The sequence below is a fragment of the Alistipes sp. Marseille-P2263 genome, from assembly GCF_018101075.1.
Taxonomy (GTDB): Bacteria; Bacteroidota; Bacteroidia; order Bacteroidales; family Rikenellaceae; genus Alistipes; species Alistipes dispar.
The window spans coordinates 114,926-166,989 of record NZ_JAGQEJ010000009.1 but is presented as its reverse complement, the minus strand read 5'-3'; the positions used below and the strand labels follow the sequence as shown (position 1 = coordinate 166,989).

31 protein-coding genes (1 of these 31 cut by a window edge) are annotated in these 52,064 nt (G+C 63.0%); 16 read left to right on the top strand and 15 right to left on the bottom strand.

Going from position 1 to position 52,064, the window contains the following annotated elements; genetic code table 11:
* The 4 genes from KB554_RS11350 to KB554_RS11335 form a co-directional block, all read left to right on the top strand.
* The coding region (locus KB554_RS11350; RefSeq protein ID WP_211036204.1) for an AGE family epimerase/isomerase at positions 1-224 on the top strand (224 nt) is incomplete at its 5' end.
* Between the two features lie 19 nt (positions 225-243).
* Positions 244-2,046: an FAD-dependent oxidoreductase gene (locus KB554_RS11345; protein WP_141428383.1), complete on the top strand. Its 1,803-nt coding sequence runs from the start codon at positions 244-246 to the stop codon at positions 2,044-2,046.
* Between the two features lie 7 nt (positions 2,047-2,053).
* Entirely contained in the window at positions 2,054-2,716 is a 663-nt protein-coding gene (locus tag KB554_RS11340) for a GDSL-type esterase/lipase family protein (protein ID WP_211036203.1), read from the top strand.
* 6 nt (positions 2,717-2,722) lie between these two features.
* Positions 2,723-3,910 (top strand): SGNH/GDSL hydrolase family protein, encoded by a 1,188-nt coding sequence (locus KB554_RS11335; protein ID WP_211036202.1) that lies wholly within the window; start codon positions 2,723-2,725, stop codon positions 3,908-3,910.
* A gap of 109 nt (positions 3,911-4,019) precedes the next feature.
* On the opposite strand, the gene KB554_RS11330 is transcribed toward KB554_RS11335, so the two are convergent.
* The 8 genes from KB554_RS11330 to KB554_RS11295 form a co-directional block, all read right to left on the bottom strand.
* Complete coding sequence (locus KB554_RS11330) at positions 4,020-5,276, bottom strand: hypothetical protein (RefSeq protein ID WP_211036201.1); 1,257 nt, start codon at positions 5,274-5,276, stop codon at positions 4,020-4,022.
* Between the two features lie 72 nt (positions 5,277-5,348).
* On the bottom strand, positions 5,349-7,124 hold the full coding sequence (locus KB554_RS11325; protein WP_211036199.1) for a DUF4855 domain-containing protein: 1,776 nt from the start codon (positions 7,122-7,124) through the stop codon (positions 5,349-5,351).
* Positions 7,125-7,146: 22 nt separating this feature from the next.
* On the bottom strand, positions 7,147-8,607 hold the full coding sequence (locus tag KB554_RS11320; protein WP_211036197.1) for a DUF4855 domain-containing protein: 1,461 nt from the start codon (positions 8,605-8,607) through the stop codon (positions 7,147-7,149).
* A gap of 43 nt (positions 8,608-8,650) precedes the next feature.
* A complete protein-coding gene (locus tag KB554_RS11315) occupies positions 8,651-9,835 on the bottom strand; it encodes a DUF4855 domain-containing protein (protein WP_247652229.1) in 1,185 nt (394 codons plus the stop codon).
* Between the two features lie 46 nt (positions 9,836-9,881).
* Positions 9,882-11,081 carry a DUF4855 domain-containing protein gene (locus KB554_RS11310; RefSeq protein WP_242116259.1) on the bottom strand — a complete coding sequence of 400 codons (1,200 nt, stop codon included), beginning with the start codon at positions 11,079-11,081 and terminating at the stop codon, positions 9,882-9,884.
* A gap of 103 nt (positions 11,082-11,184) precedes the next feature.
* On the bottom strand, positions 11,185-12,618 hold the full coding sequence (locus KB554_RS11305; protein WP_211036194.1) for a DUF1735 domain-containing protein: 1,434 nt from the start codon (positions 12,616-12,618) through the stop codon (positions 11,185-11,187).
* Between the two features lie 19 nt (positions 12,619-12,637).
* Entirely contained in the window at positions 12,638-14,650 is a 2,013-nt protein-coding gene (locus tag KB554_RS11300) for a RagB/SusD family nutrient uptake outer membrane protein (protein WP_211036192.1), read from the bottom strand.
* A gap of 15 nt (positions 14,651-14,665) precedes the next feature.
* Complete coding sequence (locus tag KB554_RS11295) at positions 14,666-17,797, bottom strand: TonB-dependent receptor (RefSeq protein ID WP_211036191.1); 3,132 nt, start codon at positions 17,795-17,797, stop codon at positions 14,666-14,668.
* Between the two features lie 802 nt (positions 17,798-18,599).
* Between KB554_RS11295 and KB554_RS11290 the strand changes: the two genes are divergently transcribed.
* Entirely contained in the window at positions 18,600-20,636 is a 2,037-nt protein-coding gene (locus KB554_RS11290) for a DUF6259 domain-containing protein (RefSeq protein ID WP_211036189.1), read from the top strand.
* 253 nt (positions 20,637-20,889) lie between these two features.
* On the opposite strand, the gene KB554_RS11285 is transcribed toward KB554_RS11290, so the two are convergent.
* Positions 20,890-22,836 carry a hypothetical protein gene (locus tag KB554_RS11285; protein WP_211036187.1) on the bottom strand — a complete coding sequence of 649 codons (1,947 nt, stop codon included), beginning with the start codon at positions 22,834-22,836 and terminating at the stop codon, positions 20,890-20,892.
* Between the two features lie 687 nt (positions 22,837-23,523).
* Here KB554_RS11285 and KB554_RS11280 point away from each other — a divergent pair.
* From KB554_RS11280 to lepB, 6 genes are read left to right on the top strand one after another with little or no spacing between them, the layout of a single operon-like run.
* The gene (locus tag KB554_RS11280) at positions 23,524-25,053 is read left to right on the top strand and encodes a TolC family protein (protein WP_141428373.1); all 1,530 of its coding nucleotides are present in this window, start codon (positions 23,524-23,526) and stop codon (positions 25,051-25,053) included.
* Positions 25,054-25,057: 4 nt separating this feature from the next.
* On the top strand, positions 25,058-26,137 hold the full coding sequence (locus KB554_RS11275; RefSeq protein ID WP_141428372.1) for an efflux RND transporter periplasmic adaptor subunit: 1,080 nt from the start codon (positions 25,058-25,060) through the stop codon (positions 26,135-26,137).
* Positions 26,138-26,149: 12 nt separating this feature from the next.
* Positions 26,150-29,206, top strand: coding sequence for an efflux RND transporter permease subunit (locus KB554_RS11270; protein WP_211036185.1), 3,057 nt, complete (start codon positions 26,150-26,152; stop codon positions 29,204-29,206).
* Entirely contained in the window at positions 29,203-32,382 is a 3,180-nt protein-coding gene (locus KB554_RS11265; protein WP_211036184.1) for an efflux RND transporter permease subunit, read from the top strand. The genes KB554_RS11270 and KB554_RS11265 overlap by 4 nt, the downstream gene beginning before the upstream one ends.
* A complete protein-coding gene (locus tag KB554_RS11260) occupies positions 32,379-34,310 on the top strand; it encodes an O-antigen ligase family protein (protein ID WP_211036183.1) in 1,932 nt (643 codons plus the stop codon). The genes KB554_RS11265 and KB554_RS11260 overlap by 4 nt, the downstream gene beginning before the upstream one ends.
* Entirely contained in the window at positions 34,307-35,203 is an 897-nt protein-coding gene (lepB, locus tag KB554_RS11255; RefSeq protein WP_211036182.1) for a signal peptidase I, read from the top strand. The genes KB554_RS11260 and lepB overlap by 4 nt, the downstream gene beginning before the upstream one ends.
* 226 nt (positions 35,204-35,429) lie before the next feature.
* Here the strand turns inward: lepB and polA are convergent, their stop codons facing one another.
* From polA to KB554_RS11240, 3 genes are all read right to left on the bottom strand, one after another.
* Entirely contained in the window at positions 35,430-38,300 is a 2,871-nt protein-coding gene (gene polA / locus KB554_RS11250; protein ID WP_211036210.1) for a DNA polymerase I, read from the bottom strand.
* Positions 38,301-38,337: 37 nt separating this feature from the next.
* Positions 38,338-38,790, bottom strand: a complete 453-nt coding sequence (locus KB554_RS11245) for a 6-carboxytetrahydropterin synthase (RefSeq protein ID WP_179954828.1) — start codon at positions 38,788-38,790, stop codon at positions 38,338-38,340.
* A 181-nt stretch (positions 38,791-38,971) separates the two neighbouring features.
* Entirely contained in the window at positions 38,972-41,278 is a 2,307-nt protein-coding gene (locus KB554_RS11240) for a patatin-like phospholipase family protein (protein ID WP_211036181.1), read from the bottom strand.
* Positions 41,279-41,354: 76 nt separating this feature from the next.
* Here KB554_RS11240 and pheS point away from each other — a divergent pair, with 76 nt between their 5' ends.
* The 5 genes from pheS to mnmG all read left to right on the top strand — a co-directional run bounded on the left by pheS (position 41,355) and on the right by mnmG (position 48,162).
* Positions 41,355-42,380 (top strand): phenylalanine--tRNA ligase subunit alpha, encoded by a 1,026-nt coding sequence (pheS, locus tag KB554_RS11235; RefSeq protein WP_211036180.1) that lies wholly within the window; start codon positions 41,355-41,357, stop codon positions 42,378-42,380.
* A 14-nt stretch (positions 42,381-42,394) separates the two neighbouring features.
* The gene (locus KB554_RS11230) at positions 42,395-44,194 is read left to right on the top strand and encodes a tetratricopeptide repeat protein (protein WP_211036179.1); all 1,800 of its coding nucleotides are present in this window, start codon (positions 42,395-42,397) and stop codon (positions 44,192-44,194) included.
* Positions 44,191-45,318 carry a peptidoglycan DD-metalloendopeptidase family protein gene (locus KB554_RS11225; protein ID WP_211036178.1) on the top strand — a complete coding sequence of 376 codons (1,128 nt, stop codon included), beginning with the start codon at positions 44,191-44,193 and terminating at the stop codon, positions 45,316-45,318. The genes KB554_RS11230 and KB554_RS11225 overlap by 4 nt, the downstream gene beginning before the upstream one ends.
* A gap of 412 nt (positions 45,319-45,730) precedes the next feature.
* A complete protein-coding gene (ybeY, locus tag KB554_RS11220; RefSeq protein ID WP_141428364.1) occupies positions 45,731-46,177 on the top strand; it encodes an rRNA maturation RNase YbeY in 447 nt (148 codons plus the stop codon).
* A 101-nt stretch (positions 46,178-46,278) separates the two neighbouring features.
* The gene (gene mnmG, locus KB554_RS11215) at positions 46,279-48,162 is read left to right on the top strand and encodes a tRNA uridine-5-carboxymethylaminomethyl(34) synthesis enzyme MnmG (RefSeq protein ID WP_211036176.1); all 1,884 of its coding nucleotides are present in this window, start codon (positions 46,279-46,281) and stop codon (positions 48,160-48,162) included.
* 148 nt (positions 48,163-48,310) lie between these two features.
* Here mnmG and KB554_RS11210 read toward each other — a convergent pair whose 3' ends face one another.
* The 3 genes from KB554_RS11210 to KB554_RS11200 form a co-directional block, all read right to left on the bottom strand.
* Entirely contained in the window at positions 48,311-49,360 is a 1,050-nt protein-coding gene (locus KB554_RS11210; RefSeq protein WP_262710149.1) for a branched-chain amino acid aminotransferase, read from the bottom strand.
* Between the two features lie 66 nt (positions 49,361-49,426).
* Positions 49,427-51,469, bottom strand: a complete 2,043-nt coding sequence (gene metG, locus KB554_RS11205; protein ID WP_211036175.1) for a methionine--tRNA ligase — start codon at positions 51,467-51,469, stop codon at positions 49,427-49,429.
* A 221-nt stretch (positions 51,470-51,690) separates the two neighbouring features.
* Positions 51,691-52,064, bottom strand: partial view of a S46 family peptidase gene (locus KB554_RS11200; RefSeq protein ID WP_211036174.1) — the final stretch only. The gene runs 1,759 nt beyond the window's last position; 374 of the gene's 2,133 nt are visible here — the last part of the coding sequence; its start codon lies beyond the right edge, outside the window; the stop codon is at positions 51,691-51,693.

Sequence of the window (52,064 nt, the reverse complement as noted above, 5' to 3'; positions counted from 1 at the left end):
AGGGATACCAGCTCACAGGAAACCAGAAATGCCTGGACTGGTTCGAAAAACTGCACCAATACATGTGGGAGCACTTCAAGGACCCCGAGTTCCCCGAGTGGTTCGGATACCTGAACCGGCGAGGCGAAGTCCTCCTGCCTCTGAAGGGAGGAAAATGGAAGGGGTGCTTCCACGTACCGAGAGGTCTGTTCCAGATATGGAAGATCCTCGAACAATGCAAATAAAACACCGGCGACACGACCCATGAAAACCACCCTCTTCGCGGCAGCCTTCGCGCTCGCCGCCTCCATCGGATTTTCCGCCTGCACCGACACGACCCGCCGCACGGTGGACGTGCTGGTGATCGGCGGCACGACCTCGGGCACTTCGGCGGCCATCGCCGCCGCCCGCGAAGGCGTTTCGACGCTCGTCGTGGAGCCGACGCCCATGCTCGGCGGCATGCTCACGGCGCAGGGCGTATCGGCCATCGACGGCAACGACGGCCTCCCCTCGGGCTTCTGGAACGAGTTCCGCGAAGCCCTGCGCAGCCACTACGGCGGCCCGGAGGCGCTCCGGACGGGCTGGGTGAGCGCCACGCAGTTCGAGCCGAGCGTCGCCGACAGCATCTTCAAGGCCAAAGCGGCGGCGGAACCGACGCTCGAAGTGATCCACGGCTACCGTCTCGTCGAGGTGTACAGGGAGGGCGACGCCGTGACCGGCGCCCGCTTCACCGACGACAGGGGCGGACGGCTGGAGGTCGCGGCACGCATCACGATCGACGCCACCGACCTGGGCGAAGCGCTGCCGCTCAGCGGCACGGCCTACCGCGTGGGCATGGACGCCCGCGCCGACACGGGCGAGCGGCAGGCGTTCGAGCAGGCCAACGACATCGTGCAGGACCTGACCGTGGTGGCGATCCTCAAGGACTACGGCGAAGGGGCCGACAGGACCATTCCCCGGCCCGAGGGATACGATCCCGCGGAGTTCGAGGGATGCTGCACCGCAGGCGGGAAACCCATGGACCCGGCCTACATGATCAAGTACGGACGCCTGCCCAACGGCAAGTACATGATAAACTGGCCGACGCACGGCAACGACTACTACGCGAACGTCGTCGAAATGCCCTACGAGGAGCGTATCGAGGCGCTGAAACCCGCCCGCGAGAAGACGCTCCGGTTCATCTACCACCTCCAGCACGAGCTGGGCTTCCGGAACCTCGGCATCGCCGACGACGAGTTCGACACCGAGGACGGGCTGGCCTACCTGCCCTACCACCGCGAAGGCCGCCGGCTGGACGGCGTGGTACGGCTGACGCTCGACGACGTTACGGACCGTTACGACCGCCCGGCGGCGCTCTACCGCACGGGCATCTCCGTCGGCGACTACCCCGTAGACCACCACCACGCCTGCTATCCCGGCTTCGGGAAGATCGACTTCCCGCCCGTCCCGTCGTTCAGCGTCCCGCTGGGGGCCCTGATCCCCGCCGGGACCGACAACCTCGTCGTCTCGGACAAGGCCATTTCGGTCTCGAACCTCATCAACGGCTCGACGCGCCTTCAACCCGTGGTGCTGCTCACCGGACAGGCGGCCGGCACGCTGGCGGCCCTGGCCGTGAAGAAAGGGGTGACGCCGCGCGAAGTGCCCGTCCGCGAGGTGCAGCGCGCGCTGCTCGCCCGAAAGGCCTACATCGCCCCGCTGTACGACGTACGGCCCGACGATCCCGACTTCGAACTGTTGCAGCGCATCGCCGCCACGGGCATCCTGCGCATGACCGGCGAACCGTACCACTGGGCCAACCGTTCGTGGTTCTACCCCGAACGCACGCTCACCGTGGGCGAGTTCACGCAAGGGCTCCACGACTACGCCCCGCAGATCGACCCGACGGACGATCCGACTCCGCTCACCGCCTCCGCAGCCGCGGAGCTGCTGCGCCGCGCAGGCGGGCGGATCGACACCCCGGCCGGGGCGGAAGGTCCCGTCACGCGGCGCGAGGCGGCCCGGATGACCGACGCGGCCCTGCATCCGTTCGACCGGGCGATCGACTTCGAAGGAAACCTGAAAAAATAGACCCGCCATGAAAAAACTGCTTCTCCTGCTGCTGGCCGCAGCCGCCGCGACGAGCGTCGCGGCGCAACCCGATACGCTGACCGTAAACAAGGACTACTACCCGAAGAAACGCAACGTCGAAGAACTGGTCCCCGTCACGCGGAAGAACATCGTGATGCTGGGCAACAGCCTGACCGAACGCGGCTTCTGGTCGGAATACTTCCAGACAGAGCGCGTGCTCAACCGCGGCATCGGCGGCGACTGCATCTCGGGTATGATCCACCGCATCGGCCCGATCGTCGAGGGACAGCCCCGCGCCATCTTCATCATGGGCGGAGCCAACGACCTCGTGTTCTCGAAAATCTCCGGCGAAAAGCTGCTCGAACAGTACGAACGGCTCCTCGGAGTCATCGCCCGCGAATCGCCCCGCACGAAGATCTACATCCAGAGCCTGCTGCCGCTCAACGAGGCGATGAACGAGAAGTTCTTCAAGGGCAAGAACGCCCGCATCGCGGCCTTCAACGCCCTGCTGCGCGACATGGCCGCCCGCCGCGGGCTGACCTACATCGACATCTGGAGCGACATGCAGCGCGACGGCATCCTGCCCGCGGAGTACACCTTCGACGGCATCCACCTGAAGGCCGACGGCTACCGGATCTGGATCGAGAAGATCCGCCCCTACATCAAATAACGCGTCATGCGACGGACGTGTCTCGCGGCGCTCCTCGCCCTGTTCCACACCGCAGCGGGTTCCTTCGGCGGAAGCCCCGCCTTCGCGGGAAACGGCGCCTTCACCGGGAATGCCGCCGCCGGATTCCCGGAGGCCCGGGAGACGCTGCCGCACGAATCCGCCGCCGCGGAAACGCTCCGATTCACTCCGGCGACAGCGCCGGAAATCCGATTCGTGGGACGCGCCGCACGCTCCGACGACGGCGCGCTCTCGTTCGACTGGAGCGGGGCCTACTTCTCGTTCCGATTCGAGGGTACGCGGTGCGCCATGCGGGCCGCGGACTCGAAACGGAACTACTACAACGTATTCGTGGACGGCAAACCCCATGGAAAGGTCACTGCAGAGGGACCGGCGAAGACCATCGTGCTGGCCGAAGGACTCCCCCACGGTGTGCACACCGTACTCGTACAGAAACGAACCGAGGGCGAGCAGGGATGCACGACGCTCTTCGCTGTCGGTTCCGACGGGCCCCTGCTCGATGCGCCCCAGGCCCCGGGCCGGCACATCGAGTTCATCGGCGACTCGCACACCTGCGGGTACGGCACGGAGGGCAAATCCCCGAAGGAGCCCTTCACGCCCGAGACCGAGAACTGCGACCTGGCGTGGGGCTGCATCATCGCACGCTACTTCGACGCAGACTACACGCTCATCGCACACTCCGGGCAGGGAATCGTACGCAACTGGGGCATCCGCGAGGAGCGCTCCGAAATCACCATGCGCGAACGTGTCGCACGCACCTTCGACATGGAGGAGACGCCCCTCTGGGACTTCGCGCAGTACCGGCCCGACATCGTGGTAATCAAGCTCGGAACCAACGATTTCAGCACGGGAACGCCCTCCCGGGAACAGTTCGACGCCTCGTTCGGCGAAATGTACGCCCTGCTGCGCCGCCGCTACGGCGACGTGCCGATCCTCTACGTCGTGCCCCAGAACTGCGACGCCTACTACGACTACCTGCGGGCGACGATCCGGACGCTCGGAGACCCGAATCTGCACGCCGTGCCGCATCTGGCGCCGATCAACGACCAGACCGACGACCTGGGCGCGGGCTACCACCCGAACCTGCGGGGACAGTGCAAGATGGCCGCGGCCGTCATCCCCTACATCGCGACGCTCGCCGGCTGGCCGATGCCGCAGGACCGGCCGATCCGGTAGCGCGGCATCACCGGACATCCGGACGCGGCACGCACGGACATCAAAAAGAGCGGCGACATCCCCGAAAGGGATGCCGCCGCATCGTTTGCCGGAAATGCGTCGGTACGCATCATTCGCCCTCCGCGCCGTCTTCTCCGCCGAAAAGCAGCACGCACCCGCCGGGACCTCCCGCCGAGAGTCGCAACGCGCTCTTCCCGGAGGCCTCCACACGCAGGTCGCCGTTGGCGTCGAGCAGATCGAACCGCCGCGCGTCGAGCCCCGAAGGCAGCTCCAGCATCCGGCTGCAGGCGACCCGGACATCGAGGAACAGCGCCCGGCGTCCGGCGATCGCCCCTTCGTAGCAGAACAGGCCCGCATCGTCCGCCAGAGGTTCGGCGAACCACGTGTAAACACCCCGCCAGGCGATTCTGTCGCCGTTCTCGAAGCGTTTCCGGGAGATCAGCTTATGATAGCTCTTCGCCGAGGAGTTGCCGATGAAGACAATGTCGCCGTCGCCGAGCATCCCGTGGTCCCCCAGCCCGCCGGGCAGCAGGAACGAGGACTGATAGGCCGAAGCGTTCCGCTCGACGAACCGCCGGAACTCGGGATAATCCCCCTTGAGGAACTGCGACACGCCGGACTGCACGGTCCAGTCGGTGTAGGCTCCGCCCGAAGTGAAGGTCTGCGTCTCGTTTGCGAACATGGACTGCATGCCGTAATAGGTCTCTATCGTCACGGGCGCCGTGTTGCAGAAGAGGTGCGACGCCGAAACCTCGATATTGCGCCCCTCGATGCGGTAATGTACCGTCTCGCGGCACAACGGGTCCCGGAGCTCTCCGTCCTCGAGCGGCCGCGAAGGGTCCAGAATCACATTCACGACATCGACCGTCACGGAATCGGCCAGCAGGGTGACGTCGCCCGTAACGGGCCGGTCGTTCGCCCGGACCGAGAACCGTTCGTTGTAGGCCGTGCGGACCTTCTGCCCCTCCTTGTAGCTGTGGTTCGCCCCGCACCAGCCGTACCCCGAAACGGCGAACGGGCCGATATTGTCGCTGAAAGCCAGGTTCAGTTCGATTTCGGGTTCGCGCGAAGGGTCCCGGATCGGCTCGGACGCCGTATTGCGGACGATCCCCACGCGGTAGAAAGTATACAGTTCGTTGAACATGCAGCGCTTGAACCAGTACACGATGTCGCGCTCGCCGTCCATCTTGGCGGCGATATAGAGGTTCTCGCCGCGTGTCTTGACACGCATGTTCCCCGACCCCGCATCCTCGGGAGGCGCCGGAGGCGGAGGGACCGGCGCCCCTTCGTCGTCGCCGCCGCAGGCCGCTGTGGACGACAGACACCCCAGCAGCAGGAAATAACAGACAAATGCTTTGATTTTCATCCTTCGTCGTTTTTCAGGAAAGCGATGCGCCCGTGTGTCGCGGACGCATCGCCGTTTCGGAAACCGGAACCGTCAGCGGACGAGTTCGAGGAACAGGTCGGGGCGGTCGGTGGTCAGGAAGTCGATCTGCTGTTCGATCGCCCAGATCATATCGACCGGATGGTTCACCGTCCAGACGTTCGAAACCATCTTGTGCTCCTTCATGTACGCGAGCCACGACGGGTTGCGCAGGTAAACGCCGTGGTTGTAGTCGCCTCCGGCGGCTCCCATCGCCTCCAGCTCCTCGGGCGAGATGTCGCCCCCGAGGTAGAGCACGTCGTTCTTCGGCGCCAGCCGGATCAGCTCCTCCATGGCGTGACGCGAGAAGGTGATGTAGGTCACGCGCTTGGCGAGCCTGTTGTCGTTCACCATCTTCACCGCGGCCTCGGCGGCGGCCGTCTCGGCCTCGGGCGTGGCGTGCGGCTTGAGCTCCAGCACGAGGTGCACGCGGGTCTTCTTCGCCGCCTCGAGATACTCGGCCAGCGTCGGCATCGTCTCGCCGTTGGCCAGACGGAGCGTCGTCAGCGTGGTCGAAGGGGTCGTCTGCACGTTGTGCCCGTCGTGCACGCCGTCGTGGTTGAGCACCAGCACTCCGTCCGCAGCGCGCCATACGTCGAACTCGACGCCCCAGACGCCCAGCTCGTCGGCCTTGAGCAGCGACGCCACGGAGTTCTGGTCCGAACCCTCGGTCCGCCAGTAGCCGCGGTGGGCCACCACCTGCGTCCTGCACTTGAACGGAAGCCCGTGCTTCATGTAGCGGCGCATCCGGATCAGACGGGCCAGACGGTCCATCACGGCCTTGTCCTTCGGATTCTTCGACTCGTCGAGCGTCAGCACGCCGCGGTTGCCGCAATAGTAGGCGATGGCCGACGAGTTGAACACGTCGTTCTTCTCGAAACGGTCGATGTAGGCCACCATGCGGTCGTACGACGTATTGGGACGGTCGGCCGAAGCCTTCTCGTCGAACTCGAATTCCATGGCCATGCCGTGCTTGCGGGCGAAGGCGCAGGCGTCGTCGAGACGGCTGTCGGGAATCGAATGGTTGAAGAAATGGTTGGGCTGCTGGTAGGCGACGTCGAAGCCCAGCGCCTTCCAGTCCTCGGCGCCCTTCGACTGCCAGTAGGGAATCCAGTAGAAGAGCTTGCCCAGCGAGTGAATATACTCGCTGATGGGGACGGTCAGTTGGCCGCAGTAGTTGTTCGTCTCGGCCACCCAGTAGAAGCCCGAGAGCTCCAGATTCCTGTACTTGGCCGCCTTGAACCGCTTCACCAGCTCGTCGATATACCACTTCGTCACGGCCAACTGGTCCTCCTCCTTCGAGAAGTCCATCGCCCGGCCGTTCAGCTCGCCCCAGTCCTTCTGGTCGCGGATGGCCTCGGGAAGTCCCAGCACGATCTGGTGCTTGAAACCGGGTTTGCCCAGCTCGGCGATCTCCTCCGTGATGCACTGATCGAGCGCCGAGAGCGACTTGCCCTCCTCGAAGATGCGGTCGAGGAGCCATGCCCACTCGCCCTTGCGGGCGTTCAGCTTCTCATAGCCGACGGTGTAGTGACGGCCCGAACCGTTTTTGAATTCGAGGAACAGGAATCCGTCGAAGAGCCAGTCCTTCGTGCCGTCGGCGAACCGGTGCACGACATAGGGACGGAACTCGTCCGCCGTCCAGTCCAGGCGGTGCGAGCCGCCCTGATAGATAAGCGCCATGTCCTGCACGTCGTCCGCCTTCTGATAGGGCTGTGCCGTGGCGCCGCCGCCGACCGCGACGCAGGCGGCCAGCAGCGAGGAAAATCCGAGAGTCTTCAAGGTTTTCATCTTTGAACGAATAGATTAACAATTATTTGCGTAACGGGTTGTCCAGAACGAAACGGCAGAATTCGTGGTAGAGCTTGCGGTCTTCGGCGGCAGCCGACACCGACAGCTCGTAGAGCGTGTTCTGCCCGTGGTAGTAGGCCAGCGGCTTGCGGCCGTAGATGCCGTGCTCTTTGGCGCCGTCCATGTATTCGCGCAGCCGGCGGCGGTAAACCTCGCTGCCGGCGGTCTTCTCCAGCAGCGCGTCGTCGAACTCGAACTCCATGGCCAGGTCGTTGGCCTTGATATCCGAGAAGAAGCGCGAAAGGGGTTTCTCGCCCTTGTCGTCCCAGAAGTAGTTGGGCTGCATGTAGGCGTAGTCGATGCCGAATCGCTTCCAGTTCCGGTAGCCGGCCGCCCGGTTGTAGGGAATCCAGCAGAGCGACTCGTTGAGCGCATGAAGGTACTCCGCCACCTCGGGAATCACCTCCTCCCAGCGTTTGAGCTCCGGATTCCAGCCGTCGCCCGGCGTGGCGAGGTCCTCGGAGACGATGTAGAATCCGGCCAGCTCGACATACCGGTAGTCGGCCTCGTCGAACAGCCGCCGCACGGAGTCGATATACCATTTGTAGGCCGCGATGCGGTCCGAAGCCTTCGCGAAGTCCAGCCGCCGACCGTTCAGCTCGCCCCAATAGGTCGTCGAAGTGTTCGTGTCGGCATACTCCTCGTAGATGATCGGGTCGGGCATCACCATCACGACCTTGCGTTTCCCGGCCGGCGCGCCCAGCCGGGCCGCGGCCTCCCCGACGGCCTCTTCGAGGGCATTGACGCCGTTATCCGGCCCGAACCAGTAGTCGATCAGCTCCTGCCACTGCTCCCGACCGCCGGAAGTCCGCTTCTGCCCCAGGTTGATCGAGTAGGGAACCATGACGAACTCGATGCAGAGGAAGCTGTCGAAAAGCCAATGTTCTCCGCCCGCCTCGTCGGTATAGGTCACGAAAGGAGCGAAACGCTCCTTGTCCCAGCCGAACGGCGTGCGGTGGGTGCTGCCGCCGTAGCAGAGCACCAGATCCGTGTAGGAGGGGATGCCGTCGCGGGCGCTCTCCCACTCGTAGGGACGCGGTCCGGCATACTCGGTCACGAACTGCACGACCTGCATCCCGCTGTATCCGCCCGCATCGTCGCACGCCACGGCGAAGACCGTATAGGTGGTCATCGGCGTAAGGCCGCCGATCGTCACCCGCTCCTCCGCGTATTTCGTTCCCTGCGCGGCGACCTCCGCGCCTGTCAGGGCCTTCTTGTCCTCGGTGGCCATGCACACCATGCGCACATGGGTCGCATTGAGCCATTTGATTCCGAGCGTCACCGACTCTCCGTCGGACGACTCGATCACCAGGCTCATCGCGGGCTTTTTCCCTCCGCCGGACGAGCCGTCATCATCCCCGTTGCTGCAACATACGAAAGAAAGCGCGCACAGCAGCGGCATCACAATCCAGGAACGTATCATCTTGTCTTTTTATCGTTTTTATCGTTTATGACCTCGGCTATCTCTATTTCGACCGCAGCGGATTCCCGACCACGAAACGGCAGAACTCGTGGAACAGCTCCCGGTCCACCGGATCGTCCGACACCCAGAGGTCGTAGAGCGCATTGCTGCCCTGATAGTAGGCGATCGGACGGCTGCCGTAGATGCCGTACTGCTTCGCGCCCCGCATGTAGTCGCGCAGGCGCGCCCGGTAGGCGTCGCTGTTCTCGCGGGCATTGAGGATCGACGCCTCGAATTCGAACTCGATGCTCGTCCCCGCGCGGTTGATCCACCGGCATACGTCGTCCATGTCGTTCTCCGGTTTCCAGTAATGGTTGGGTTGCAGGTAAACCTGGTCGAAGCCGAAGTCGCGCCAGTCGTCGTACCCGCGGGCGTCGTAGTAGGGAATCCAGATGAACGAGTAGTTCAGCCCGTGCAGGTAGTCGGCGATCTGCGGCAGCAGCGCGTCCGAACGGGTCAGATGGTAGCTGTACTCGGTATCCTCGGGCTGGGCGGCGGTTTCGCGCAGCCAGTAGAATCCCGCCAGCTCGACGTTTTCGTACTTCCCGCGGGCGAACGCCTCGCGGACCGTGTCGATATACCACCGGCAGGCGGCCATGCGGTCTTCGGTGCGGATGAAGTCGAGACGGCGGCCGTCGATCTCGCCCCAGTAGGTCGTCGAGGTCATCGGGTCGATCCAATGATGGTAGATGATCGGATCGGGAATGACGATGAAGACGCGGCGTTTGACGGGCGCCTCGCCCAGCCGCTCCTCGGCCGCTCCGACGGCCTTGTCCAGCGCATCGACGCAGTTGCCCCGGGCGAAATAGTAGTCGATCAGCTCCTGCCACTGCTCCTTTCCGGCGGCGAGGCCCTGATCGCGCAGCACGCCCGTCATGTAGGTGTAGTTGCGTTTGTCGGGACGGTCCATGTCCTGCGATTCGAGGAAGATGAACCCGTCGAAAAGCCACTGTTCGCGGCCCTGCTCATCGACATAGGTGACATAGGGTTCGAACCGCCTCTCGTCCCACAGATAGGGGTTGCGGTGGTGGCTGTTGCCGTAGCACAGCACGGCGTCGGAGGCCGTCGGCCGTCCGGCGCGCCGCTCCCACGGATAGGTCCCGGCGCGCGGCCCGGCCTCAGCCGGAAGCGCGGGACACGCCGCAGCCAGAAGGAGCGCTGCGAGGATAGATTTGCGAATCATGTTCATTGTCAATCGTTTGCCTTGTTTGCCTGAATCTGCGGGAATTCGCCGGTCACTCGGCCCGCTCCCCGCGCAGCGGATTTCCGACGATGAAACGGCAGAGCTCGTGGAACAGCTCCCGGTCCTCCGCGTCGGGCGAGGCCCAGAGATCATAGAACCCGTTGGTTCCGTGATAGTAGGCGATCGGGCGGCTGCCATAGACGCCTGTCTCCTTCGCATGGCGCATGTAGGCGCGGAAACGCTCGCGGAAGGCTTCGCTGCCCTCGCGTCCGGCGAGCAGCGTCGGCTCGAACTCCAGCTCCAGCCCCACGCCCAGCTCCCCGATCCGGCGGAACACGTCGTCCATGTCGTTCTGCGGCTTCCAGTAGTAGTTGGGTTGCAGATAGACCTGATCGAAGCCGAACGACCGCCAGGCGTCGTAGCCGCGCGAACCGTAGTAGGGAATCCAGTCGAGCGAGCAGTTCAGCCCGTGCAGGTAGTCGGCGATATGCGGAAGCATGATGTCCGAACGGGTCAGGTGGTAGCTGTACTCGGTGTCCTGCGGCCGCGTCACGATCTCGCGGATCCAGTAGAATCCCGCCAGCTCGACGTGCTCGTATCCGCCCGCCGCGAACCGCTCCCGCACGGAGTCGATATACCACTTGCAGGCCGCGATACGGTCCTCGTTCCGGCTGAAATCGAGCTTCCGCCCGTCCAGCTCGCCCCAATAGACGGTCGTCGCCGTCGTGTCGGCGTACATCCGGTGGATCACAGGGTCGGGCAGCATCACGACGACGCGCCGCTTGGTCGGAGCCCTGCCGATACGCCGCTCGGCTTCGGCCACGCTTTTGTCGAGCGCGTCGATGCAGTTGCCCTCGGCGAAGAAGTAGTCGATCAGTTCCTGCCACTGCTCCTTCCCGGCAGCCGGAGCGTTCCGGTTGCCCGTCTCGAAGGCGTAGGTCCGGCCGTCGGGGCGGGAGGCATCCACGAACTCCAGAAAGATAAACCCGTCGAAGAGCCACTGCTCGCGGCCTTCCTCGTCGGTATAGGTGACATAGGGAGCCAGCCGCTTCCCGTCCCAGAGGAACGGCGTGCGGTGGTGGCTGCCGCCGTAGCACAACACGGCATCGGTGGTTACAGGCCGTTCGCGGCGGCCCTTCTCCCAGGCGCAGCGTTTTTCCCCGGCCGGAGCGGCGGAGCGCTTCACGGTTGCGCATCCCACCGTTGCGGCCGCAACGACTGCAAGGGCCATCGTTTTGAAGAATCCATACATCGGTCTGTCGAAATTTTCGGTTTCACAATTAATCCCGCCGTGAAACTCGGAAACATTTCACGACGGGATCAATCAACTAACAATCAAGCGTCTAACGGCTTCATCAGAGTCCGACACCCCAAACATCCCCGAGTTTTCCTCGATTTTGGAGAGCCACCGGTTCGCACTTGACGATCACGAATTTCAGGTAACGGCCGGCAGCCATCTTCTGAACGGGATAGTCATAGACCTTCGTCACACCCACGGTTCCGGGAGGCGTGTAGATGCCGTCCCAGTCGCGCATGCCGCTGGCCACGAGCGTCCATTCGGTCTTGTCGCCGTTGTACTCCTCGGCCAGGTAGATTTCATAGTCCAGATAAGCACCCTGGCTGTCGGTCGTGTCCTCGATCTTGAAGTAGGAGACCAGATGCGCCGCACCCATGTCCGCTACAATGGTGATGGGATAGGTATTAGGAGAATCCCACCAAGGAATCCACGAGTCGCCGCCGGTCGAAGCGCCGTTGAACAGGTTGCTGGTCACATACGCATCTACCCATGACTGCGCCGGTCTTTTCGGGTCGTTCGCATAGCAGATCTCCTCGCCTTCGAGAATCGCCCACGGCTCGGCATCCGTACCCCGGAATTCCTTGTTCACTACCGGAATATAAACCACGTCGCCACCTTTGGTGATGACGGTTCCGTCCGAGACGGCCGAAATGCGCACGGGAATCAGCACGCCCGCATCCAGTTTATCGACGTTCTCGAGCAGCTTGTCGGGATTGAGCTGGCAGCCGAACGCGGCCGAAGATTCGCCGGCAGCGATCACCGACGATGCGGCAACGGTCGAAGCGAAGCCTGCGGGAGCAGCCAGATAGGAGGTTCCGTTGGCCTTGTTGTAGGCATCGACGAGGCTGGCGTCCGTATCCACGGCATATTTCACCTCCACGTCCATCGTCGGAACGGTCGTGCTCAGCTTGACATTGCCGTTATAGATGAACGTCCCGTTCTTCACGGTCGTGGCCTCGTCGGTCGAAAGCTCCATCGAGACCTTTGCGATCTCCAGGTGCAGCAGCATCAGGCCGCGGTCTTCGGACACGGGCACGTCGTTCGACGACGAGGTGAGCTGGATCGGAATCACGTAATCCGTATAGGCGTCGAGCGCCGTCACGTCGGACATCTTCCACGTAAGGCCGGCGAACTTGCGGACCTCCTTCTCCGAGAAGCGGAGCTCGGTCGCGGTGAACTGATAGCAGTTCGACGGCAGCAACTCGTAATTCGTGCCGTTCGCCTCGTTGAAGGCGTCGAGCGCGCTCTCGGAAGCCTCGATGCGGACCGTGGTCCCCGAAAGGCCCTTGCCGTTCTTTACGACGGGAAATTCGTATTTCTCATTGTAAACCGGCGTGGAAACATATCCCTTGTTCTCCGCCCACGTTCCGTCGGAATCGACGAACGAAACGCTGTCGTCCACCATGAAGTTGTTGCGTTCGTCCGTGCAGGCGCCCATAGCGGCCGGTACGACCAGGGCGGCGAGCAACAATTTCCAAATATTGATTTTCATAATCGTTCAGGCGTTTTTATTAATGTCCTAAATTCTGGGTCATATTGACCATCTCGGCCAGCGTACCCGAGTAGATCGGGCAGAGGTAGTCCTTGTCGCGGAAGACGTTGTCCTCGATGGCGATTTCGCCCGTCACGCGCTGGTAGGACTCCTCGTAGGTCGTGGCCGAGCAGTGCAGCGAGTACCACGGACCGGGATACTCCTCCTTGGCCTCCATCCAGCGGCAGGCGTCGTAGTGACGGTGCGCCTCGAAGGCGAACTCCACGCCGCGCTCCTTGTGAATGCACCAGCGGAGCAGCTCCTTGTCGTTCTCGATACCGGGATAAGCCTCCTCGATATTGTTCAGGCCGGCGCGGTTGCGCACCTTGTTCAGGTACTCGATCGCCGACGCGGCGTCGCGCTCGGGCTTCTCGTTGCAGGCCTCGGCGTAGTTCAGGTAGATCTCCGCCATGCGGAATGCCGGATAAACCCACTTGAGAGAGGTCACCGGAGTATATTCCGTACTCGTGTCGAACCACAGACCGGCCGGATAGGCGCGGCGGAAGGCATAGCCCACGCGGATACAGTTCGACGAAGCGCTCCACGGCGAAGTGGCCGACGTGCTGTTGAAGCAGGTGAAGAGCTTGTTCTTGCCCTGGTGCGGCCAGTAGAAACCGTTGGGAACCATCGTGGCGTAGAAACGCGGGTCGCGGTCGATGCAGGTGTTGTGGGCCTTGATCGCAGGACGCCACTCGGGATAGAGCGGATCGACATACTGCTTGTAGCCCTCGGTGAATCCGTCCGTCTTGTAACCCGACAGCGGATCGACGATCGGCTTCGACATGTCGTTCCGGCCCTCGTAACCCTTCACCGGATAACGGCCCGTACTCCACATCGGGTAGGAATCGGCCAGCTTGAGCGAGGGAGCCGTACCGCCGAAACCGGCGTAGAAGCCGAAGTTGGGCGGAAGCGCGGGAACCATCGTACCGCCGACGCCGCCCATATAGTCGTAGCCGGTCGTGTCGAACGAATACTTGTTGGAAGTACGCCACCACCATCCCCAGATGGTCTCGCTGCTCCAGGTCCCGTCGTTCTGCCATACGAGTTCATAGGACTTCATGGCGTTCAGGAACTTCGCGTCTTCGTCGGTGATGGTCGTGCCGTTGGCCACGATGGACTTGTCCTCGATAAGCGAATACTTGTTCATCTGAATCACGTCCCATGCGGCATCGGCGGCCTTCTGCCACTTCTCGGGATCCTCCTGCTGCGGGAAGAGGTAATCGCCGTTCATGTTCTTCATCTGGCCCTTGTAGATATCGGCGCCGTTGAAAAGCGGCGAGGCGGCGTAGAGCAGCACGCGCGAACGCAGCGCCAGCGCGGCGCCCTTCGTGGCGCGGCCCGTCCACGTCGAGGGGTCGATGGTGGGAATCTCCGTAAGGTCCGTCGGAAGGATCTGGGCGACGTCCCACAGCTCCGACTCGATGAACTCGATATTCTGATCGACGGTGTGGCGGTCGATCGTCTTCGCGTCGATATTCTCGTCGGGCGTCTGGTCGAACCAGAGGAAGACCGGGCCGTACTGACGGAAGAGGCAGAAGTAGTAGTAGGCGCGCAGGAAACGGGCCTCGGCCTTCATCATCTCGATCTCCTCGGGTCTGTCCTGCTTGTCCTTGTCGATATTGTTCAGGAAGATCGTACACTGGTTGATCGCGATGTAGAACCGGTCCCAGTAGCCGAAATTGGAGAGCGACGAGGGCGTCGAGCTCGAATAGTTGCCCGTCCTGTAAAGGTTGTAGTACACCCACTGGTAGTTCGAGTACGTGGCCTCGTCCGAGCGGGCCACCGCCCATGCTCCGTGGCTGGTCACGATCTCCTCCTCCATGGGAATGTAGGAGTAGATATGACGCAGGTAGCTATGTACCGTATTGGACTGGCTGAAGACGTCGTCGAGGTTCGCCTGGTCGTCCAGCTCCACTTCGAAATACGAATCGCAGGAAGTCAGCGAAAAGGCGCACATCAACACCGACGCTGCCAATATTTTCAGGTATTTCATGGTCTTGTCTGATTTTTAGAAGTTAAGGTTTACACCGAGCGTCACGGTCCGCACCGTCGGATACTGGTTGCCGTAGTCGGCCTCCAGCTCGGGATCCCACAGGTCGAAATCGCTGAACGTAAGCAGGTTCACGCCCTGGAGATAGAAGCGGACGGTCGAAAGGCCGGCCTTCTTGGTCCATGCTTTGGGAAGCGTATAGCCGATCTCGGCGTTCTTCAGACGCAGGAAGCTCATGTCGCGCTGCCAGTAGGTCGATTTCTGGAGGTTGTTCTCCATGCGGGTCGTGGACATGCGCGGATACTTCGCGTTCGGGTCGGGGTTGGCAAGCGACCAGCGGTTCTCGGCCACGTCGGCGAAGATCTGTCCCTGGCGAATGTAGTTCGAGGCGCCTCCGTAGAGGTTGTAGCCGCCGATGATGCGGGTCACGTGGCCCACGCCCGAGAAGAACACCGAAACGTCGAGGCCCTTCCAGCCGAGGCTCACGCCGAAGCCGTAGTTGATCTCAGGAACCGTCGTATAGCCGATGGCCACCTGGTCGAACGTATTGACCACGCCGTCGCCGTTGATGTCGCGGTACTTGATGTCACCCACGCGGACGGTTCCGAAATCCTGCTTGGGCGAATTGGCGATGTCCTCCTCCGACTCGAACAGCCCCTCGGCGATCAGGCCGAACTGCTGGTTGTTGGCGAAGCCGGCCTTGTTCTGATACTTCCAGATCTGGTCCGGTTTGTCGTCGTAGAGCTTCTTCGTCCGGTTGTAGGTGAAGTTACCGCGGGCCGAAATCCAGAAGTCCTTGTTGATATTCTTGTCGAACTCGAGCGACATATCGAAGCCCTGGTTGCGCATCCGTCCGAGGTTCACGTACTGCTGCACGCGCGTACCGACCACCGAAGGCTGCGACTCGCGCTGGATGAAGATGCCCTCGCGCTTCTCGTAGAAGTAGTCGGCCTGGATGCGGAGCATGTCGTAGAGTCCCAGCTCGATGCCGACGTCGGCCTTCGTAGCCTCCTCCCACGTCACGTTCGGGTTGCCGTAGTCCTTCGTCGTGATACCGTTCAACGGAGGCGTATGCGACGCCGGGGCGTTGGTTCCGAAGTTGAAGCCGTAAGCACCGGTCTCCAGCGTCGTGTTGTAGGCGAAACGACGGCCGCCGCCGATCTGGTCGTTACCGATCGTACCGTACGAAGCGCGGATTTTCAGAATGTTGATCTTGTCGCGCAGCGGCTCCCAGAACGACTCGTTGCTGATCATGTAACCGATGGCATACGAGGGGAAGAAACCGAAGCGCTTGCCCGGGGCGAAGTTCTCCGAACCGTTGTAACCGAAGTTGAACTCGGCGAAGTACTTGTCGCGGAAGGCGTAGGTCACGCGGCCGGCGATACCGATATTCCGGTAGGGCCACGCCTCCAGATAGGAGGTCGGACGCAGCATGCTCTTGCTGCGCATGTTGAACAGGAACAGGGCGCCCACGCGGTGATCGTCGGCGAATACGCGGTCGTAGGTGGCCGACGCCTCGAAGTTGATCGTCGTCCAGCCCTTGGGATAGACGTAATCGAGGCTCATGTAACCCGTTCCGGTCACGATCTGGTCGAACATCAGATTGCCCTGATCGTCGCGGCCGGTCGCATGGTACTGGTTGGGGTTGTACTTGCGGGTGATGCTGTTGTTGCTGTCGATATCCCACGAGAACTTGGCGTTCACCTTCAGGCCCTCGGTGATGATGTCCGAGAAGTCCTGCGTCAGCGAGATGAGCGACTGGGCCATCGTCCGGTTGTCCTTCGTGTAGCCCTGGTAGTTGAGCATGTTATAGACGTTCACCGCGCCGCCGCCCTCGGGAGGAACCGCCAGCGTGCCGTCCGAATAGATCGTCGGGTTCGAAATCGGCGTCGTGCGCATCGCATAGGCGTAGAAATCGTTGTTCACGTCGGAATTCACGCCGCCGGGTTTGTTCTTGCTGGTGTACTGCGTCGAAAGCGAAAGGCCCAGCTCGGTCGATTTGGTGATGTTGATGTCGATGTTCGAACGGAAGCTGAAGCGGTTGAAGTTCATCTGGGCGTTGTAATTGTTGTTGTCGGCCATGTTGAACATACCGCCCTCCGTATAGTAGGAACCGCCCACGTAGTAGCGGACGTTCTTGTTACCGCCCGACGCGCTGACATTCACGCGGCCGGTCATCGCCAGGTTCTTGTAGATGGCGTCCATCCAGTCCACGTTCGGATAGAGGTCGGGATCGGCGCCGCTCAGGTACATTTGCTTCTGATAGTCGTCGATCGGCTTGATCGAACCCTCCTCGTAGGTGGAGATTTCGTTGTAGTAGTCGATCCACTGCTCGGCATTGGCCATCTCGGGGACCTTCACCGGCTGCGTGAGGCCGAACTCGGCCTTGACGCTGACCTTGGCGGCCCCTTCCGAACCGCGCTTGGTGGTGATGAGCACGATACCGTTCGCACCGCGCACACCGTAGAGCGCCGTGGCCGTAGCGTCCTTCAGAATCGAAAGCGACGCGATGTCGTCCACGTCCACGAGGTCCATTTCGCGCTCGATACCGTCCACGAGAATCAGCGGCTTGTTGTTCTCGCCGAAGGTGTTCACGCCGCGGATCCAGAAATCGGCGCTCTTGCCCGGCTCGCCCGAACGCTGCATCACGACGACACCGGCCAGCTTACCGGCCAGGTTCGACGAGAGCTGTCCCGACTGCACCCGCAGTTCGTCGGTGTCGATCGTGTTGATGGCGCCGATGATACTCTCCTTGCGCTGCTTGCCGTAGGCCACGACCGTCACGGTCTCCAGCTCGGAAACCTGCGGCTTGAGCTGGACGGTGATATTGGTCTGGGCGCCCACCGTGATCTCCTGCGTCTCGTAACCCAGATAGGAGATCTGGAGCACGTCGGCCGCGGCGACCTCGAATTCGAACGAGCCGTCCACGTCGGTCGTAACGCCCCGCGTACTGCCCTTGACAACGACGGAAGCACCCGGAATTCCGGCTCCCGTCTCATCCAACACCTTGCCTGTCAGGGCAAATCTCCCCCCCCCTTGCGGAGCGGGCGTCGGTGCGTCCATGCCGCTTTCCAGCGCGGAAAGGTTGGGATTCGCGCTCAATTCCGTGACGGACATCAGCCCCAACAACAGCACGAATGACCGGAACATCGTCTTACAAAGATACTTTTGTATAATCCTTGTCATATTTCCTCATTTATTACTTAATAAAAGTTTGTGCAGCCCGTGCGGCACGTCGTTCCGTACCGGCGGTTCCGTACAAGTTCGATTTTATCCCATAAGGATTTGCGGAATTTAGAATTTCAGAGAAGTGTCACATTTAGGTCCGATCCGTTTCATTCAATCATAGGCGCAGTTTTTTAGGTGGTTGATAATTATAGGTTTATACGATAGTAATATCCGCACGGAGGACCGAACGGCCGAAAGGGTCCATCCGGGAAAATACAGGTGTCATTCCAGGGTTCTTTCATTCGGTTTCGGTTAAAAGTATTTACTATTTCAAAAGCAAATATAGCAATAAAATTATTATACAAAACATTTTTGATAATTATTTTTTGTTAAGATTCCCGCGAGGGGGGGGGATTTCGGTGCTCCGGGAAACTAAGCGATTGAGAATAAACGAAATAAAACCGGATCATTCCGAAAATGTTTTTCGGACGAATCGGGCCTTTTCTTTCGAAACAAAAGACCCGTTCTCTGCAAAACACGCTCCGACAGGGCTTTGAATCCCCGATTCCGCCGGAAAAACCGTTTCCGCCCTGTTTTTGCACTTCCGAAGCCGAAGCCGCCGGTCATTGAAAAGTTTTTACTGGTTTCGGTTTGTACGGGTAAATAATTTTACTTAAATTTGTCCGACCGGTAAAAAAAGCGGCCGCAGGATCGCACGGACGAAGGACCGCCGTGCCCCGAACGTCCGGAAATACCGGAAACACCCGAAACAACTACACCCGTTATGATCCAGAAAATCCGTATGCTGTCGGCCGGGCTGCTCCTGCTCGCCGCGCAGACCTTCGCACAGGGCACGACCCGTGCGACCCGCTCCGGCGACAATTACACGCTTTCGAACGGCGCCGTGGAGGCCGTGTTCAGCGGACAGGGCCGGTTCGACATCGAGAAACTGACCCTCAACGGCAAATCGGTGCTCGGCGCGGGCGCCAACCTCGCCCCGTGGATACTATATTATAAAGGACCGCAGGGCGAGAATCCCTGCCTGATGCCCGAACACGCCGCCTACGACGGAGCGGCAATCCGCGACGACGACGAAGGCAAGACGCTGGTGTTCACCTGGCAGCTCACGCTGGACTACTCCGCCGAACGCTACCCCGTGCGCATGTACGTCTCGCTGCCCGACGACAGCGAACTGCTGCGCTGGAACATCGAGGCCGACCTGCCCGAAGGGTGGATGGTGACCGACCTCGAATTTCCCCGCATAACGATCGACCGCCCCGCCGGCGGCAAGGTGCTGACCACGGAGGGCTGGGGCGTGGAGAAACCGCTCGACATCGCCACCTTCGAGGCGCGCTACCCGTCGCACGCCTCGTCCATGCAGTTCATCGTCGTACACAACCCCGAAGGAGCCTTCTACTACGGCACGGAGGACCGCCGGGGCTGCGGCAAGACCTACTCGGCGCAGTGCACGCGCGACGAAGTGATCTTCAGCGACGCCATTCCCGCCTCGGCCGGATGGATCGACGAGGGCACGTTCCGCCTGCCGTGGGAGTCGGTCGCAGGCTTCGCGCCGAAGGGCTGGGAGGACGCCGTGGTGCGCTGGTACCGCCCCTTCACCTACACGACCGAATGGGGCGGCAAGACGCTCGCCTCGCGCGACATCCCGCAGTGGTGCTACGACGCCGACGCCTGGATCCGCGCCCGCCACGTGGCCGACGACACGCTGGACGCCGTCCGCCGCGCCGCCGCACTCTTCGGCAAGGGACTGGGCATCCACTGGTACTACTGGCACAACCACCCCTACGACACCCACTACCCCGACTACTTCCCGGCGCAGCCGCGCTTCGCCGAGATGATCCGCACGGCCCAAAGCCTCGGGGCGCATGTCACGCCCTACATCAACGGCCGGCTCTGGGATCCCGCGGCCGACAGCTACAAACCCGACCGCGGCTGCGACGCCTCGTGCCGCAAGCCCGACGGGACGCTCTACACGGAGATTTATCCCACCTCGAAGGTGCTCAACACGGTGACGTGCCCCTCGACGGATATCTGGCACGGCAAGATCATCGGACTGGTGGACCGTCTCCAGCGGGAACTGGGCGTGGACGGCATCTACATCGACCAGATCGCGGCGGCGGCCCCTGAACCGTGCTGGAACGAGAACCACCCCCACCCGGTCGGCGGCGGCGACTTCTGGTACGACGGCTACCGGCGTCTGATCGGCAAGATCCGCGACGGACACCTGCAGGAGGGCCGTATTCTGACCAGCGAGGAGAACTCGGAGTGCTACATCGACCTGTTCGACATGCTGCTGGTGGTGAACACGCCCCACAATGCCGAAAACTGCACGATCCGCCCCGTTTTCCCGATGGTCTATTCCGACCGCGTCATCACCAGCGGCTTCACCTACACCCCGCTCTCCACCGACCTGATGACCAACGGCGACTTCCGCTACGAAATGACCAAAGCCCTTCTCTGGGGGTCGCAGCCGGGCTGGGTGGACCCCCGCTACCTCATGTCGAAGGAGGCCGAACGGGAGGCGCGCTTCCTGAAAACGCTCATGGATTTCCGCCGCGGGCTGCACGACGTCCTCTACGGCGGACGGTTCCTCCGCGAACTCACCCCGGCGGGCGACAACCCGACGATGCACGCCCCGGGCTTCGGCGACGACGCGGCCGTGCTGGCCTCCGAATGGCAGGCGCCCGACGGGCGGCGGGTCTATCTCGTGATCAACCGCGACGACAAGGCGCACAAGGTGTCGCTGCCCGGCGCAGGCACGTTCAGGATCAACGGACTGTCGGGCAAACGCATCGACCTCTGACCCGGGCCGGAAAAGCCGCATCTCGGAAACACGCTTCGCCCCTGCCGCAACGATCCGCGGCGGGGGCGGATGTTTTCCGCTCCGGCCATCCCGCGGTCCGGGCCGACAGCAACGGCCGCCCGACGCTCCGCCTGAAACGGGAAGCGGCCCCGGACCGGAAATGCCGCGACGAAGAACGCCGCGGCAAGAAATACGCCGCCGGAGACGGAGCGCCAGGGAACGAAAGCCGCGGCCACGGGAAATCCGGGCTGCCTCACCACCAGACCTGCCGGCCGTCCTCGTAGGTGAAAATCCGTTCGTCCTTGCCTTTGGAGTGGTTCTTCAACAGCAGCAAGGCATTCCCGGGAACCTCCTCGTACCGCAGTTCGTGGGTCCTGTCCCCGATCCGCTGGCCGAGCGAGACGAACTCCCCGTCGCGGCAGCAGAACAGCTCGTAAAGCTCGCCCGCCTGGATGAAATTGTCGTCGTTGCGCGGCAGGAACATGACGCTGCCCAACGTCTGAGGCGTATCGAAAGCCATTCCGCCCCAGCACCGGGACTCCCGGGGTGCATTGAAATAGGTCAGCGGGTCGCCGTCGAAGAGCTTGTACTTGTCGTTGCCCAGATTCCAGTAGCTTCCCTCCGTGCCGATGATCCGTCCGACGAGTTTCCGGCCCGAGGGATCGTAAAAACCGATCTCCGACATGCTGACGAACGCCCCGGGAGGCGATAGGTAGCGGATATACCGGAACCGGATGCTGTCGCCCAGCTCGGCGTAATAGGGGTGTATCTCCGTCACTTCGGGCGTGACATAGACCGTCCGGGCGTCGCTGAAATCCGGACGGTCGGCGACCTGGAATTTTCCGTTCTTCACCCGGTTGAGGATGAACGGTTCGTTGTAGAAAACCGGGTACTTCCGCTTCAGCGTGACGGCCCGCAGTCCGCCGTCCGGCCGGCGGACCGTCACCACGCCCTCCTTCGAGACCGTCAGCGGATCGGCCGCCGGACGAAGCTGCCCGTCGTGGTAATAGACCGCCAGATAGGCGCATCCCTTCTCGACACGGCGGAACGTCGCCCGCCCGCGCCGGATCCGGCTCCACGCCACCGGAACCCACCGGTGGTTGTCGAACACGGCCAGGTAGGCGAACCGCTTCTTCTCCGGGGCGGGAATCGTCAGGTCCACCGTCAGGTCGATACCGTCGAAGTAGAGTTCCGACACGTCTTCGAAGAACGGCGCGAGGAATACGGAGGGAATCCCCTCCTCCAGCGCCCCGCGCCGGTTGGGAAGGCTCCCGGGCTGAAAACGGAACGTCCTGCGGTAGGCCTTGCCCATCCGTTCGTGCGCCCGGGTCTCGAAATGATTGCCGAAACCCGGGTCGCTCATGCCGAAGCAACAGAGCGCCGTGTCGATCCGCAGCGCGTTCCAGCTATGGGTCTGACTTCTGTTGGCCCACTGGATGATGTAGTCGTAATCGACGGGCAATCCCACGCTCCGCAGCGCATAGGTGGCAATGCAGGTGATCTCGGGACAGGCTCCGCCCGCCGCCCGCAGGTAATCCGACGGACGCAGCTCGAGTTTCATCGTCGTCTCGTCGATCACCTCGTAGTCCATCCCCCGGAGGGTGTCCTTCAACGCCTTCGCGGCGGTGTACCGGTCCGCGCCGGCCTCCTCCAGCGAACGGATCGTCCCGGCGAGGAACTCGCGGTAGGCCGGCATCCAGTCCTCCGCCTGCTCGTTCCCGATCCGGTAGGGCAGCACCTTCTCGCAGAACTCGTCGAAGGAGAGGTCCCGGCACCATGGGTATCCGAACACTTCGAAGGCGTGGTCGATGTGCCGGATCAGAAAACCGCGGTCGAGCGTCGCCGCATCGAACTCGGGCCGGATGCCGCCCGCCCCGTCGAAAGCCCGGGCCGCCCGCCGCCGCAACTCCTGCCTCGCAACCGTCCTGTCGCAGAACAGCGAGTCGTAATAGGCACGGAAACGTTCCATCCCCGGACCTCCGTAACCGTAATGCAGCGGCATGTTCTCGATCAGGAAGCGGGCCGCGCGGTATTTGAGCGAGTCGGCCTCGTCCGCAGCGTAATGCCGCAGCACCGCCTCCAGCTCCGGACGGTTGTCTCCGGCCAGACGCAATGCCGTCTCCAGCGCGGAGTCGCGGCAGGAGACCAGAAGCAGCCCCGGAAGCAGGGTCATGAAGATCGAACGGATCGTGTTTCGCATAAGACAGACGAATTCGGCGTTACGGTACGACAAGCGACGGATGCGTGCGAAGGCCGAAAGGCGGCGACGCCCGATCCGTCCGAGAGTAAAATTATTTATTTTAAGCCCAATATACGAATTTTTTACGGACATTTCGTTCCCGAAGCCGATTTTTTTCATCGACGGACCGGAATAAGGATCAAAAAAAAGCGAATATACGCACCCCGAAGGTTCCGGATTTTACGACAGGCGCTCCCGAATGCCGTTTCCGGCGGAAATCCGGAGGCAAAATCCGGGACGATACAGCCTGTTTCCGGTGATTTTCGCGGACATTTCGTTATACGGAGGATTCCGGAATCCCGAATATTTCGTTTTTTAATAAAAAATACGAATATTTTTTATACAAAGCGGTCCGACCATTTGCGCATTTCCATTTTTTTACTTAATTTTGATAAAAAGATTTTCTTCCGAAACGATTCCGGTATGCACGATCCGAAACACGAACCGCCCCTCCCCGCCGACTTTCGGCGCCGGTTCCGCCCGGGTTCCGGAGCGAAAGCGGAACGGGACGGAAGCGGGCACGCAGCGCATTTTCCCGAAATCGTTCCGGATCCGCCGGAATCCGTATCCACAATACGCGCCTCCCGATCCGCGTCTCCGGCCTCCGCCCCGACCCAGAACCAACCCAACGCCTAACCTTCGATCGCTATGATACCGGGAATCCTACGGAAAACTTCGGCCCTGCTGGCGGGATTCGCGCTGCTCGCCGCCCCGGCGCTGTCGCAGAACACGACGCCCGCACCTGCGGAAACCCGCCGGCTGCACGTGGAGCTGACGCTCGAGGAGGCCATCCGCGCCGCCCAGGAGCAGTCCATCGCCGCCATGGTGGCCAAATACACCTTCCTCTCGTCCTACTGGTCCTTCCGCTCGTTCAGGGCCAGCCGCCTGCCGTCGCTCAACCTGTCGGGCGAGGTGCTGAGCTTCGACCGTTCGCTGCGCCTGCTGCAGGACTACGACACGGGCGAAATGCGCTATCTGGAGAACTACAACCTGCAAAACACGATCGGCCTCTCGATCCGCCAGAACATCGCCCTCACGGGCGGCACGCTGCAACTCTACTCGTCGCTCAACCGGCTGGACCAGTTCGCCCCCAAGGATTCGAAATCCTACTACTCGCAGCCCATTACGCTCTCCTACACCCAGCCGCTCTTCGCCTACAACCAGTTCAAGTGGGACAAGAAGATCGCACCCAAGGAGTACGAGCTGGCCAAACGCACCTACATCGAGGCGATGGAGGACGTGACGACGCAGGCCGTGAGCTACTACTTCGCCCTGCTGCTGAGCAAGACCCGGCATGAAATCGCCGTCAAGAACTACGACAACACCAAGGCGCTCTACGCCATCGCCGAGAAGCGGCTCAAGCTGGGCAGCATCACGCACGACGAGCTGCTGCAGCTCCAGTTGCGAATGCTCAACGACAGTCTCTCGATCAACGACACTTCGCTCGAAGTCCGCGAGCAGCAGATGCGCTTCAACTCCTATCTGCGCTACAACGAGAACGTGGAGGTCGCCCCGGTGCTCGACGACCGCATTCCGGCCATCGACATCGACTACGCCATGGTGCTCGACAAGGCGCTGGAGAACTCGTCGTTCGACATCGGCAACCAGATCCAGATGCTCAACGCCGAGTCCGACATCGCGCGGGCCAGGGCCGAGCGGGGCGCTTCGGCCACGCTCAACGCCCGCTTCGGCCTCTCGCAGACCGGCGAGGAGTTCCGCACGGCCTACTCGAACCTGCTCGACCAGGAGGTCGTCGGACTCCAGTTCTCCATCCCGATCTTCGACTGGGGCATGGGCAAGGGCCGCGTCCGCATGGCCAGGGCGAAAGCCGAGATCGTCCGCAACCGGATCGAACAGGAGGAGATCGACTACCGCCACGAGATCTACACGCTCATCGAGCAGTTCCTCAACCAGCGCAACCAGTGCGCCGTGGCCGGCCGGGCCCTCGAGGTCGCCGAACGCCGCTACTCCATCGCGCTGGAGAACTTCCGGCGGGGAACCGTCTCGGTGACGGACATGAACACGGCCCAGACCGAGAAGGACCAGGCCAACCAGACCTACGTCTCGGCGCTGGCCGACTTCTGGAACTACTACTACTCGCTGCGCCGCAAGACGCTCTACGACTTCATCTCCCGGACCGACATCAACGCGGAGTTCGACAAACTCATCAACGAATAACCCTATGGACCGATACCTCCTTCCAGCACTCCTCTGCGCCGCCCTGCTGCCGGGCTGCGGCGGACCGAAAAGCGAAAAGACGGACGACGGCGACGACCGCATCCGCCACCGGATCGAATACAACGCCGTCGAGGTGGACACGCTGCGGCTGCGGAGTTTCACGCGCGAGCTGATAAGCAACGGACGGCTGCTGGCCGCACGCCGCAGCACGCTGTCGTTCCCCGTGGCGGGGACCATCGCCGAAATCCGGGCGAAGAACGGTTCGGGCGTCCGGGCCGGCGAACCGATCGCCCGGCTCGACACGGGCGAATACGCTCTTCAACTGCGCAAGGCGCAGCTTTCGCTGGAGAAGGCGCGGATGGAGTTCTACGACGTGCTGGTGGGCCAGGGCTACGCGCTGGGCGACACGCTCTCGCCGCCGGCCGAGGTCGTCCGGCTGGCCCGCATCCGCTCGGGATACGCCGACGCCGAAGCCTCGGTCGCCGGCGCCCGGCGCAGCCTGGAGCAATGCACGCTGCGCGCCCCCTTCTCCGGGAAGGTCGCCGACGTGGCCCAGCAGGTCTATGAAAAGTCGGCGGGCGAATTCTGCACGCTGCTCGACGACACCCGGCTCAACGTCCGCTTCACGGTGCTCGAATCGGAGGTCGGGCTGCTCCGTCCGGGGCAGGAGATCGCCGTCAGCCCCTTCGCCGACCTGCACAGGGAGGTCAGGGGCCGCATCGTCGCCGTCAATCCCTCGATCGACGCGCACGGGCAGGTGCAGATCGACGCCGAAGTGTCCAACGACGGCTCGCTCGTGGACGGCATGAACGTCCGCGTGGCCGTCCGGCAGCAGGTGGCCGACCGGCTGGTCGTGCCCAAGAGCGCCGTGGTCATCCGCGACAACGAGGAGGTGCTCTTCCGCTTCCGCGACGGCAAGGCGCTGTGGACCTACGTCCACACGTCGCTGGCCAACAGCAGGGAGTACGCCGTCGAGGCGAACACGGAGCGCGGCGCCGATCTCTCGCCGGGCGACATCGTCATCGTCTCGGGCAACCTGAACCTGGCCGACGGGTCGGAGGTCACGATCGACGCAACCCGCTAAACCGCCCCGGCCATGCTACGCAGACTTCTCGACCGGCCCGTCGCCGTGACGATGATCGCCGTCGTCCTGGTCATCCTGGGCGTCGTGAGCAGCCGCCTGCTGCCCGTGTCGCTCGTGCCCGACATAGACGCGCCCTACATCACCGTCCAGATTCCGGCGCAGGGCGTCCCGGCGCGCCAACTGAACGAGACGGTCGTCATACCCCTCAGCCGGCAGCTCATCCAGCTCTCGCAGCTCACGGACATCCGCAGCGACGCCCGCGAAGGCAGCGCCGTCATCCGCCTCACCTTCGAGCAGGGGGCGGACATCGACTACCTGTTCATCGAGGTGAACGAGAAGATCGACCGTTCGATCTCCTCGCTGCCCCGCGACCTGGAGCGCCCGAAGGTCATCAAGGCCAGCGCCACCGACATCCCGGCCTTCTACATCAACCTCACCGTCCGGGACGAACGCCCCGCCCCCGCGCAGGACGAGCTGCACCCCGTGTCGGAGCGGTTCGCGGCCCTGAGCCGCTTCGCCTCGCAGGTCATCACCAAGCGCATCGAACAGCTGCCCGAGGTGGCGATGGTGGACATGAGCGGCAGCGTGGCGTCCGAAATCCTCATCATCCCGGACGAGACGAAGCTGCGGCAGGCAGGCATCACGATCGCGGCGGTCGAAAGCGCCCTCAAGCGGGCCGACGTCACGCTGGGCAGCCTCACGATCCGCGACGGCGAGTACCAGTACAGCGTGAAGTTCAGCCCGGTGCTGGCCGACCGGGAGGACATCGAACGGATCTTCCTGAAGATCAACGGACGGCTCTTCCGTGTCAGGGACCTGGCGCAGGTGATCGAACACCCCCGCAAACGGCAGGGTACGGTCCTCTCCGACGGACGCGACGCGATCACGCTGGCCGTCGTGAAACAGTCCGACGCCCGCATGTCGCAACTCAAGAGCGAACTGGACAAGCTCCTCGGCCAGTTCCGCCACGACTACCCCGACGTGGAGTTCACCGTCACGCGCGACCAGACCGAACTGCTCGACTACTCGATCTCGAACCTGGTGAGCAACATCGTCGCCGGCGCGCTGCTCGCCTGCCTCATCATCCTCTTCTTCATGCGCGACATGAAGTCCCCGCTGCTGGTGATCCTGACGATTCCCGTCACGCTGATCGTCTCGGTGCTGGTCTTCTACGTGCTCGGCATCTCGATCAACATCATCTCGCTCTCGGGACTGGTGCTCGGCATCGGCATGATGGTGGACAACTCGATCATCGTCATCGACAACATGACGGCGCGCTGGCTGCGCGGCGAACGGCTCGCCGACGCCGTCACGCGCGGCACGAACGAGGTGGTGGCCCCCATGCTCTCGTCGGTGCTCACGACCTGCGCGGTCTTCATCCCGCTCATCTTCATCAACGGAATGGCCGGAGCGCTGTTCTACGACCAGGCGATGGCCGTCACGATCACGCTCTTCGTGGCCTACGGCGTGTCGATCACGCTGCTGCCGGTTTACTACCGCTGGTGGTACCGCCGCCAGGAGGCGTTCCGCCCCACGCCGTGGCTCGAACGCTTCTCGTTCGACCGCGTGACGGCCTGGTACGAGACCGCGCTCAAGTGGTTCTTCCGCCGCCGTGCGCTGATGTGGGGCATCTACGCCGTCTCGATCGTCGGACTGGTCCTCCTCTTCCTGACGGTCGAAAAGGAGCGGCTGCCCCGCATGACGTACAGCGACATGCTGGTGCATATCGACTGGAACGACCGCATCTCGGCCGAAGAGAACGGCCGCCGCACGCAGCGGCTCATAGACCGTCTCGGCGAACGGATCGAACAGTCCACGGTCATGGCCGGCGTGCAGCAGTTCATCCTCTCGCACACCGAGGAGAACGGCGTGGCCGAAGCCACCGTCTATCTGAAATGCCGCGACGCGGCCGACGTGGAACCCGTGCAGCGGGAGATCCGCAGCTACCTCGCGGCCAACGCCCCGGAGGCCCTCTGCTCGTTCGGCGTCTCGGGCAACGTCTTCGACCTGATCTTCGCCGAACGGGAGGCCGTGCTCACGGCGCGCCTGCGCTCCACGACGGGGCAGAACGCCGACCCCGAACGGCTGCAACGGCTCCTCGACCGCATCCGCGAGGCGCTGCCCGGACTGGAGGTCCCGCAGGCAGCCATGCAGGAGGACATCCTCTACGTGGCGCAGCCCGAACGGATGGCCCTCTACGGAGTGACCTACGGCGACCTGATCGCCACGCTGCGCAACGCCCTGAACGAGAATACGCTCTTCACGATCTCGAGCGGCGACGAATCGCTGCCCGTGGTCGTCGGCAACAACCTCCGGAGCCTCGACGAGCTGCTGGAAAGCACCTTCATCCGCACCGCCGAGGCCGAAATCCCGGTCAGCGCGCTGATGCGCCAGACCATGACGCGCGACCTGAAGCACATCGTGGCCGGAGCCGAAGGCAACTACTACCCGCTCGACCTGTCGCCCCGCGCCGGGGAAGTGCCGCAGGTCATCTCCGCGATCCGGCGGTGCGTCGCCGGGGACGACGGCTTCGAGGTGAGCTTCAGCGGCAGCTATTTCTCCAACCGCGGCATGGTCGGGCAGCTCGTCGGCGTGCTGGCCGTCGCGCTGCTGCTGCTCTTCTTCATCCTGGCGGCGCAGTTCGAATCGCTGGTCCAGCCGTGGATCATCCTGTCGGAAATCGTCATCGACCTGTTCGGGGCGATCCTCGTGCTCCGGCTCTTCGGCGAGTCGCTCAACCTGATGTCGATGATCGGCCTGATCGTCGTCTGCGGCATCGTCATCAACGACTCGATCCTCAAGATCGACACGATCAACACCCTGCGCCGCAACGGCCGCCCGCTCAAACGGGCCATTCTGGAGGCCGGACGGCGGCGCCTGAAGGCGATCGTCATGACCTCGCTGACGACGATTCTGGCCGTCGCCCCGTTCCTGGCCCGCGGCGACATGGGCTCCGACCTGCAATTCCCCATGTCGCTGGTCATCATCAGCGGCATGACCGTCGGCACGCTGGTCAGCGTCCTGTTCATCCCGCTGGCCTACTACGAAATCCACAAGCCGCGCCGATGAACCGCCCGCGGCCCATACCTTCCCGGCGACGCGGAATCCCCGCCTTCTCGGTACTGCTCATCATGGCGGCGCTGACGGTCGTCGGTGCGGCCATGCTGCCGATGCTCAGCATCCAGTACACGCCGACCACCCCCCAGCGCGGCATCGGGATCTACTTCTCCTGGCCCGACGCCTCGGCGCGGCTCGTCGAACAGCACGTCACCTCGCGCATCGAGGGGGCGCTCTCGACCGTCTCGGGAAACACGGGCATCTCCTCCACCTCGTCGAAGGGCTCCGGCAGCATCTGGCTCTCCTTCGCCAAGGGAACCGACATGACGGCGGCCCGCTTCGAGGTCGCCACCACGATCCGGAACCTCTACGCCAAGCTCCCCGAAGGGGTCAGCTACCCCTACATTTCGCTCGCGGCGTCGGGGAACCGGCAGGAGTCCGAGACGCTCGTCTATACCGTCAAGGCCGACCTCCCGTCCGAACGCATCGAGGAGTTCGTCTCGGCGCACGTCTCGACGCCCCTCTCCCAGATCGAAGGCGTCGGGAAGGTCTCCCTGTCGGGCGTCACGCCCTACGAATGGGTCATCCGCTTCGACCCCAAGGCGGCGGAGACCGCGGGAATCACCGCCGCCGACCTCGCCTCGGCTTTCGGCGCCTACTTCAGCAACGACATCGTCGGACTGACGACCCTGCCCGGGGAGGACGGCACGGAGCGCACCGTGGTCCTCCGCCTCCGCAACCGGGGCACAACCGACTTCGGAGAGATTCCCGTCGCCAAACGCAACGGCCGCATCTACCACCTGCGCGACTTCGCCTCGGCCCGCTGGCAGGAGCAGCGGCCGACGAGCTATTTCCGCATCAACGGACTGAACACGATCACCCTGGCGATCTCCTGCGAGGCGCACACGAACATGCTCCGGGTGGCCGCGGCGGTCAAGGAGGAGATGGCGCGCCTCCAGGAGCGTTTCCCGCCCGAGCTGTCGGCCACGCTCACCTACGACGCCACGGAATACGTCTCGGGCGAGCTGGAGAAGATCTACCTGCGCACGTTGCTCTGCGTCGCCATCCTGCTCGCGTTCGTCTTCGCCGTGAGCCGCGACCTGCGCTACCTAGCCATCATCGCCACGACGCTGGCCGTCAATATCCTCGTGGCGGCGGTCTTCTACAACCTCCTGCACCTGGACATCCACATCTACACGCTGGCCGGCATCACCGTGTCGCTGGGCATCATCATCGACACGTCGATCATCATGGTGGACCATTACAGCTACTACCGCGACCGGCGCGTCTTCGTCTCGATCCTCGGAGCGCTGCTGACCACCATCGGGGCGCTGGGCATCGTCTGGCTGCTACCCGAGGAGCAGCGGCTCAACCTGGCCGATTTCTCGCTGGTCATCGTCATCAACCTCGCCGTCTCGCTCTTCGTGGCGCTGCTTTTCGTCCCGGCGCTGCTCGAAAAATTTCCGCTGGGACGCAGCATGACCGTCTCGTCCGTGCGCCGGCGGCGTTTCACGGTCCGCTTCTCGCGCCTCTACGGCCGCTTCATCGCCTGGGGACGCCGCCGCCGCTGGATCTTCGTCGCGGCCCTGCTCTGGGGCTTCGGCCTCCCGACGTTCCTGCTGCCCGACAGGATCGAGGAGGAGGACGGGAAACCCCTCCCGTGGCCGGCCCGGTGGTACAACGGCGTCATGGGCAGCGAATTCGTCACCGCACACCGCCAGACCCTCGACAAGGTGCTCGGCTCGTCGCTCAACCTCTTCAGGACGGCCACCGGACGCTACAACTACTTCCGCCAGCCCGCGCAGAAGGTACTCTACATCAACGCCGGCATGGCCGAAGGCTGCACCGTGCAGCAGCTCGACGAGGTCGTCCGCCACATGGAGAACTACATCAGCCGGTTCGACGAGGTGCAGATGTTTCGCACGAACATCTACGGCTACGACAACGCCCAGATCATCGTCACCTTCAAGCCCGAATACGAGAACGGCCCCTTCCCGTCGATGCTCAAACAGGAGCTCACCGCGGCGGCCATCCGCTTCGGCGGGGCGACGTGGCGCATCTCGGGCATCGACGACAACTACTTCAACAACAACGTCATCAGCAACTACCGCTCGAACCAGATACGCCTCCGGGGCTACAATTACGACCAGTTGTCGGACTACGCCGACGCACTGGTGGATTCGCTGTCGCAGAACCGCCGCGTCTCGCAGCCCGAAATCATGACCGGCAACGGCTGGAGCCTGCCGCACAACGAGTTCAACATCCGCTACGACGACGAACGCGTCGCCGCCGCGGGACTGAACGTCGCCGACTACTACTCGCTGCTCGGCACGATGCTCTACCGCGCGCCGCTCCCGTCGGTCTACAACGGCGACGAGATGCAGCGCGTCGTGCTCGAATCGGCCGACCGCGACCGCTTCGACCGCTGGCACGTCGCCAACGCGCAGGTGAGGATCGACTCGCTGCAAACGAAGCTCTCCTCCGTCGGAACCATCGAGAAACGCCGCACGGGCATCTCCATCTACCGCTACAACCAATCCTACCAAATCACCGTCGGATTCGACTTCATCGGCTCCTACGAGCTGGGCCGACGGCTCATCGAGCGCACGGTGGACCGGCTCAACGAGGAGACGCTGCCCATCGGGTTCATCGCCGACTCGCCCACCTACCGCTACGGCTTCGGTCAGAAGAAACAGGAGGTGTGGCTGATCCTGCTGGTCATCGCCATCATCTACGCCATGTGCGCCGTCATCTTCGAGTCGCTGCGCAAACCGCTGGTCATCATCCTGATGATCCCGGTGTCGTTCATCGGCGTCTTCCTCACCTTCGGCTGGTCGGACTTCGTCTTCGACCAGGGCGGATTCGCCGCCTTCGTCCTGCTGTGCGGCATCGTCGTCAATGCGGGCATCTACCTCATCAACGAGGAGGACAACTGGGCCGCGACGTCGCGCAAGCGGGGCATCCCGCTCTACCTGAAGGCCTACAACCACAAGATCGTCCCCATCGCGCTGACCATCCTCTCGACCGTGCTGGGGCTCGTGCCGTTTCTTTACGACGGTCCCGAGGAGGTCTTCTGGTTCGCATTCGCCGTGGCGGCCATCAGCGGCACGCTCTTCTCGCTCATCGCGCTGGCGGTCTATCTGCCGATCTTCCTTCCGATGCGCCGCAAACCCCGTCCCGAGCCATGATGCGGAAACACCATCCCCTTCTCCGCGGGGCCGTGCTCCTGCTCTGGACCGCCGCCTGCTGGCGGCTTTTCGTCCCGGCCCTCGACGTCCCGACGCAGGAGCTGCGGGCGAACGCCCTCGCGTCGATGCAGGGCACCCTCCTGCTGCTCCTGCTGGCCGGGACCGTTCTCCTCGTCCGTGCCCCGCGCATCCGCCCCAATGCCACGGACTACTGCGCCGCGCTGCTGCTCGCCGGCGTCACGGCCTCCCGGTTTCTCCTCCCCGGACCCGCCGCCCCGGCGCGTTACGACGAGCTGCTCCAGGCGGCGATGCTCTACGCCTCGCTGCGCATCCTTTTCACGGCCGAACGGCATACTGCCGCCGTGCTGCTTACGCTGTTGTGCCTCTTCGGCATCTACGAGGCGTGGACCGGCATCCGCCAGATCTACGGATTCGCCTACTCGAACCACGGGCTTTTCAAAGTCACCGGCACGCTCTTCAACCCGGGTCCCTATGCGGGCTTCATCGCCCCCGTCCTCGTCTGCGCCGTCGCCTGCATCGTCCGCAGCAACCGCCTCGCGGGGCGGCTGCTGCGACGGCAGACTCTCCGGAGACCGCGGAGCCTTCTCCGTCCCTGCATCCTGACGGGCGGCCTGCTGCCCTGCCTCGCGGGCTGGGGCGCCGCACTGCTGGGGGCCGTGGTCCTGCCCGCCTCCATGAGCCGCGCCGCACTGGCGGCCGTCGCCGCCGGATGCGGCGCGCTGGCCCTCGGGGAACTCGATGCCGCGGGCCGTCTCCGCCGCCTCTTCGCCGCACACCCCCTCCGCACGGGAATCGCCGCAGGCTCCGCGCTGCTGCTGCTCGGAGGTGCGGCCGCCGGAGCCTATCACCTCAAACGCCCTTCGGCCGAGGGACGGCTGCTGATCTGGAAGATCGACGCCCGCATCCTGCTCCGCCGCCCGCTCTGCGGCGCGGGCCTCGGGAATTTCGCCGGAGCCTTCGGCGAGGAGCAGGCCCGCTACTTCGCCGAACGGTCCCGGCCCGAAGGAGAGAAACAGGTGGCCGGATGCCCCGAAGCCGGATTCAACGAATTTCTGCAATTCGGCGCCGAGACCGGCGCGGCCGGCTTCGCACTCCTGCTCCTGCTGACCGGAACGGCCGTGGCGGCCGGCATCCGCCGCGGCGACCCGTTCGGCTACGGACTGCTCGCGGCGGCGGTGTTCGCCTCGTTCTCCTATCCGTGGAGCGTCCTGCCGCTGCGGCTGCTCTTCGTCGTCCTGCTCGCCGGAGCGGCGTCTCCGCCCGGGGGACGGCGGCGTTCCGGCCCCCGGACGGAGACCGTCCCCTCCCGCCGCTCCGGACCCTTCCGACGGATCGCCGCACCGCTGCTGCTCGCGGCGGGCATCGCCTGCTGGCCGGGCGTCTATGGACGCACCGCCGCACGCGCGGAGGCCCGCCGGCAATGGAGCGACGTCCGCATCTGGATGAGCTCGGGCCGCTACGACTACCTCGTCGAGGACGGCGAACGCCTTCTCGACAGCCTGCCGCACGACTTCCGGTTTCTCTACGACTACGGCTACGCCCTGCACCGGAGCGGCGACTACCGCCGGAGCAACGACATCCTGCGGACCGGGGCGCGGATCAGCAGCGACCCCATGTTCTGGAACATCATGGGCAAGAACCACGACGCGCTCGGGGAGCATTCCGAAGCCGAAAGAGCCTACCTGCAGGCGCACTTCCGCATTCCCGACCGCATATATCCCCTCTACCTGCTGGCCCTCCACTACCGGGCCTCCGGACAGGAGGCCGAAGCCCTCGCCACGGCCCGCAGGGTCGCGGACCACACGCCGAAAATCGAGTCGGCGCAGACCCGAAAGATGCAGGAGGAGATGCGCGGACTGCTCGCCGCGGCCCGCTCCGGCCCCCTTTCAGAAACACAGGAACCATGAACCCGACCGAAAGAAAAAGGCCCTGGAAGCGTATCGTGCGGAACGCCGCCGGCACGGCGCTGGTCATCGCTGCGCTCGCGCTGTGGATGCCCTACTTCGTGCGGGCGTTCGTCTGCGACCAGTTCGTCGTACCGTCCGAGTCGATGCTGCCCACGCTCATTCCCGGCGACCGCATCCTGGTAAACAAACTGATCGCCGGAGCGCGGATCTACCGGAGTTTCGATTTCGCCGAGGGGGCTCCGCTGCGTTCGTTCCGGCTGCCGGGGCTGCGGAAGGTACGGGTGAACGACGTGGTGGTCTTCAACGTCCCGCACGGTTACGACCGGGACCGGATCGAGTTCCGCATCAACTACGTCTATGCCAAACGCTGCGTCGGCACGCCGGGCGACAGCGTTTCGATCCGCAACGGATACCTTCGGAACAACCGCCACGAAGGCCCCGTCGGCGACCGGGAGCGGCAGCGGCTGCTCGCCGAAACGCCCGACTCGGCGATCCCGCCGACCGTACTGCGCGCCATGCCGTTCGACGACTCGCTTTTCGGCTGGACGATCAGGAATCTCGGACCGCTCTACGTTCCCCGGGCCGGAGCGAAGATCGCGCTCGACCTGCGCAACTTCAGGCTCTACAAGCCGCTCGTGGAGTACGAAACCGGCGGCAGCCTCTCCTTCGACGGCCGCACGGCGCGGCTCGACGGGAAACCGCTCGCCGACTACGTTTTCCGCAAGAACTACTACTTCTTCTGCGGCGACAACGTCCCCAACTCGAAGGACAGCCGCTACTGGGGATTCGCCCCCGAGGAGTTCATCATCGGCGTCGTCAAGCGCATCTCCTACTCCGAGGAGCCGTTTTCGGGACGGAGGAGGCCCGAAAGACGCTGGAAAAAGGTGGAGTGACTCCCCCCCCTCCGAGCCATCTCCGCCCGCAAAAAGGGCATCCCGCCCCCGGTTTCCCGGAGGCGGGATGCCGAAACAAAGGCCCCGCATGTTCGAATTCAGCCGATACGGCACACGCTCCGCGCACCCTCTGCCCGCAGGCACTCCTCCCGTCCGGCGGGAATCCGCCGCAAAGGTGCGCCGCCGGACACGGGCGGGTAAACGCTCCCGTGCGGGGAGCCGTGCGTCAGTGCGCCTCGAGCCAGTTGCCGCCGACGCCCGCATCGGCGACGAGCCGCACCCGGAGCTTCGCGGCCGACTCCATCGCTTCGGTCACGATGGCCGTGACCCGCTTCTGCTCGGAACGGAGCATATCGACCACCAGTTCGTCGTGCACTTGCAGAATCACCCGCGAACGGATTCCCTCGGCGGCGAAACGGCGGTGCACGTCGATCATCGCGATCTTCATGATGTCGGCCGCCGAACCCTGTATCGGAGCGTTCACGGCGTTGCGCTCGGCCAGTCCGCGGGCCACGGCGTTGTGCGAGGCGATGTCGTTCAGGTAGCGGCGACGGCCGAAGATCGTCGTCACGAAACCCTCCTCGCGGGCCTTCCCGACCACGCGCTCCATATACTCCTTCACTTTGGGGTAGGAGGCGAAATAACCGTCGATGATCTCCCGGGCCTCCTTGCGCGGGATTTCGAGCCGCTGGCTCAGCCCGAAGGCCGAAATGCCGTAGATGATGCCGAAGTTGGCCGTCTTGGCCCGCCGCCGCTCCTCGGGAGTGACCTCTCCGAGCGGTTTGCCGAACAGCCGCGCGGCCGTGGCGGCGTGGATGTCCTCGCCGTGCTCGAAGGCCGCGATGAGCGACTCGTCGCCCGAGAGGTGGGCCATCAGCCGCAGCTCGACCTGGCTGTAATCGGCCGAGAGCAGCAGGTGGTCGTCGTCCGAGGGAATGAACGCCCGGCGGATGCGGCGGCCCATCTCCTCGCGCACGGGGATGTTCTGCAAGTTGGGATTCGTGGACGAGAGACGCCCGGTGGCTGTCACCGCCTGGTTGAACGAGGTGTGGATGCGCCCCGTCGTGCGGTTCACCAACTGCGGAAGCGCCTCCACATAGGTCGAAAGGAGTTTCTTCACGCCGCGGTACTCCAGCACGAGGTCCACGATGCGGTGCTTGCGGGCGAAGGTCTGGAGGTACTCCTCGTCGGTGCAGAACTGTTTGGTACGCGTCATCTTGGGTTTCTCGGCGATCCGCATCTTCGCGAAGAGCACCTCGCCAAGCTGCCGCGTGGAGTTGATGTTCAGCGACGGCTCGCCGGCCTCCGCGCGGATCGCCGCCTCCAGCTCCGCCATGCGGCGGTTCAGCTCGACGGCGTATTCGGCCAGCGCCGCGGTGTCGATCCGCACGCCCGCCATCTCGATCGAGGCCAGCACCTCGATCATCGGCTCCTCGATCTCGGAATAGAGCCGCTCCAGCCCGATCCGCTCGACCATCGGGTAGAGCACGCGCTTGAGCTGCAACGTGATGTCGGCGTCCTCGGCGGCGTACTCCTTGACACGCTCGACGTTCACCAGGTCCATCGTCAACTGCTTCTGCCCCTTGCCGATCAGCGTCTCGATCTCGATGGGCCTGTAATTGAGGTACTTCTCCGAAAGCGCATTCATGTTGTGGCGCGATTCGGGATCGAGCAGGTAGTGGAGAATCATCGTGTCGTACTTACGCCCGCGGACCTCGATCCCCAGCCGCCGGAGCACCATCAGGTCGAACTTGACGTTCTGGCCGATCTTGGCGATCCGCTCCTCCTCGAACAGCGGCCGCACGATCCCGGCGTACTCCGCCGCATCCTCCTCGCGGAAGGGAACGTACCACGCCCTGTGCGGCTCGACGGCCAGCGACAGCCCGACGATCCGGTCGTTGAAGATGTCGAAGCCCGTGGTCTCCGTATCGAAGCAGAACTCTTCGTAACGGGCCACCTCAGCCACCACCTCGCGCAGCCGCGCGGCGTTCGGGACGAGCGTGTATTCGTGCGGTGTGGTCTGGGCCGTGGCCAGTTGCATCGCCTCGGCCTCCTCCTGCAATTCGGCCGCCGGAACGGGACCCGGCAGCGGGGCCACGGGATCGCCGAACAGATTGCCCTGCCCGGCCAGCGCCGCCTTCTTCGCGGCGGCCGACTTGGCGCGGGCCATCTCGGCCAACTGCCGCTGATCCTCCTGACGCGGCCCGTCGGACAGCGGCTCCGGGGGTGCGAGGTTCGCCAGATCGTTCAGGAAAGCCTTGAAATCCAGCTCGGCGAAGACGGCCCGCAGCTCGTCCAGATGCGGCTCGCAGACCGTCAGCTCTTCCTCGCGGAAGGGAATCGGCACGTCGAGGCAGATCGTCGTGAGCCGCTTGGCCAGGCGCAACCTGTCGCCCCATTCGGCGATCTTCTCGCCCTGCCTGCCCCCGATCCGCGCCGCGTTGTCGAGGATGTTCTCCACCGTGCCCCACTCCCGCACCAGCTTGCAGGCGCTTTTCTCGCCGATGCCCGGCACGCCGGGAATATTGTCCGACGCATCGCCCCACAGGGCGAGAATGTCGCGCACGAGCACGGGATCGTCGATGCCGTACTTCTCGCGGATCGCCTCGCGGCCGACGATCTCGATCGCGCCGTCCGCACCTTTCTGCTTGTATATCCGGCAGTTGTCCCTCACCAGTTGGCCGTAGTCCTTGTCGGGCGTGACCATATAGACGTCGTATCCGGCGGCGACGCCCTTTTGCGAAAGCGTGCCGATCACGTCGTCGGCCTCGTAGCCCTCGACCTCGAGAATCGGAATGCACATCGCCTCCAGCACCCGCTTGACATAGGGGACCGAAAGCAGAATGTCCTCGGGCGTCTCGGCGCGGTTGGCCTTGTACTCGGGAAAAATGTCGCGGCGGAAACTGCCGCCCTTGGGATCGAACGCCACGCCCAGCAGGTCGGGACGTTCGCGTTTCTGAATGTCGCGCAGAAACTTCACGAACCCGAACACCACGGAGGTGTTCATGCCGTCGCGGTTACGCATCGGACGCCCCAGAAAGGCATAGTAATACTTGAATATCAATGCATAGGCATCGACCAGAAAGAGTTTTTTCATCATGTGAAGTTGCGTTTTTTCGGAAAAGGGGCGGGGATCATCCGTTGTCCTCGGCGAACCATTCGGCAAACGACGTGGCCGTTTCATTCAGGCGCAGCGAATGGAGCCGGACACCCTGCGGAAGCCGCGCGGCGATGCGGCGCGCGAAGTCGGCAAGCATGTTCTCGCACGTGGGCTGGTAGTCCACCGCCACGATATTGCCGAAGCGGTCGGCGAGCAGCCGCCGGAGCGCATCGCCCGAGGCCGAAGCCCGCAGCACCAGCGCGTGGTCGAAGCGCGAGACGACCTCCTCGTTCACGATGCGTTTGAGCAAGCCGAAGTCCATCACCATCCCGTACTTGGGATCGCGGGGATCCTCCCCAGGCGTTCCCTTCACCGTCACGAACAGGCGGTAGGAGTGTCCGTGTATCTCGCGGCACGGCCCGTCGTATCCGTCGAGGGCATGCGCCGCTTCGAACGAAAATTCCTTGGTCAGTCTGATTGTTGTCATCGGGACAAAGATATTCATTAAAAGCGAAAGGAGAAAGGCCTTTCGCCACTTTTCGCCTCTCCGCACCGGACAGGGAAGGCGCCCGTGCGGCATCCGGCGGCCCGCGGGAGTCCGTCGTGCGAAATTAGCGTTTGTTCCGCAAACGGCCAAACCGGGGCGGGAAACCGCCGCGGCGGATCCGCTAATAGAAGGTTCCCTTCGGGGCGAAGATCGTGTAGCCGAAATTGAAGGTCAGATACATGTTCCGCCAGTCGCGCAGGTCGTATTTCGTGAGCGCGAGGCTCACCGGACCGATCGGCGTATGGTAAACGAACGACGTCTCGGCGATGTAATGCCAGCGGCGGTCGGGCGAGGCGGTCGGAACGGCCGGAACACCGCTCCGCGCGCTGCGGTACATGGCGTAGAACCCCGTGCGGAAGAAGAAGTTCGGCAGGAGGTCGAAGGTCGGCATCACGCCCCCGCCCACGAACCACGGGGCGTGGAAATCGGGCATGTGGATCATCCGCGCATGCGGAACCGGGGCATAGGAGGGTTCCGACATGAGCGTCGCGCCCGGGGAGGTGAAATCCGGATGGTTCGTATAGACGCCGTCGAGATTGAACCCGAACGAGAACCAGCCGCAGGAGGGGATGTCGAAGTACTTGTCCCACGAGAAGCGGGCCCCGAACCACCGGCGCCGGGTGCGCGAGAGGAACCCTTCGGCGTCGTAGGGCCGGAATTTGTCGCGCCCGGAGACCCAGACGGCCGAAAGGCGCAGGTCCGAACCCCGGCGGGGATAGAGGAACTTGTCGAGCGTATTGCGCGCCACCTCGGCCTTCAGGCCGAAGAACGAGAAGCGCGTGTGGTCGGTCTCGTCCACGAACAGCTCGTCCGAATCGTAGCGGTAATTGACATGCCCGGCGTTGGCGCGCAGCATCAGCACGCTGCGGTGCGTGAGGGGCATCCCCGCGGAGAGCGAGAAGAAGCTCTCGCTCTCCTTGACCTGCTCCGTGTTGTCGATCTTCGTCACGTTGCCGAAGGAGCCGTGGCGCAGGTTGTGGACCGAGAAGTTGTAGGAGTAGTCCAGGAAGACGGGCTTCACCAGATAGAAGTCCGTGCGGCCTCCCAGTGCGCCCCAGGTGTAGATCGGCCCGAGGTACAGCTCGGCGTTCAGCCGCTGTCCGACGCGGCCGATCCACTGGTGGTCGATACCGACGTAGGCCTGGTTGAAGGCCGTCGAGGAGATGTTGCCGCCGACGGTGATCCGGAAGTTGGGGCGCGTGGAGAAATGCGCCTCGAAGGCGTAGCGCCGTTGCACCGAATCGTAGCGCACGTGGGGGAATCCCATCGAGAACTCGCCCCCGGCCAGCACCTCGAAGAGGTTGTCGCGCAGCTCGGCGAACCCCATCGGCCGCTGGCGGCCCGGCGTGCGGCGGTCCACCTGCACGAAGTCGCGGATATAGGCCCGCTGGGTCCGCGTCAGCCCCTCGAGCCGGTAATCGTTGAAGATCAGCGGGGGACACTTTCCGCGGAAGGCGGCGCGGCGCGCGGCGTAATCGGTCTCGCCGCGGCGTGCGGCGACCTGCCGCAGGATTTCGGGCATGGCGGCCATGGCGTCCTCGTAGCCCGAGTCCATGATGGCCTCGGCCCGGTCGAAGTCGAGCATCCCGGCATCCACGGCCCGGCGGATCGTGACGCTGCGCCCTTCGGGCAGCGTGTAGTCGGTCTCCTGCATGGCCAGCATGAAAGCCTGGTCCATGATGTTGCTGTCGCCGCTGGGCGGGGTGTTGCCCGAGGTGCAGACCGATCCCACGATGAAATCGGGACCGAACGTCGCGTCGAGCGGCTTCCACGGGAAGTTGTCGTAGATGCCGCCGTCGTAAAGCAGCATCGAATCCGCCTCCACGGGCTTGAACACCAGGGGAATGGACATCGAGGAGCGCACCGCCTCGCTCAGCTCGCCCCGCCGCAGCACCACCGGACGGCGGTGGTTCATGTCGCTGGCCACGCAGAGGAAGGGGACCATCAGGCGGTCGAAATCGCCGTCGGCGGCGGCCGTCGCCGGAGCGAACAGCTCGGTGAGCGCCATGTCGATCTGCGTGGAGGAGACGAGGTTCGTCGGCACGCGGAACCGTTTCCCCGCAGGGCCTTCGACGTCGATGCGCAGGCTCAGGAACGAGGGGTTGCTCCCCACCTGCCGGTAGTAGTCGAGGTAGCGGTTGGGGTCGATGCGCCCCGAAACCCACTCCCTGACCACGCCCGAGCTGACGATCGCACGCATCTCCGCAGGGGAGTAGCCCGCCGCATACATGGCCGCGATGATCGAGCCCATCGACGTCCCGGCCACGCAGTCGATCGGCACGCCGCACTCCTCGAGCGCCTCCAGCACGCCGATATGGTAGAGCCCCTTCGCCCCGCCGCCGCTCATCACGACCCCGACGCGCTGCCCCGGCGCGGGCAGCGTCCCGGCGAGCAGAAACAGGACAAAAGCGACCGTTTTACGCAACATATCTCAATTTTTTTATAACTTTGCACACTATACAGCGTTCCTCCAAAAGTAGGAAAAAAAGAAAAACCGGCAAAATATGATCGACAAAATCAATGAACTCCTCCGACGAGTCGAAGAGTTCAAACCCAAGGCGGCCGCCGAAATCGAGGATTTCCGGATCAGGGTGCTCGGCAAAAAGGGCGAGCTGAACGCATTGATGGAGGAGTTCAAGACGGTGGCTCCCGAGCTCAAACGCGAACTGGGCCAGCAGCTCAACCGCCTCAAGCAGGAGGCCACGGAGCGGATAAACGCCCTGCGCGAAGAGTTGCAGAACGCCGCGGCGGACCGGCCGGCCGCCACGGACGACCTGACGCGCCCCGGCACGGTCGAGCGCCTCGGCTCGCGCCACCCGATCGCACTCGTCCGGAACGAAATCGTCGAGGTCTTCTCGCGCCTGGGCTACACCGTGGCCGACGGACCCGAAATCGAGGACGACTGGCACGTCTTCTCGGCGCTCAACTTCCCGCCCGAGCACCCCGCACGCGACATGCAGGACACGTTCTTCATCGAAAAGGACCCCGACATCCTGCTGCGCACGCACACCTCGTCGATCCAGGTGCGCACGATGGAGCGCCAGCGGCCGCCGATCCGCGTGATCTGTCCGGGCCGCGTCTTCCGCAACGAGGCGATCTCCTACCGCGCCCACTGCATCTTCCATCAGATCGAGGGCCTCTACATCGACGAAGGGGTTTCGTTCGCCGACATGAAGCAGTCGCTCGAATACTTCGCCAAGGAGATCTTCGGCGAACAGACCGCCATCCGCATGCGCCCCTCGTACTTCCCCTTCACCGAACCGTCGGCCGAGGTGGACGTGTCGTGCAACCTCTGCGGAGGCAAGGGCTGCGCCGTCTGCAAGGGCACGGGCTGGCTCGAGATCATGGGCTGCGGCATGGTGGACCCGAACGTGCTCACGGCAAACAACATAGACCCCGGGAAATACTCCGGATTCGCCTTCGGCATGGGGATTGAACGCATCGCCATGCTCAAGTACGGCGTGAAGGACCTGCGGCTCTATTTCGAGAACGACGTACGGTTCCTCCGCCAGTTCGACGAAGCGCTCTGAAACCTTCCGCCCGCATGAAACGCCTGACAGCGATAACGGCCCTCTGCACGCTCTTCACCTCGGCGTTCGTCGCCGGGAAGGGCACGCCCGGCGCGGCCGGATGCCCCGACTCGCTGCGCAGCGTGTGGCTCTACACCGAAGGAATCAAGCAGAACGCCATCCTGCGCGACACGGCACGCGCCCGGGAGCTTTTCGCCGAGGCGATCCGCAGCGACTCCTCCTTCGCCCCGGCCTATTACGCGATGGCGGCCAACGGCATGTACTCCTCGCCCGACGAGGCCGTGGAGCTGGCCCGCAGCGCCTACCGGCTCGACACGGCGAACAAGTGGTACCACCAGTTCTACGGGCAGGCGCTCATCTACGCCGACCGCTACGACGAGGCGCTGAAGGTTTACCGCCGGCTACAGATCGAGAACCCGAAAGACCCGGACAACTACCGTATCCTCGCGGCGCTCTACGAACAGACGAAATCCCCCGTGCAGGCCATCATCACGCTCGATTCGGCCGAACTGCGCTTCGGGCGCATCCCGCTGCTCGGCGAGATGAAACGGCGGCTGCTCCTGGCCACCGGCCAGGTGGGGCGGGCCATCGAGGAGGCCCGCAGGGAGGTCGAGGCGGCTCCCTACGAAGCCCGCCTCCACGCCGTGCTGGCCACCCTCTACGGGGCCGACCGGAAGGATTCGCTGGCCCGGGCCGAGTTCGACGAGGCCCTGCGCATCGACTCGACGAACGTCGAAACGCTCATGATGCTGGCCGACTTCCACGCCGAACGGCAGGACTACGGCGCGCTGCTGGCCGCCACGCGCCGCATTTTCCTCTCGGACAAAGTGCCCCTCGAGACGAAAATCCGGCGGTTCGAACAGTTCACCGCCGACACGCGCTTCTACCGCGAATACTACTTCCAGCTCAACGACCTGGCCACGACGCTGGCCATCCGCTACCCGGACGACCCGGGCGTCACGGAGCTCTACGCCTCGCACCTGATCGCATCGGGCGAGCTGGAGCAGGCGCTGGCGCTCTACAAGCTCCGCCTCGCGGACCGGCCGCCCGCCGAGAAGTTCTTCCGCACGGTGATCGACATCGAAAGCTATCTGCAACGCCCCGACTCGGTGGACAAATACGTGCACGCAGCGCTGGCGCTCTTTCCCGACAGGGTGGATTTCCACATGTCGAAAGGGCATGTGATGAGCTACTCGAAACAGTACGACAAGGCGCTCGACGCCTACCGCGAATCGCTCGACTACGCCGCGACGGACTCGCTGCGCAGCGTCATCTGGGGCATGATAGGCGACACGTGGCATCAGAAGGGCATCGAAGGGCGCGAGGACTGGGACGAACGCATGGACCTCGGAATCGCCGAACCCGACGCCGCCTTCCGCAAATACATGAAACAGTGCTACAAGGCCTACGACCGGAGCCTGCGCTACGATCCGGACAACACGATGGCGCTCAACAACTACGCCTACTTCCTCTCGATCGAGGGGCGGGATCTGGAGCGGGCGCTCTCGATGGCCAGCCGCGTCACGGCCCTCGAGGACGACAACCCCACCTATCTGGACACTTACGCCTGGGTGCTCTACAAGCTGGGGCGCACGGACGAGGCCAAGAAAATCCTCCAGCGGGCCGTGGTGCTCGACGGACAGCGCTCGCCGGCCCTGCTGGCCCATTACGGGGACATTCTGTACGCCCTCGGCGAGCGGTTCATGGCCGAAATCTATTGGCGGCAGGCGCTCGAAAAGGGCTATTCGGCCGAGCTGATCGAGCCGCGGATGCAGCAGGCGGCGAACCCCGAACCCGAAGCGAAAAAGCGATGAAGCCGATCCGAAAACTCCTTGCGGCGCTCCTGCTCGCGCTCTCCGTCTCCGGGGCCGTGGCCCAGAACGACGCGCAGATCAGGGAGCAGAAGCAGATCATCGCCTCTCTCGAGAAACGGATCGCCGCCGAGGAGCGGGAGATTTCGAAGCTCCGGCAGGGCCGCACGAACACCGAGGAGCGTATCCGCCGGCTGGCCCGCCAGATCGACTCGCGGACCCAGTTGCTCGACGCCACCGAGAAGGAGGCGTCGCTGCTGCGCGAGGAGATCGCACGCAAGGACAGCGTCGCGGGAGGACTCTCGGCGGCGCTCGAACGCAACCGGGAACAGTACGCCGCGATGGTCCGCGAAGCCTACCGCAACTACCGCCACAACAACTACCTGACCTATATCTTCTCGTCGCGCGACTTCGCCGACGCGGCCCGCCGGATCGCCAACCTGCGCGCCGTGGCGTCGATGCGCGAAAGCAAGCTGCGCGACATCCGGAGCCTCTCCGAACAGGTGCGGACCGAACAGGAGGAGCTGGGGCGCCGCAAGCTGTCGCTCGATTCGGCGACGCGGCGGCTCTCGTCGCAGCGCGAACGGCTGCAGCTCGACTCGCGCAACGCCCGGGCCAGCGTCAGCCGGCTCTCGAAGAAGGAGAAAGCGGCCCTGCAACGCAAGATCGCGCAGGAACAGCAGCTCGACGCGGCCATCGGCGAACTGCGCAAACTCACCAAAGGCAACAAGGAGGGCGCCTCGTTCTCGTCGAAGACCTCGGGACTGCGCCTTCCGGTGCAGGGCGGCCGCGTGAAACGCTACAAGGGGAACATGGCCGAGGTGGCCGGGCCGAAGGGCGCGCAGGCGATCTCGATCTACGACGGCAAGGTGGTCGAAATCAAACGCAACCGCATTACGGGAAAATACGACGTTTTCGTCGCGCACGGCGAATACATAACCTCCTATGCCAACCTGGGGACGATCTGCGTCGAGAAGGGCCAGAAAGTGGCGAGAAACGAGGCTTTGGGAACCATCGGCTCGGCGGTGGACATCGAGACGATGCAGACCGAATACCGCCTCGTGTTCGGCATCTATCCGCCCGATCCGAAGCAGACGATGTCCGCGGCGAACTGTTTCAAGAAGTAGGGGAGACCTCCCCCGGCGACAGACCGCGGCGCGAAGACCCCGCGTCTGCGACTGCCGGACGCGGAATGCGGGCGGCGCTTCGGGCGGCCCGGTCTCCGGGAAAGGCGGAAAGGCGAGCCTCCGGGAGGGCAGAAAGACGGGACTTCCGAAAAGACGGAAAGGCGGAAGCGGGACAATTCCCGGGACCGCGCCGCGGCCTTACGGACGCCTCGCAGGGCCGCAACCGGCGGCAGGAAAGCGTCCGCCCTTCACCTGCGGAACCCCGTGCCGGGAACGACGGTTGCCCGGTCTCCGTCCCGCAGCCGGAATCCGGGGCCGATCCGGAATCCGCATACGGCGGTTCCCGGCGGAGAAGAGAGGGTATTCCCGACCCCCGCAAAACAGGGAGAAAACGCATAAAAAACAGATACGAATGGCTGTACGCTACTATACCGACGACTGCTCGTACAGGCTCCCGCAAAAGCGCTTGACGGCCCGGTGGCTGCGCGAAGTGGCCGAAGCGGAAGGATATGTGCTGGGCGACGTGAACTACATCTTCTGCTCGGCCGCACGGCTGCTGGAGATGAACCGCCGATACCTCGGACACGACTACTTCACCGATGTCATCACCTTCGATTACAGCGACCGGCGGGGAACGCGCATCGTCTCGGGCGACATCTTCATCGACGTGGAGACCGTGGCCGACAACGCCCGCCGATACGGCGCCACGCGGCTCTGCGAAATGCGCAGGGTAGTCGTCCACGGCGTGCTGCACCTCTGCGGCCAGGGCGACAAGACGCCCCGCACCAACCGGCAGATGCACCGCAAGGAGGACAAATACCTGAAATTCTGGGACGAAAAACTCCCGGCCGGATCCTGACCAAGCCGCGACGCACGGTGCGTCCGGTCTCCGGCGCCCGCGTCCGGAACGGACGGACAGACGGAAACGGGTCCGAAAACCTACATTCAGACGAAAAACAGATGATTCTCGATTACGACATCATCGTCATCGGCGGCGGACACGCCGGCTGCGAGGCCGCCTCGGCCGCCGCACGGCTCGGTTCGCGCACGCTGCTGCTGACGATGGACATGACCAAGATGGCCTCCATGTCGTGCAACCCAGCGATCGGAGGAGTAGCAAAAGGACAGATAGTCAGAGAGATAGACGCTTTGGGAGGAGAGACGGGACGCATCACCGACCTCACGGCCGTCCAGTTCCGGATGCTCAACCGTTCGAAGGGTGCGGCCATGTGGAGCCCCCGGGCGCAGTGCGACAAAACCCGTTTTTCGGAGGAGTGGCGCCGCACGCTGGAGAACACCCGCCACCTCTACATCTGGCAGGACGCCGCCACGGAGCTGCTCTTCGACACCTCCGCCGAAACTCCGCGCATCCGGGGGGTCAGAACCCGCATGGGCGTCGAATTCTCGTGCCGGGCCGCGGTGCTGACCGCCGGCACGTTCCTCGAGGGCATGATGCACTGCGGCGCCTCGCACGCCGAAGGGGGCAGGGCGGGGGATGCCGCTTCGCACGGGATCACGGAGTGCCTGCGGAGGCTGGGATTCGAGACGGGACGCATGAAGACCGGGACGCCCGCACGGCTCGACGCCCGCACGATCAATTTCGACGCCCTCGAACCGCAATACGGTGACGAGAACCCGTCTAAATTTTCGTTTTCACCTGATACACAACCTGTTAAACATCAACTGCCGTGTTTTCTGGTCTATACGACACCCGAAGTGCACGCCATTCTGCGCAGCGGATTCGATCGTTCGCCGCTCTTCAACGGCACGATCCGCGGCATCGGACCGCGCTACTGCCCGTCGATCGAAGACAAGCTCCGGACCTTCGCCGACAAGGAGCAGCATCAGCTCTTTCTCGAACCCGAAGGGGAATCGACCAACGAATATTATCTGAACGGATTTTCGTCGTCGCTGCCGTGGGAGGTGCAGTGGGAGGCACTGCACAAAATCGCAGGATTCGAAGATTTGCACATCTTCCGTCCCGGATATGCCATCGAATACGATTATTTTCCGCCTACGCAGTTACATCACTCGCTCGAAACGAAACTCGTCCGGAGTCTCTACTTCGCCGGGCAGGTGAACGGTACGACGGGATACGAAGAGGCGGCGGCTCAGGGACTGATGGCAGGAATCAACGCCCACCGCGCCCTCGCGGGAAAGGAACCGGTCGTGCTGAAACGCGACGAAGCCTATATCGGCGTACTGATCGACGACCTCGTGACAAAGGGAGTGGACGAACCGTACCGCATGTTCACCTCGCGTGCCGAATACCGGATTCTGCTCCGGCAGGACAATGCCGATATCCGGCTCACTCCGCTGGGGTATGAAATAGGCCTGATTTCCCGGAAAAGATACGATCATTTCGTCAAAAAAAAATCGCTCGTAGAATCGCTTGTAGCGTTCGCCCGCGGGGAGAGTGTCAAAGCAGCCGAAATTAACGGCTATCTGAAAACGGTCGGTTCGGACCCGCTGACGCAGGGCAGGAAGCTGCACGATATTCTGATGCGCAACAACGTGACGTTCGAATCGCTGCAAAAGGTATTGCCGAAACTGAAAAAGTTCATCGAATCGAACGGAATGGATGCGGAAGTCGTCGAAGAGGCGGAAATTCAAATCAAATACAAAGGATACATCGAGCGGGAAAAATTCATTGCGGAAAAGCTGCACCGCCTCGAAAATATCGTTATTCCGTCGGATTTCGATTTCCACTCGCTCAATTCGCTGACCATCGAAGCTCGTCAAAAACTGACCCGGATACGGCCGGCTACCATCGGACAGGCATCACGCATTCCGGGTGTCTCCCCGGCCGATGTCAATGTATTGTTGGTAAAATTCGGACGGTAAACCAGAAAAAGCAGGGAAGATATATTTTATTTTCAAAGATAGGGTAGTAATCGTTCCACGTGGAACACTATACCGAACATCCAAAACACCTAAAAGAAAATAGGAGAACTTTTCAGTTCTCCTATTTTCTTTACAAACAACAGTCCGATCAAAGCACGATCGTGCACCAACCGTGTTTGTCTTCGGCCCGGCCGTACTGAATATCCTGCAAACGCGTATAAAGTTCCATCGAAATCTTGCCCACTTCGGTTCCGTAATTATAAACCTTTTCGGTCTGCATATCGAAAATCTTACCGATAGGGGAGATCACGGCCGCTGTTCCGCAGGCTCCGCACTCTTCGAAAGTTTCCAGTTCCTCGACCGGAATATGCCGCTCTTCGACCTCAAGCCCCATATCCCGGGCGATCTGGCGAAGGCTCATATTCGTAATGGAAGGCAGTACGGAAGGAGACTTCGGCGTGATATACTTTCCGTCCTTGATACCGAAGAAGTTGGCTGCGCCGCACTCTTCGATATACTTATGCTCAGCCGCATCCAGATACATGACATTCGAATACCCCAGATCATGCGCTTTTTCGCCCGACATCAGACTGGCCGCATAGTTACCGCCCACCTTCACATCGCCTGTTCCACGTGGAGCAGCGCGGTCCTGTTCGCGGTCGATGGCGACCATGATCGGCTTGATTCCGGTTTTGAAATAAGCCCCGACGGGCGATCCGTAAACGATCAGCAGCGCATCCTTCGCCGGTTTCACACCCAGTCCTACGGTCGTACCGAACATGACGGGACGCAGATAGAACGAAGCTCCCGTGCCGTAGGGCGGAATGAAACGCTCGTTCCGTCTAACGACCTCCTTGCAGGCTTCGACCACCATTTCCACCGTCGGAACCGGCAGACAGAGCCGCTTGGCGGAAGACTGGAGACGACGCGCATTGTCTTCGACCCGGAAAAGACGCACCTTTCCGTCCACGCCCCGGAAGGCTTTCAATCCTTCGAAAAGCTCGATGCCGTAATGCAGGCACGACGCCGACATGTGCATCCTGATATACTCGTCGGCCGTGATCTCCATGTCGCTCCACTTTCCTCCGGTGAAGGAGTAACGGGCATTGACGTCGGTTTTGGTGTAATCGAAGCCCAAAGCGCCCCATTCGATAGTTTCCATATTTTTAGGTTTTAAGGTTTTACCATCCGTTTCCATAAAAAATTTCATTCCGAAAACGACGTATTTCCGCCGCATCCGCCGCCGGAAAGCCGGAAACATCCGTTATCCGACCGTAGCTCCGTTGTTCGTCTTCTCGCCGGGCTGCAACAGCCGCAGTTTTCCCGAAGCGTCTTCGGCCATGAGAATCATGCCGTTCGACACGATTCCCTTCAGTTCGCGCGGAGCCAGGTTCACCAGCACGAGCACCTGTCTGCCGACAAGCTCCTCGGGTGTGAAGTGTTCGGCGATTCCCGAAACGATCACCCGGCGGTCCAGTCCCGTATCCACCGTCAGCTTCAGCAGCTTCTTGGTCTTGGCCACCTTCTCGGCAGCGAGGATCGTCGAGACGCGGATATCCATCTTCTGAAAATCGTCAAATTGAATCGTATCTTTTTGACTTTCAATATTTTGCATAGATTCAGCCGCCTGATTGGCCGCTTTCGTGGCGGCCAGCTTGTCGAGCTGTTTCTGAATCACGTCGTCCTCGATCTTCTCGAACAGCAGCTCCGGCTCACCGATCTCGTGTCCCGCAGGGATGAGGTCCGTGGCGCCGAGCCGCTCCCAGCCGAACTTTCCGACGGCGAGCATCCGGAGAATCTTCGCCGCCGAGAAGGGCATGAACGGCTCGATGGCGATGGCCGTATTGGCCGTAATCTGCAAAGCGACGTTGAGAATCGTCTCCACACGCGCCGGATCGCTCTTGACGACTTTCCACGGCTCGGTGTCGGCCAGGTATTTGTTGCCGATACGCGCGATGTTCATGGCGTCCTTCAGCGCCTCGCGGAAGCGGTAATTCTCGATATTGCCCTCGAGCGAACCCTTCACCGCCGCCACCTCGGCGATCGTCTGCCGGTCGTATCCGGTCAGCTCGCCGCAGGCTGGAACCCGGCCACCGCAATACTTCCTGGTGAGCACCAGCGCACGGTTCACGAAATTGCCCAGCACGGCGACCAGCTCGTTGTTGTTGCGGGCCTGGAAATCCTTCCACGTGAAGTCGTTGTCCTTCGTCTCGGGAGCATTGGCGCACAGCACGTAACGCAGCACGTCCTCCTTCCCGGGGAACTCCTCGAGGTACTCGTGCAGCCAGACGGCCCAGTTGCGCGAGGTCGAGATCTTGTCGCCTTCGAGGTTCAGGAACTCGTTCGCCGGAACGTTTTCGGGCAGGATATAGCCGCCGTGCGCCTTGAGCATCGAGGGAAAGACGATGCAGTGGAACACGATGTTGTCCTTGCCGATGAAGTGCACCATCTTCGTATCCTCCGACTTCCAGTACTTCTCCCAGTCGGGCGTGAGGTCCTTCGTGGCGGAGATATAGCCGATCGGGGCGTCGAACCAGACGTAGAGCACCTTTCCTTCGGCTCCCTCCACGGGTACGGGAATACCCCAGTCCAGGTCGCGGCTCACGGCACGCGGTTGCAGTCCGCCGTCGAGCCAGCTCTTGCACTGCCCGTAAACATTCGTTTTCCACTCCTTGTGGCCCTCCAGAATCCATTGGCGGAGGAACTCCTCGTAACGGTCCAGCGGCAGGTACCAGTGCTTCGTCTCGCGCTTCACGGGAACCGATCCCGACACGGCGCTGCGGGGGTCGATCAGCTCGTCGGGCGAGAGCGTCGAACCGCACTTCTCGCACTGGTCGCCGTAGGCGCGGTCGTTGCCGCATCGGGGACACGTACCGACGATGTAACGGTCGGCGAGGAACGTCTGCGCCTCCTCGTCATAGTACTGCATCGAGGTCCGCTCGATGAACTTGCCCTCGTCGTAGAGCTTCCGGAAAAAGGCCGAGGCGGTCTCGGCATGGGTCTTCGACGAGGTGCGCGAATAGATGTCGAACGACATGCCCAGCCCCTCGAACGACCGCTTGATGAGACTGTGGTAACGGTCCACGATCTGCTGCGGCGTGACGCCCTCCTTGCGGGCCTTGATGGTGATGGGCACGCCGTGCTCGTCCGATCCGCAGACCGACAGCACGTCGCAGCCCCTGAGCCGCAGGTAACGGGTGTAGATGTCCGAAGGTATGTAAACTCCCGCCAGGTGGCCGATATGCACGGGGCCGTTGGCATAGGGGAGCGCCGAAGTCACGAGGTAGCGTTTGAACTCTTTTGCCATAGATGAATGAGGATACGATCTTACTAATTTCTGTCAAAATTACTAATTTTTGACATATCCGTGAAGGAAAAGGCGAGTTTTTCCGAAAGTATGTAAATCCGCCGTGCGGGAACCGTCTCCCGGAGGGCGGGACAAAACGTTTTCACCCCCGCCGCGAAGGCATCGCGGCAGGGGTGAAAAACGGGGTGACGGACGCTCCGGAGACGTCCGGCAGGAGAGCGCTATTCGAACTGCATCTCGTCGAGCAGCCAGCCCGCTCCGGCGAACTTGTCGATGATGAAGAGCACGTAGCGGACATCCACGGCGATCATGCGCTGCAACTCGGGTTCGAAGGCCACGTCGCCCGACATCGCCTCCCAGTTGCCGTCGAACGCCAGGCCGATCAGCGCGCCGCGGGCATCGAGCACCGGCGAACCGGAGTTTCCGCCCGTAATGTCGAGGTCGGCGAGGAACGCCACGGGCATTTCGCCCTTCGCGTTGGCATAGCGGCCGAAGTCGCCCGCAGCATACAGCTCCTTGAGTTTTCCGGGTACGGTGAACTCCTCGGGATTTTCGGGGTTCTCCTTCTCCATCACGCCCTTGAGCGTCGTATAGT

Coding starts and splice junctions, on each gene's coding strand:
- KB554_RS11305 (WP_211036194.1), bottom strand. CDS start 12,618: ATGAAAATCAATATTTGGAAATTGTTGCTCGCCGCCCTGGTCGTACCG.
- KB554_RS11295 (WP_211036191.1), bottom strand. CDS start 17,797: ATGTTCCGGTCATTCGTGCTGTTGTTGGGGCTGATGTCCGTCACGGAA.
- KB554_RS11280 (WP_141428373.1), top strand. CDS start 23,524: ATGATACCGGGAATCCTACGGAAAACTTCGGCCCTGCTGGCGGGATTC.
- KB554_RS11285 (WP_211036187.1), bottom strand. CDS start 22,836: ATGCGAAACACGATCCGTTCGATCTTCATGACCCTGCTTCCGGGGCTG.
- KB554_RS11225 (WP_211036178.1), top strand. CDS start 44,191: ATGAAGCCGATCCGAAAACTCCTTGCGGCGCTCCTGCTCGCGCTCTCC.
- mnmG (WP_211036176.1), top strand. CDS start 46,279: ATGATTCTCGATTACGACATCATCGTCATCGGCGGCGGACACGCCGGC.
- KB554_RS11315 (WP_247652229.1), bottom strand. CDS start 9,835: ATGAACATGATTCGCAAATCTATCCTCGCAGCGCTCCTTCTGGCTGCG.
- KB554_RS11345 (WP_141428383.1), top strand. CDS start 244: ATGAAAACCACCCTCTTCGCGGCAGCCTTCGCGCTCGCCGCCTCCATC.
- KB554_RS11330 (WP_211036201.1), bottom strand. CDS start 5,276: ATGAAAATCAAAGCATTTGTCTGTTATTTCCTGCTGCTGGGGTGTCTG.
- metG (WP_211036175.1), bottom strand. CDS start 51,469: ATGGCAAAAGAGTTCAAACGCTACCTCGTGACTTCGGCGCTCCCCTAT.
- KB554_RS11240 (WP_211036181.1), bottom strand. CDS start 41,278: ATGTTGCGTAAAACGGTCGCTTTTGTCCTGTTTCTGCTCGCCGGGACG.
- KB554_RS11290 (WP_211036189.1), top strand. CDS start 18,600: ATGATCCAGAAAATCCGTATGCTGTCGGCCGGGCTGCTCCTGCTCGCC.
- ybeY (WP_141428364.1), top strand. CDS start 45,731: ATGGCTGTACGCTACTATACCGACGACTGCTCGTACAGGCTCCCGCAA.
- KB554_RS11275 (WP_141428372.1), top strand. CDS start 25,058: ATGGACCGATACCTCCTTCCAGCACTCCTCTGCGCCGCCCTGCTGCCG.
- KB554_RS11335 (WP_211036202.1), top strand. CDS start 2,723: ATGCGACGGACGTGTCTCGCGGCGCTCCTCGCCCTGTTCCACACCGCA.
- KB554_RS11260 (WP_211036183.1), top strand. CDS start 32,379: ATGATGCGGAAACACCATCCCCTTCTCCGCGGGGCCGTGCTCCTGCTC.
- KB554_RS11320 (WP_211036197.1), bottom strand. CDS start 8,607: ATGATACGTTCCTGGATTGTGATGCCGCTGCTGTGCGCGCTTTCTTTC.
- KB554_RS11270 (WP_211036185.1), top strand. CDS start 26,150: ATGCTACGCAGACTTCTCGACCGGCCCGTCGCCGTGACGATGATCGCC.
- KB554_RS11325 (WP_211036199.1), bottom strand. CDS start 7,124: ATGAAAACCTTGAAGACTCTCGGATTTTCCTCGCTGCTGGCCGCCTGC.
- KB554_RS11210 (WP_262710149.1), bottom strand. CDS start 49,360: ATGGAAACGGATGGTAAAACCTTAAAACCTAAAAATATGGAAACTATC.
- KB554_RS11300 (WP_211036192.1), bottom strand. CDS start 14,650: ATGAAATACCTGAAAATATTGGCAGCGTCGGTGTTGATGTGCGCCTTT.
- lepB (WP_211036182.1), top strand. CDS start 34,307: ATGAACCCGACCGAAAGAAAAAGGCCCTGGAAGCGTATCGTGCGGAAC.
- KB554_RS11245 (WP_179954828.1), bottom strand. CDS start 38,790: ATGACAACAATCAGACTGACCAAGGAATTTTCGTTCGAAGCGGCGCAT.
- KB554_RS11340 (WP_211036203.1), top strand. CDS start 2,054: ATGAAAAAACTGCTTCTCCTGCTGCTGGCCGCAGCCGCCGCGACGAGC.
- pheS (WP_211036180.1), top strand. CDS start 41,355: ATGATCGACAAAATCAATGAACTCCTCCGACGAGTCGAAGAGTTCAAA.
- KB554_RS11265 (WP_211036184.1), top strand. CDS start 29,203: ATGAACCGCCCGCGGCCCATACCTTCCCGGCGACGCGGAATCCCCGCC.
- KB554_RS11310 (WP_242116259.1), bottom strand. CDS start 11,081: ATGTATGGATTCTTCAAAACGATGGCCCTTGCAGTCGTTGCGGCCGCA.
- KB554_RS11230 (WP_211036179.1), top strand. CDS start 42,395: ATGAAACGCCTGACAGCGATAACGGCCCTCTGCACGCTCTTCACCTCG.
- polA (WP_211036210.1), bottom strand. CDS start 38,300: ATGAAAAAACTCTTTCTGGTCGATGCCTATGCATTGATATTCAAGTAT.